The following is a 55997-nucleotide window of genomic DNA, read 5'->3' as shown; positions in this document are numbered from 1 at the left end:
CCGGCGTGCCAGGCGCGCTTGTCCTCGTCCACCAGGCCGGTGACGGTGCCGTCCTCGTCGATCATGTAGTGCGCTGAGACTTCCGCTGCCGGATCGCAGAGCCGATCAAGCGCCGCCTGTGCGGTCTCCATGCCGGTATAGTGCAGCACCACCATGGTGACCGGCAGCTTGCGCTCGTTCCAGTTCGGCGATGGCACCTCGCGATGGACGAGCCAGCGGCGCATCATGGATCAGGCTGCCGGGAGCACTGCGCCCATGACCAGGCTTTCCGCCGTGACGTGGACCTGCACCCCGCCGCCGACCGAGGCGGCAAGCTGCTGGACCATCGCGGCGGGCGCCGTCTTGCTGGACAGTTCGCTTGCAGCCAACGTGCCTTCAAGCGCCTGACCGACCGCCGGATCAAACGCCACGCGCTGCCCGGCGGCGCGCACGACGATCTCGATCGCGCCGCCGTTCACTTCTGCACCGATATCGAGCGTGCCGCCGCGGACCAGCGCGTCGAGCCCGATCAGGGCGAGGTTGAGCAGGGTCTTCACCGCGGGCTTGGCCAAGGCATCGACGCCGAACATCCAGTTCACCGCGACACGCCCGTTGCTGCCGGCCAGCGCATCGATCAGGGCGCGCGCCTCGTTCACCGGCACGGAATCGCCGAAGCCGCCGGCCGCACCGAAGGCGAGGCGGAAGAACTTGAGCTTGTCTGCCGACGCCTTCGCGCTCTGTTCGAGCAGTTCGAAGCAGCGCTGACGCATTTCGGGGTCCTTCTCCTCGACTAGGAGTTCGAGACCGTTGGAAAGCGCGCCTACCGGGCTGAGCATGTCATGGCAAAGGCGCGAGCAGAGCAGGCTGGCGAGATCGAGCGCGGAAGCAGGTGCTGTCATGTTCTGATGGAAGGCCTTTTTGGATCAGTGGTCTGCGCAAGGGGCTCTGTGCGAGCAAACGGGTTGATGCCTTACAGCCTTAGCCAGCGATGACCGCATAGGAAAGCGCTTCGAACCCGTTCGGGCCATCGTGCCAACACGTAATTGCCCACGATCCGTCGCGGACCGGCGCGGCAATCGCCCAGACCTTGCCATCGTGCGCGGCGCTGGCTGCGTCGGTGGATGACGGGCGGGCAAGGCCGTTGGGATGCGTGTGAAAATAGCCGAGAACGTCCGGCCCGCCAGCCCGCGCCGCCTTGTGCGCGGCGATGAGGGCGGCGGGATCGATCTCGAAATGGCGCGCCGGGTCGGCCGCGACATTGGCGGTGCGAACGGCGGTTTCCACGCGGGTGTCCCAGCCAAGCAGGAGGCCGCACGCCTCGTCGGGGCAGGCATCGCGGGCCGCCACCGTCATCGTCGCAATTGCGCTGCTGGCTATCTCGAACGGCATGGCGTTGCTGTGGCGGGGAGAGGCGGTGGTTGCAAGGGGGGCGCCTGATTTGCCACCCCCGCTCCCCCGTCCTTCGGCTCGTCGCGCAGGCGGCGAGGCTCGGGCGACTCGCGCTGAGGTTCCGTGAGGACACCGAGGTCCCCGCCTGCGCGGGGAAGCGGGGGTGTCATGAGTAGCATCCGCTGGCGAATGCGGACCGTAACGCCGGGGGGAGTTCACAGATCGCGCGACCGGTGCGGTGCCGTCTGGCACGCAGCGGGAGGGGCGCGGGACCGGGTGCGAGTGGCCGGGGGGCGGTTCCGAACCCCTGATCGGCTCAGCCTGAGGGCGGACACATTTGAAAGGACGAAGCCTTGGCAGCGGCTCGCGTACTGCCTTGGCTTCTGGCAAGCGGCTGCGTGAAAAGAACCTGTCGTTTGTGCTGACACAGTCGCACAATCATGGCGGGTTCCGCATCCGCAGCGTCGCTCAGGGTTCGGCGCCGTGCTATCAGCCCTGGGTTGTCCTGTCTGTCCTTGGGTAACGGCAGGGTTTGCCCGGTGGGTCTTGGGCTTTACGCCCCTCGTTGAACCCGCTGCGCACCTGCCGCACCGATCGCGCCGGAAGCTTCGGCAACAGCGTCGGCTTCCGAAGGAGAGGAGCGGGTTGGCCTTGTGCCCTCTCCTGACCTGTGGGCGGGGCATGTAACCTATATGGTTCTTTTTGTCAAGATATCTTCGCACCACTCTCAGCCGTCACCCCGGGCTTGACCCGGGGTTCCGCTTTCTTGTTGCGAGGGTGTGCAGGAAGAAAAGCGGGACCCCGGGTCAAGCCCGGGGTGACGGTGTTGTGTGGGGTGTGGGTCGGACGGCTGCGAGGTCTGGCGCGGCGAGGGCATATGCTGCCATAAGGCCGTCATGCGCCAGTCTGCCACCGAGATCACCATCGCTACCCCGGGCCAAGGCCTGCATGAGATAACCCGCGATGTGGTGCGCTGGACTGGCGAACAGGGCATGGCCACCGGCTTGCTGACCGTGTTCTGCCGCCATACCTCGGCTTCACTGACCATCCAGGAGAACGCCGCGCCTGAAGTGCGGGGCGATATCGTTCGCTGGCTTTCGCGTCTTGCGCCGGAGAACGGTGGCTATGCCCATGACGATGAAGGTCCCGACGACATGCCGGCGCATTTGAAGTCGATACTCACGGGCGTGTCGCTATCGATTCCGCTGGTCGGGGGGCGACTGGCACTGGGCACGTGGCAGGGCATATATTTGTGCGAGCACCGCCGGGCAGGCCATCGTCGGCGCGTGACGCTGCATCTTCTGGGCGCTTGACCCACGGCAACATTAACCATGAAGGTGGCCCGTATCGGGCCGAAAGCTGCGCAAACAGTAGCGTTGTGGCAATCTGGCTGGAGAAAACCTTTCTACGCCAGTGCGCGACTCTACGGGGCTGTCGCGATACGGAAAGTTCCCCCCTCCCGGCATAAGCGGGTGACATGCCGCAAGGCCTGTCGGGGAACATTGATGTTCAGCTTCAACATAACCAAAAAATTCATCGCTGCTTTTGCACTGCTGCTTGCGGCGATGGCAGGCATGGGCCTGTTCGCGATTTCGAAGATCGGCGAGGTCAATGCCATTGCCGCCGAACAGCGCGACATCTGGATACCCAGCGCGGAAAAGCTCGGCGATATCCACGCCTTCACCTCGCAATATCGCCTCAAGCAGGACGAGATGTTCAGTGGGGAGACGCCCGAGGCCGTGGCGCGCGGCCAGAAACTGCTCAGGAATGCGCGCAGCGCGATCGATGCGGAAATCGTCGAGTTCGAGAAACTTGCCATCACGCCGGATCAGAAGACCGGGACGGCCGCGCTGAAGCAAGCCTGGGCGACTTTCCTTGCCCAGGATGAAACCATGCAGGCGATGGCGATCGGCGGCGACACCCGGGGCGCCCAGGTGATGCACGATGGCGAGGGCATCGATACCTTCTATGCCCTGGAAGACACGATCCTCGCCGTTATCGAGGCCAACAAGAAGGACGGCGCTGCGGTCGCCGCCAATGCCGAGAAGATCTATGCCTCGGCGCGCAAGTTCACCCTTGCGGCGCTTGGCCTTGCTCTGCTCAGCGCGGTTGTCCTGCTGGTCTATCTCATTCGCAACATCGCCAAGCCGGTGGTGTCGATGTCGGACGCCGTGTCGCGCCTGATCGATGGAAATCATAACGTCGCCGTCCCGGGCCTTTCCCGGTCCGACGAACTTGGCCAGCTTGCCCGCGCGCTTGATCGCTTCCGCGATGTCTTCGCATCCGACCATGCCCGCGCCGAAGCCGAGAAGCAGCGCGCCCGCGAAGTGCAGCTGACCATCGATGAGATCGGCGAGGGACTGACCGCGTTGGCCGAAGGAAACCTGACCTTCCGCGTCAAGGAGAACGGATCGGGCGCGCTGGCCAAGCTGCATGTCGACTACAATGCTGCCGTGACCGCGCTTGAGCGGGTGCTCGGCAAGATCGTCGAGGGTTGCCACACGATCAAGCTTGGTACGGACGAGATTTCGAGCGCGGCATCGGACCTGGCGCTGCGCACCGAGCAGCAGGCGACATCGCTGGCTGAAACATCGCGCACGATCACCGAGTTCAGCTCCTCCGTCAGGACCACGGCCGAGAACGTGAAGCAGACGAGCACCCGCCTGTCTGTGGCCCGCAACACCGCCGACGGTGTTGGCGATACCGCCAATCGTGCCGTGGCCGCCATGCGCAGCATCGAGGCCAGTTCGCGCGAGATGGCCGAGATCGTGGGGGTCATCGACGGCATTGCCTTCCAGACCAACCTGCTGGCGCTCAATGCCGGAGTCGAGGCCGCGCGTGCCGGTGATGCCGGCAAGGGCTTTGCGGTGGTCGCCACCGAAGTGCGTGCCCTGGCGCAGCGGTCTGCCGATGCCGCCAAATCGATCCGCGACCTGATCGGCAAGAGCACCGAAGAGGTCAGCGGCGGGGTTGCCCTGGTCGAATCGAGCGGTGAGGCCCTGCGGCAGATCGTCAACGAAGTCAGTGCGGTCTCGGAGCTGGTAGACCAGATCGCCGAGGCTGCCGGACAGCAGGCGGCCGGCATCGCCGACATCTCGGCGATGGTCGGTTCGATGGACAGCTTTACCCAGCGCAATGCCGCGATGGTCGAGGAAAGCTCGGCCGGAACGCGCAATCTTTCCAACGAGACCATTGCGCTGGTCGAGCAGGTCGGGCGCTTCCGCCTTGGTACGAGCGGCCAGGCCCGCTCATCGGCACTGCTCTCCGCCAAGCCGCAAGCTTCTGCGCCCGCAGCGTCGAAGCCCGCTCCGCTGCCTGTGGCTACTGCGACGGCAGAGCCCGCCGCGCAGCCTGCAGCGCGCCCCGCTCCGGTCCTCGGCAATACTGCCCTGAAGGTCGACGAGGACGATTGGTCCGAATTCTGAAAGCCGCAACGTCATTCAAGAAGATCGAAGGAACGCCCCATGAAGATTATCGACAGGATCGCACTTGGCATTGCCTCGCTTGCCTTTGCCGCAACCGCCATGCCTGCCTTTGCGCAGTCTGCCGAGTGGCAGAAGCAGGTGACGCGCATCATCGCGTCCAAGCAGACCTATCCACGCACGGCGCAGATGCGCGGCGAGGAAGGCACGGCCAAAGTCAAGGTGTTCGTCGGCGCTGGCGGCAACATCGAGCGAACCGAACTTGTCGCGCCCTCGGGCTCAAGCACGCTCGACAAGGAGGCGCTGGCCATGCCGACGCGCGCCGGTTCGGTGCCGCCACCGCCGGGCGGCGCCACGGCCATCGTCGTGCCAGTGACCTGGAAGCTGCTCTGAGCGAGCAGTGATTGCCATCTGGCGGGCCGTCCCCCTCCGGCCCTGCCGGCTCTTGCCGGTCCTCCCTTGCCGGCAGATCGGGGCGGCTCGATCCGAGCCGCCCCTTTTTCGCTCATTTCACCAATTCGCCACCCTTCATGACATGGCGCACGTCTTCGAGGACGGCGATATCGGCCAGGGGATCCCCGGTGACCGCGATCATGTCGGCCCAATGGCCGGGCGAGAGTGCGCCGACGTCCTTGCTCCAGCCGAGCAGGTCGGCGGCGACAGTGGTGGCAGACTGGATTGCCTGCATCGGCGTCATTCCGTAGCGGACCATGTACTTGAACTGCCGCGCATTGGCGCCGTGGGGGAAGACCCCGGCGTCGGTGCCATAGCTGAGCCTGACCCCGGCCTTGACCGCCTTGCGGAAGCCTGCGCGCTGGGCTTGGGTGGTCTCGTCGTTCTTGCGCAGCATGTCGGCAGGCCAGCCATCGCGCTTGCCGACCTCGGCGATGAAATCCCCGTTGTAGATATCCATGTCGAGCCAGACGCTGCGCGCCTTGGCAAGGGCAATGCCTTCATCGTCGATCAGGCTGGCATGCTCGATCGCCTTGACGCCCGACTGGATGGCAAGCTTGATTCCGGCGGCGCCATGGGCATGGGCGGTGACCCATGATCCGCGCTGGCGGGCAACGTCGACCGCTGCCTTCATCATCTCGCCCGACAGTTCGATCTGACCGGGTTCGGTGCCTTGCGCCAGCACTGCACCGGTGGCGATCAGCTTGATCGAATCCGCGCCGTTCTGGAACAGCGCGTTGACCTTGCGGGTAACGTCCGCCGCATCGGTGACGACGCCGGCGCGCATGTCGGCAGGGACGGTGACATCGGGCGAGAAGCCGGTGACCTCGCCGCCGCCGCCGGGGATGGTGACATAGGCTCCAACCGCGCTGATGCGAGGGCCGGGTACGTCGCCACGGTTGATGGCGTTGCGCAGTTCGACATCGGCATAGGCGCGGAAGGAGCCGACATCGTGCACCGAGGTAAAGCCTGCGAACAGGGTCTTCCTGGCATTGCGCGCGCCGATGAAGCCGATCTCCATGGCTGAATGGAGCAGCGGCTCGGCGACGTTGCTGGACTGTTCGACGTCGGCGAGGTGCACGTGGCAGTCGATCAGGCCGGGCAGGACGGTGAAGGCCGACCAATCCACGACGTTGGCACCCGCAGGCAGGGGACCATCGGGCTGCACAGCCACGACGCGCCCATCCTCGACCTTGATCACCTGCGCGGCGAGAACCCGTCCGGCTTCCGGATCGATCAGCCGCCCGGCACGGACATAGAGCGTTTCGGCGCTTGCCGTGGTGGGGATCAGGGCCAGCAGGGCGAGGACGGTGAGAGGCAGATGGCGATGCAGCATGGTTCGCAGACTATCGCACCATGCTGCAAGCGCAATCGGTTGAAGCTCTCGCCCGCCGTCCTCAATCTGCCCAGTACAGCTTCATCGGGTTGTCGATGAGCAGCTTGCGCTGGAGTTCCTCGGTCGGCGCGATGCGCGGGATCATGTCGACGAGGTGGCCGTCGTCGGGGATTTCGGTGTCCATGTTGGGGTGCGGCCAGTCGGTGCCCCACAGCACGCGGTCCTGATAATCGGCCACCAAGGGCGCGACGGCATCTGCAAAGGCATTCCACGGATCGCCCGCGCCGCCTTCCTTGATGGCATCGAGGCGGTCGGGGCAGGTGGCCTTGAACCAGATGTCTTCGCGACTGTTGAGGAAGGCGCGGAAAGCCTTCATGTCGGCACCGTCCGGTCCCTGGCGCACGTCGGGGCGGCCCATGTGGTCGATCACGAGGGGGACGGGGATGGCGTCCATGAACGGGCGCAGTTCCTCGAGGATGTCGGCCTCGAAATAGATCACCACGTGCCAGCCCTTGGGCAGGCGCTGCGCGACTTCGAGGAACTTGTCCTTGGGCGCGTCGTCGACAAGGCGCTTCAGGAAGTTGAAGCGGATGCCGCGGATGCCGCCTTCGTGCAGGGCGTGGAGGTCTGCTTCGGAGATCGCGGGATCGACCACGGCGACGCCGCGGGCCTTTCCGTTCGACTTGGCGATGGCATCGAGCGTGGCGGCATTGTCGGTGCCGTGGCAGCTGGCCTGAACGATGACGTTGCGTTCAAAGCCCAGGTGATCGCGCAGGGCGAAGAGCATGTCCGGGCCGGCATCCTGCGGCAGGTACTTGGCCTTGGCGCTGAACGGGAACTGCGCCATCGGACCGAAGACATGGCAATGCGCATCAACCGCGCCGGGTGGCGGGGTGTAGCGCGGCTTCGATGGATTGGCGTGCCAGCTGATGATGCGGTTCTGGTCGGTCATGCAAATACTACTCCATCCATCAGCTTGCGCGCGGTGCGCAGGAGGGCGGCGGTGCGGACTTCGCCGGCGTCGTCCACTTCCAGAACGCAGCTCATTTCGCCGGTGGGATGTTCGACCGAGAGCAGCTTGCGGCTGCCTTCGGGGATCGAGGCTACCTCGGCGGCGGGCGAGCCGGGGATCAGGCAGGCGGTGGCGACGCTGACCGCGCCGAGGACGCCGATGGTGGCGTGAGCGCGGTGGGGGATGAAGCTGCGCACGGTCACCGCGCCGCCGTTCTTCGGGGGAGCGACGAGCATCATCTTGGGGACGGACTTTTCCTTCACGTCGCCCAGATTCATGCGTTCGCCGACTGCGAGGCGGATGGCTTCGATTTTCGCCTTGAGATCGCTCGCATTGTCTAGCCAGTCGCGGTCTTCGTAGCCGGTGATGCCGAGATCCTCGGCCTTCATCACCACGCAGGGCATGCCGTTGTCGATCAGGGTGACAGCCACGCCATTCACTTCGTCGACGGCGTTGCCGGTGGGCAGGAGCGCGCCGCACGAGGAACCGGCGGTATCGCGAAATTCGAGTGGCACCGGCGCGTGGGAGCCGGGGACCCCGTCGATCTTCGCGTCGCCCTTGTAGGTGACCTTGCCATCGGGCGTGCTGACCGTGGCGACGGCGACCTGGCCGGTGTTCTCCATGAAGATGGCGACACGGGTTTCATCGCCGGTGGCCGCCACCAGTCCGCGCTCGATCGCGAAGGGACCCACGCCGGCAAGGATATTGCCGCAGTTCTGCGCATCGGTGACGATCGCCTGATCGACGAAGACCTGCAGGAACAGGTAGTCGACGTCGATGCCCTCGCGGCTGGACTTGGAAACGACCGCGACCTTGCTGGTCAGGGGATCGGCGCCGCCCATTCCGTCGATCTGCACGGGATCGGGGCTGCCCATCATGGCCAGGAGGAAGGCATCGCGCTGGGCCGTGTCCTGCGGCAAGTCATCCTTGAGAAAGTAGCCGCCCTTGGACGTGCCGCCGCGCATCCACATGCAGGGAATGCCTTGGGGCATGCCTGCCTCAGACATACTTGAGGCCTTCCTTTTCGAGGCGTTCGCGCATCTTGTACATGTCGAGGCCGAGGACGCCTGCTGCCAGCTTCTCGCGCTTTTCGCCTTCGTTGGCTTCGCGGGCCTGCGCGGCCTTGAGCACTTCGGCGGCCTTTTCGCGAGGCACGACGCAGACGCCGTCATCGTCGGCCACGATCACGTCACCGGGGTTGACCAGCGCGTTGGCGCAGACCACGGGCACGTTGACGCTGCCGAGCGTGTTCTTGACTGTTCCTTGCGCGTAGATCGCCTTGGACCAGACGGGGAAGTTCATTTCCGTGAGGTCGCGCACGTCGCGCACGCCAGCGTCGATCACCAAGCCGCGGCAGCCGCGCGCCTGCGCGCTGGTGGCGAGAAGATCGCCGAAGTAGCCGTCTTCGCACGGTGAGGTCGGGGCGAGGAGCAGGATGTCTCCGGCCTGAAGCTGTTCGATGGCGACGTGGACCATCCAGTTGTCACCCGGAGGCGCGCTGATGGTGACGGCGCTGCCGGCGATGCGCGCGCCGCGATAGATCGGGCGCATGTAGGAGGCCAGCAGGCCGGTGCGGCCTTGCGCTTCGTGGACGGTGGCGACGCCGCAGGCGGCAAGGCCATCGATCACGGCTGGATCGGCACGTTCGATGTTCTGGACGACGATTCCCGACATTTCCGGCTCCCATGAAAAATCTTCGCCGGTTCCATGCGACCGCGGGGCGCGAGGAACCAATGCAATGTTTGGCACTGCCCATAAGGAAATGCTAAGCGATGCACCATGCAACTCCATGCGATCAATGTCCGCCACATCGCGGCGTTTGCGGCGACCGTGCGCCACGGCAGCGTGACGCGGGCGGCGCGGGCGGTGAACCTGACGCAGCCTGCATTGACGCAGGCGATCGCCCGGCTGGAGGCGGACCTGGGATGTGCGCTGTTCGAACGTGGGCCGGCCGGCATGACGCCGACCGAGCCCGCGCTGCTGCTTGCACCGCGTGCCGAAGCTGCGATTGCGCATGTCGGCTCTCCGCGCGTGACTGGCACGCAATTGCGGGCGTTCCTCGCGCTGGCGAGGGCTGGGTCCTATGCAGTGGCTGCAGAGGCGACGGGGCTTTCGTCGGCCTCGCTGCACCGGGCGGTGGCGGATCTTTCGGTCGCGCTGGGGCAGCGGCTGGTGGACCGGCGCGGGCGTTCGGTGATGCTAACGCCTGCGGGCGAAAGGCGCGCACGCGGGTTCGGCCTGGCGATGGCGGAACTGCGTTCAGGCCTTGCCGAAGTGGCGGCCTGGCAGGGCAAGGCGGCGGGGCGGGTGGTGGTTGGCGCCATGCCGCTGAGCCGCGCGCGCTGGCTGCCCGAGACGATCCTGCGCTTTGCCGGAGCCCATCCGGGGGTGGATGTGGCAGTGGTAGAAGGGAGCCATGCCGAGCTTTCCGGACCTTTGCGCGACGGTGAAGTGGACCTGATGCTGGGCGCGCTTCGTGATGCGGCGTCTCTTGATGATCTGGCGCAGGAGGCGGTGTTCGAAGATCGTCCTGCACTGGTGATGCGCGCCGGGCATCCCTTGCTGGCAGGCACGGTGAATGGCGCCGCGTTGGCGGCGTTTCCGTGGATTCTGCCCGCCAGCGACACGCCGTTGCGCCACTACTGGGAAGGCATGATGCGCGGCGCCGGGGCGGAGCCGCCGCGGGTGGGGATCGAGTGCGGATCGGTGCTGACGGTACGGCAATTGCTGCTGGGATCTGACGCGCTGACGCTGCTGTCCCCGGCGCAACTGGCGGTGGAACTGGACGCGGGCGTGCTGGCCACGCTGCCGCCGCCGGTGCCGGTGGCGCGGACCATCGGCATCACCACGCGAGAAGGCTGGCGGCCAACTGCTCCTCAGGCCGCCTTCGTCGCCCTGCTGCGCGAGGTTGCCGCAGAAGGGTTTGCATAAATTTATACCTGTGGCGATGTTTGCATTTGTTCCTTTGCGCCTTGCCGCGCAGGACCGGCGCCATGGAGAGCGTGATTGCCCTGATCGGCTTCGGTGAGGCCGGGTCCACTTTTGCCAAGGCGGCAGGCTGGGAGTCTGCGGCGCTGGCCTTCGACATCAACCCGGCACGACGGGCGGTGATGGAAGAGGCGGGCGTGGTGATCTGCGGCTCGGCCGAAGATGCGCTTGGCGATGCCGACGTGGTGCTGTCGCTGGTGACGGCGGATTCGGCGCTGCCTGCGGCTGAGGACTATGCCGGTCTGCTGAAGCCGGGCGCGCTCTGGTGCGACATGAATTCGGTGGCACCCGACACCAAGCGGGCCGCCGCCAAGGCGATCGAGGCATCAGGCGGGCGTTATGTCGACGTTGCGGTGCTGGCCCCGGTCAACCCCGCTCGGATGAATGTGCCGCTGCTGATTTCGGGTGCCCATGCTGCAGAGGCCGAGGCGCGGCTGCAGGCGGCAGGCTTTGCCAAGACGCGAGTGGTTGGGGACGAGATCGGCCGGGCCAGCGCAATCAAGATGATCCGCTCGATCATGGTAAAGGGCATCGAGGCGCTGACCGCCGAAATGATGCTGGCGGCGACGAAGGCCGGCGTGGTGGACGAGGTTTTGTCCTCCCTGGACGCCAGCGAGAAGACGCAGAGCTGGTTCGATCGCGCCGAGTACAATGTCGAGCGCATGACGACGCATGGGCTCCGTCGTGCGGCCGAGATGGAAGAGAGCTGCAAGACGCTGGAATCGCTGGGCATCGAGCCGGTGATGACCAGCGGGACCGTGAAGCGCCAGCGCGAGCAGGCGGGCAAGACAATCGCATTCAACGCTAAGAGGACTGAAGTCGCATGACCATGATCATCGACTGCCACGGCCACTACACCGTGCTGCCAAAGGCGCACGACGAATGGCGCGAGAAGCAGAAGGCCGCATTCAAGGCCGGGACCGAGTGCCCGCCCTATCCCGAAATCTCGGATGACGAGATCCGCGAGACGATCGAATCGAACCAGCTGCGCCTGCTGAAGGAGCGTGGCGCGGACATGACGATCTTCTCCCCCCGCGCTTCGGCCATGGCCCCGCACGTTGGCGATCAGTCGGTCGCGGTGAAGTGGGCGCAGGTCTGCAACGACCTGATCGCGCGCGTTGTCGGGCTTTACCCTGAGACCTTCGCGGGCGTGTGCATGCTGCCGCAGTCTCCGGAAGCGGACATGTCGTCCTCGATCCGCGAGCTGGAGCGCTGCGTGAACGAGCTCGGCTTCATCGGCTGCAACCTCAACCCTGATCCGGGCGGTGGCCACTTCAAGCATCCGCCGCTGACCGATGAATACTGGTTCCCGTTCTACGAGAAGATGTGCGAGCTGGACGTTCCGGCGATGATCCACGTATCGGGATCGTGCAACCCGGCGATGCATGCGACGGGCGGGTACTACATCGCGGCTGACACCATCGCCTTCATGCAGCTGCTCGAAGGCGACCTCTTCAGCAAGTTCCCCACCCTGCGCTTCATCATTCCGCATGGCGGCGGCGCGGTGCCCTACCACTGGGGACGCTATCGTGGCCTTGCCGACATGCTCAAGAAGCCGTCGCTCGACACGCACCTGATGAACAACATCTTTTTCGACACCTGCGTCTATCACCAGCCGGGCATCGACCTGCTGGCCGACGTGATCGAGAACAAGAACATCCTGTTCGGGTCGGAAATGGTCGGCGCGGTGCGAGGGATCGACCCGACCACCGGGTTCTATTTCGACGATACCAAGCGCTATGTCGACGCACTCGACATCAGCGATGCCGAACGCCACGCGATCTTCGAGGGCAACGCGCGCCGCGTGTTCCCGCGCCTCGACGCCAAGCTGAAGGAGAGGGGCCTGTGACCGAAACAGCCAAGCCGACCCAGAACATCCACGAATACCTCGCCGAGTTCGAGGACATTCCGGGCACCCGCGTCTACACCGCTGCCCGCGCCCGCAAGGGCTACTGGATCAACCAGTTCGCGATGAGCCTGATGAAGCCGGAGAACCGCGAACGGTTCAAGGCCGACGAGCGCGCCTATCTCGACGAGTGGAAGATCAGCGAGGAAGCCAAGCAGGCGCTGCTTCGGCGCGACTACAACGCGTTGCTCGACCTTGGCGGGAACGTCTACTTCCTCTCGAAGCTTTTCTCTTCGGACGGGCTGCCGTTTGCCGAGGCGGTCAGCACGATGACCGACATGACCTGGCCTGAATATCGCCAGATGATGCTGGAGGGCGGCCGCAAGCCCGAAGGCAATCGCTCGATCAAGGGAGGCTACTGACATGGCCAAGATTACTGCTGGCGTCGGCTCCAGCCACGTTCCGCTGCTTGGCGTCGCTGTCGACCAGGGCAAGTGGCAGGACGACTACTTCGGCCCGATCTTCAAGGGCTACGAGTGGACCCGCGAATGGGAAGCCCGCGAAAAGCCCGACGTGGTGATCCTGGTCTACAACGACCACGCTTCGGCCTTCGACGCGAACATCATCCCGACTTTCGCAATCGGCTGCGGCGAGCACTACAAGTCGGCCGACGAAGGCTGGGGCCCGCGCCCGGTGCCGGACGTGGAAGGCCATGCCGACCTCGCTTGGCACATCGCGCAGAGCCTGATCCTCGAAGACTTCGACATGACCATCATCAACGAGATGGACGTCGACCACGGGTTGACCGTGCCGCTTTCGATGATGTTCGGCCAGCCGGAGAAATGGCCGGTCAAGGTCGTGCCATTGGCGGTGAACGTCGTCACCTACCCCGTCCCCTCGGGCAACCGGTGCTGGGCGCTGGGCGAGGCGATTGCCCGCGCCGTGGAAAGCTTCCCCGAGGACCTCAACGTGCAGATCTGGGGCACCGGCGGCATGAGCCACCAGCTTCAGGGCCCGCGCGCCGGGCTACTCAACCGTGAGTGGGACAACAAGTTCCTCGACATGCTGGAATCGGACAATGACGATGTCCGCCACATTCCGCACATCGAGTACCTGCGCGAAACCGGCAGCGAAGGCATCGAGATGGTGATGTGGCTGATCATGCGCGGGGCGCTGGGGAAGAAGGTCAAGCGCCTCAACCGCCATTACCACATTCCGTGCAGCAACACCGCGATCGGGCACATCGTGCTCGAACCCGCGGACTGACAAACCCAATCCACCCTTGCCGGGCAACCTCACCGGTTGCCCGGTCCTTTTTTGCAAGAAAGGGAACAGACATGCGCATAGCCTTGGCCGGCGCCGGCGCGTTCGGCGAAAAGCACCTCGATGGCCTGAAGAACATCGACGGCGTCGAAATCACCTCGATCATCAGCCGCACCGGCGAACAGGCCGCTGCAGTTGCCGCCAAGTACGGCGCCAAGCACTCGTCGACCGAGCTGGAAGACGCACTGGCGCGCGACGATGTGGATGCGGTGATCCTGTGCACGCCGACGCAGATGCACGCCTCGCAGGCCATCGCCTGCATGAAGGCGGGCAAGCACGTGCAGGTGGAGATCCCGCTGGCCGACAGCTGGGCGGATTCGCAGGAAGTGCTGCGCGTTCAGGAAGAGACCGGCAAGGTCTGCATGGTCGGCCACACCCGTCGCTTCAACCCCAGCCACCAGTTCGTGCACAACCGGATCAAGGCAGGCGAGTTCAACGTCCAGCAGATGGACGTGCAGACCTACTTCTTCCGCCGCAAGAACATCAACGCCAAGGGCGAGCCGCGTTCGTGGACCGATCACCTGCTGTGGCACCACGCCGCGCACACGGTTGACCTGTTTGCCTATCAGGCGGGCAAGATCGTCAAGGCCAATGCCATCGAAGGGCCGATCCATCCCGAGCTGGGCATTGCCATGGACATGTCGATCCAGTTGAAGAGCGAAACCGGTGCGATCTGCACGCTGTCGCTTTCGTTCAACAACGACGGACCGCTCGGCACCTTCTTCCGCTACATTGGCGATACCGCGACCTACATCGCGCGTTACGACGATCTGGTGAATGGCAAGGAAGAGCCGATCGACGTTTCGAAGGTCGACGTCAGCATGAACGGCATCGAACTTCAGGACCGCGAGTTCATCGCCGCGATCCGCGAGGGGCGCGAGCCGAACAGCTCGGTGCAGAAGGTGTTCGACTGTTACCGCGTGCTGGGCGAGCTGGAACAGCAGCTGGCGGCCGGTTGATTTGGAAAGGCCCGCCCGAAACGGCGGGCCTTTTTCGTTGGGGTACGATCACACTGCCCTCCATTGTCGTCACTCCGGGTCAGGCCCGGGGTGACGTGAATTGAAAGCGTTAAAGCCGGACCCGCGCCAAAAGCAGGCCGGCAGAGGAGAGCATGATGGAAGCGCTGATTGCCTACTCGGGCCGCAAGTTCGCGCGGCCGCGCTACTATGCCAACGCCCATGAGCGCGACGAGGTGGACATCGTCCCCGTGCCCATGACCATGACCGATGCGCGGGGGCTGGGCACCAGCATCGACCGCGAGGGCTTCGAGCTCGTCCCGCACAAGAGCGCCGTCACTGATTTCGCCGACCGCGACAAGGTTGCGCGCGTGCATATGCGCGAAATCGAGGACCTGGTGCAGGCGCGCACCGGTGCGGACTTTGTCCACGTTGGCGCGCCGGGGCTGCTGCGCTTTTCCGAGAAGAGCGGCAAGGCGGGGAGCCTCGACAATTCGATGCCTGCACGTTTTGCCCATATCGATATCTCGGACCGCACGGCGCAGGCCTTCGGCGAACGAGGGGCGAACGGGCGGATCTTCGTGCGATGCGCGCACTACAACGTGTGGCGCGCCATCTCGCCGCCGCCGCAGGACGTGCCGCTGGCGTTCTGCGACGCGCGCAGTATCTCTGCGCAGGACCTGATCGCAGCCGATGCCGTGTTCGATGCGCCGGGGCAGCCAGAGTGGTCGTTCGAGGGGGTGGTCGTCGCGCACAATCCGGCGCACCGCTGGCACTGGTTCTCGCAGATTACGATCGATGAAGCCGTCCTGTTCAAGACCAATGACAGCGATCCTGCGCGCGCACACCACGTTCCGCACGTCGCGTTCGACCTGCCTGATTGCCCCGACGACGCTCCTCCACGGGTTAGCATCGAAATGCGTGCGACCGCCTATTGGTGGGCTTGATTGACTTGCGCTTTGCGCTACACATACCGTAACAAATGATAGGGTGAGGTGTGGTGATGGGTGCGTATCCGCAGACGATCTACTTTACCGGCGCAAACGAGCCGGTGGGGCAGGAAGTGGACCTGCGCGGGCTGAAGGTGGAGGGCGACCTGCCAGCGGAAGTGCGTGGCAGCTTTTATCGCGCCGTGCCTGATCCCGCTTTTCCGCCCATGTTCGACAATGACCACACGCTTTCGGGCGATGGCATGGTCAGCCGCCTTTCGTTCAACGCTGATGGCACGGCGGACTTCCTGATGAAGTTCGTGGAAACCGCGCGCTACAAGGCCGAGCAGGCGGCGGGCAAGGCGCTGTTCGGCAAGTACCGCAATCCGTTTACCGATGATCCTTCGGTGCAAGGCGTCGACCGCACCGTGGCCAACACCACTCCGGTGTGGCACGCCGGACGCCTGCTGATGGCCAAGGAGGACGGCCGGCCCTATCGCGTCGATCCCAGGACGCTGGCGACGCTTGGCTCCTACGATTTCGGCGGCGCGCTCAAATCTGAAACGATGACCGCGCACGTGCGGATCGATGCCGAGACGGGCGAACTGTTCTTCTATGGTTACGAGGCAGACGGGCAGGCCTCGACCAAGGTCGCCTATTGCATCGTTGCGCCCGATGGCACGCTGAAGTCGGAACAGTGGTTCGATGCGCCCTATTGCGCGATGATGCACGATTTCACGATCAGCAAGAACTACGCTCTGTTCCCGATCTACCCGACGACAGCGGACCTTGACCGGTTGAAGGCGGGCGGGGAGCACTGGCACCATCAGCCGGAGCTGGAATCCTGGCTGGGCGTGATGCCGCGTTATGGCGACGTGCGCGAGATCAAGTGGTTCAAGGGGCCGAAGGGTTGCCATTCGTACCACATGATGAACGCGTGGGAGGACGAGGGCGGCATGCTCCACTTCGACGCTTGCCTCAACAATACCAACGCCTTCGCCTTCATCCGTGAGCCTTCGGGTATCCAGATGGGTCCGCAGGACATGCAGGGCGCGCTGACCCGCTGGACGGTCGATCCGCGCAGCGAAGGCGGCGAGGTTACAGAGACGATCATCGGCCCTCCCGGGGATTTCCCGGTGATCCCGGCGAAGTTGCAGGGACGTCCCTACAAGACCGGCTGGATGCTCTCGATGAACCCCGAGTTGCAGGGGCCGCCGTTGTTTGCAGGGCCGGTGGGCGTGAGCTTCAACCTGCTGCTCCGTCTGGACGGGATGGATACAGCCAGCCCCCAGGTGACCAATGCACTCGCCCTGCCACCGATGGCCGGATTCAACGAGCCGGTGCATGTGCCCGCTGCTGATCAGGCCAAGGATGGTTGGCTGGTGTTCATCATGGACCAGCAGACCGGTGACAACCAGTTCGTGCATGAAGCCTGGGTGGTCGATGCCGGGAACATCGGTGCAGGGCCGGTGGCGAAGGTCCACATTCCAACGCGGCTGCGTCCGCAAGTGCATGGCTGGTGGGTGCCGCAGGCGCAGTTGGACGCTCTGGCATGAGCCGTATCGTCATCACCGGAGCTTCGGGTAATTATGGCCGCGGCGTTACCGACCGGCTGATCGCGCTGGGGCGTGCAAGCGACCTCATCCTGATCACCCGCAAGCCTGAGAAGCTCAGCGACCGCGCCGCGCAAGGCTGCGTCGTGCGCTACGGCGATTTCGACAAGCCGGGAACGCTGGTCGAGGCGGTGCAGGGCGCTGACAGGATGCTGCTGATCTCGGGCACGCGGGTTGGGGCGCGCGTGGTGCAGCACAAGGCGGCGATCGACGCTGCGGCTGCGGCGGGCGTTGGGCATGTGGTTTACACCAGCTTCATCGGCATCGACGATCCCGCCAACCCCGCCGAAGTGCGGCACGATCATATCGAGACCGAACGCCTGATCCGCGCCTCGGGTTGCGGCTGGACGATGCTGCGCGATGCCCACTATGCCGATGCGATGATCCTGATGGCCGGCCCCGGCGTGATGCAGAGCGGCAAGTGGTTTTCCAACGCCGGAGAGGGCCGCGAGGCGATGGTCTGGCGCGACGACTGCATCGAGAGCGCGGTGGCGGTCCTGACCGGTGAAGGCCACGAGGGCCGAATCTACAACATTACCGGGCCGGAATTGCAGACCTTCGGCGAAGTTGCGGCGATCATGGCCGAAGTGACCGGGCGGCCTGTCGAATACGTCTCGCTGGATGACGAAGGCCAGTATGCGATGTTCGACGCCATGGGCATCCCGCGCCGCCCGGTCGATGATCTGGAAATTGCCGGCATCCCGTGGAACAGCGACGACATGGTGTCTTTCGGCCGCGCCATCCGCGAGGGGTTCCTTGAGCTCTGCACCGATGATGTCCAGCAATTGACCGGGCGCAAGGCGCGATCGGTCCGTCAGATGATCAAGGACAACGCGGCCACGTTGCGCGGGGCCTGAAGGGTTGCGGCCGTCCCGGCCAGTGCCAACGATCGTGTGAGGCCTTTGTCCACCCGGATCGCATGGCTTTTGCGCAGCCTCCAGCTTCCGTTCGTCGTTTTTCGAAATCGTTCCAGTAACTTGACCTGCCCAAAAGGGAAACATCGCAGTCGTTGCAACGTTCACTCTGCACAACCAGCAAGGGGACGAGCAGCATGGCAAGAGATGACGGCACCTCCCTTTTGACGCCGGAATTGATCGTGGCCGAAAAGGTCATTGCGCACGATGGCGCACGATCGCTGGCCAGGGCCGAGCACGGTGGACTTCTCGGTGTCACGTGCCTGCAGGACGCGCCCTACATGGCCGCCTACGAGTGCTTCGACAGCTATTCGGCGTTCGAACGCTATCTCGATTATGGCGGGCCCGACCTGATACCGTCCGTGCGCCTGCTGCTTTCGGAATACTGCCGCCACGCGCTCGATCGGGCATGGTTCTACTACCCCGATGCATTGCCGGAAGAGGGTGTCGCTAAGGACGACATCCGCAACGGCTATATCCTGCGGCGCCTCAATTTTCCCTTGGAAGACCTTTATCCAGACAGCCAGCCTGCGGGACAGGTTGGCCAAGAGATCTATGGCAGCGGCGCGGCGCTGATCTACACCACCCGCAGCTTCAGGCGGATCGAGGGCGTTCCTTTCCTGATCTGGTGCGACGTCTTTGTCCGCGCCGTTCACAAGATCGACGCAACCACCATCAGCATGCGCATCGATGGCCCGGCCGGGACCGAAGCGCGGCTCGCGCTGGTGATGGAAGATGGCAGCACGACTGACGGCATCGAACCGCGCCTGGCCACATCCGACGGCCGAGCCCTGCCCTTCGAACTGCAAGACGGTCGCCTCGAAGCGCGCCTTCCCGCTGACGCTTCGCTCCTCTTCGCCTGGAAAGAGACCAAGAAATGATGAAAGCCGCGCTCAAGACCGAAGAAGGCGCTTCCCACGCCGAGCGGGCGCCGATTTCGAAGCCGCGTGGAACCTGAAAGGCATGGCACAGACAAGGCAGCCTTCCGCACCTCGCCTGTTCGACAGGGGCTCTCATCTTGCAAGAGCAGGCGATCGGCGCGCGGAGATCTATCGCATCAAGGAAGGCTGGGCCTGTCGCTATGACATTCTCGCAGATGGACGGCGGCAGATAACCGACCTCTATCTTCCCGGTGACTATTGTGAGCCACAATGGCTGATCACCAGGGATGCCACAGCGCCCATCATGGCCCTGACGCGCCTTGCGGCTGAACCGATCTCTGTCGATCTGCTCTACCGGCAGGATCAGGAAGGGATCAAACAGGTACTCGCGGGGATCGTCCGCAACCTGGAGAGGCAAACCCAATGGCTCGTCCGCCTCGGGCGGAAGAATGCGACGGAACGCATTCTTGAGCTGCTTGGCGATCTTTACGAGCGACTTGGCTCAAGCGATCAACCGACATTGATCTCGTTAAGCCAGGTCGAAATAGCCGATGTCGTGGGTTTGACCCCGGTTCACGTCAACCGGATCCTTCATCGCCTCGCCGAGAAAGGCCTTGTCATTCAGCAAGGGCGTAGCCTGTTCGTCATGCCACTCATCGTGTCGGGTGCAGAAGCAGGACCCGAAAGGTGCCCGGTCAGGAAGCCGGACGCGGTTCATACCGGTAGCTGAAGCGCGCGTGCGTTGGCTGTCCTCAGGGCTGCATGTTGCGGACTTCGGCCAGGTGCTTCTGGACGACGGGCGCAGTCTTGGCGGCAAAGTCCATCAACGGCTTCGCGTCCCCGCTGCTCGCATATGTCGTCAGCATGGCATAGGCTTTCTCGTGCGCTTCCACCTGCTGCCGGATGTAAAGATCATGGGCGGATTTGCCATCGGCAGCCTGAAGCTGCTGGAGCTTGCCCTGCTGCGCATCGGTGAGGATGGGGGCTTGGCGCAACTGAACGCCCTCGATCTTGCTCGCAGCAGCCTGAAGCGCGTTCGCAGAAGAAGTGTGATCGCGGATCATCATCTGCGCAAAATCTCGCAGATCGCCTGTGACTCCCTTTGACTGGACGATCCTGGCACTTTCCAGTTCGAACTGGTCGCTGCCGGAAGCCGCATCGACAAAGGCCTGGCCGGTGAGGGGCAGGGCCTCTCCGGCAACAGCGCCGGTTCCGGGAGTTGCAGTGGCCGCAGCGCTATCGTCTGCAGCATCGGTGGCCGGGCCGGTTGCAGCGCCTTCATCGCCCCGGGGTGCGTTGCACGCTCCAAGAGCGGCGGCGAGCGCCACGACGACTGCGGTGCGGCTTGCGCCTTTCGGAAGTAGGGGCATGGAATGGTTCTCCTTTTCCTGCAGATTCCGGGGTTGTGTCTCTCATAATGCAGAGTGAAGGGGCCGGACATTCACGCCCGACCCCGACACTTTCCGCTCAGAGTTCAGTTCCGGTTGTCCCAACCCCTGCGGGCGGCTTCCGAATGCCCACGGGAATCCCCGAACCAGCCACCGTGGCCGCCGCTTCCACCGCGACCGCGACCGCGATCGTCGTCGTCATCGTCTCGCCCGCGATAGGAGCGGGAAGAACCACGGTCATCGTCGTCGCGACCGCGCGACGAGCGCGTTGATCCGCGGTCTTCCCAGCCCCGGCGCGAAGCTTCGGAGTGTCCTTCGGGATCACCGAACCAGCCGCTGCGGCCATGATCGGGGTTGTCCCAGCCGCGACGCGCCGCTTCGGAATGGCCGCGCGAGTCCCCGTACCAGCCGCTGTCGCCATGATCAGGGTTGTCCCAACCCCGGCGTGCGGCCTCGGAGTGCCCGCGGGAATCGCCATACCAGCCGCGCCCGTCGTTGCCGCCGCCATTTCCGCGGCCATTTCCACCTTGGCGGCGCCCGCCGCGATCGTCGTCGTCGTCGCGGCTGCTCCCGCGTGACGAATAGCCACGGTTGTCGTCGTCGTCGTCATCGCGCGACGAACGCGACGAGCCACGGTCCTCCCACCCGCGACGGGCTGCTTCGGAATGGCCACGCGAATCTCCGTACCAGCCGCGTCCATCATCATCACCGCGGCCGCCCCCGCTACGCCCGTTACTGCGCCCGTAGTCGCGGTCGTCGTCGTTGCGGCCCCGACTCGATCCGCCGCCATTGCGAGAGCTGGTGAAGCGCCCATCCTCATCGCGTTCGCGACCGGAGCCGCCGTCGCGGCGGGATCCGCGATCATCGTCCGAACCGTTGCGGCCTCCTGCACCGCCTCTGGCAAATCGACCCTGATCGTCGCGTTCCTGCCCGCGCTGTTGATAACTGGCCATTTCGTATTCCTCTCGTTGGTTGTTCGTGGATCGAATGTGGATCGCCACCGGCTCTCCGCCGGGGAGACGATCGCGCTGTTCAAGCTCGGCACGGCGCTGCTTCAGCCGTTGAGCCAGTTCCGGGGTGTCCACCCCATGCGCCTGGGCTTTGGCAAAGATGCCGTCCTTGCCGCTTTCTTCCTCCCCGACATGGTGCTTGACCTGTTCGGCCAGCACCTTGACCTTGGCATCCCGGAAGGGATCGTCATCGCGCAGGTTCATGAGATCGGCGATGAGCACCTTCGCGCTGTCATGTTCGACCTGCGCCTCGTTCAGCGGGTCGTCTTCCGGGATGCTGTCCCGACACACCGGGTAGAAGATTTCCTCTTCCAGCATCGTGTGCAGGGTCAGCGCTTTGCAGACCTCCTCGATGAGCGTCTGCTTTTCCTCCTCGCCAGCCTTCTCGAAGCGGGCGAAAAGCTGTTCGGCCTTGCGATGATCGGCCTTCAGGCTCGCAATCGCGCTCCGATCCGGGTCAGTCGTTCTTGCTGCGCCCGTCTTTGCTGCACCTTGCTTGCCAGCGGTCTTGCGAGCCTGCTGCGCCCTGGCCCCGTTTGCGCCGCCGCTGCCGGATGAGCTCTGTGACTTGTTCTCGTCCCCGACAGCGGAACTGCCCGGTTTGGCGTTCGCCGTATTCTCGGCGGCCTCGTCGTTTGGCTTGGCGCCAGCCTGTGATGCCATGGGATTGCCTCCTCTCTCTGTGCCCGGCTGCAAGCGCCGGATCGCATCGGGAAAAGGCCGCACGCAGCGTGTTCGATCCTCTGCGCTAACCTGGTTGAAGCAATGTCCGCCGTGCGGGCCACACCTGCGGCGAACAGATCGGCGCGCTCTGTCCACGGCACGCCTCAAACGCGGAAAACCTTTCTACATTAATGGGTTAGTCCTGCATCAGTCGTTCATGATGCAGTGAGCGGGTGCAGCACGATTGGATGCCAGCCCATGCACAAGCGAATATCGGAAGTTCCTTGGAGACAATTCAGGCGGTACGAACATCTCGCCCGCGCAGGGGACCGCTCTGACTGCATATACTGCATCAAGGATGGCTGGACGTGCCGCTACGAGTTGCTCCGCGACGGCCGCCGCCAGATCACGGCGCTTTATCTGCCCGGGGAGTACTGCGAACCGCACTGGCTCCTGTCCGGCCAGGCCCGTCTGCCAGTGATGGCCCTGACGCGCCTGACCGCGAGGCCGATTCCGCTTGGCCAGATCGATCACCCCGGCGAGGGCGGGGTCAGGAATGTCCTTCACGCCATGGTCCAAGCCATGGAGCGGCAGGCGCAATGGATTACCCGCCTTGGCCGCAAGAACGCCACCGAACGGATCGTGGAGCTTCTCGCCGATCTGCGCGCCAGGCTGGGCAGTGATGACGACAAGGTCGTGATACCGCTGACCCAGCGCGAGATTGCTGACATCGTGGGGCTGACGCCTGTCCACGTGAACCGCGTGCTGCACCGGCTGGCTGAACAGAACTGCGTTCACCTGTGCGGCAGAAGCCTGCTCGCATCCACGCAGATGGATCACAGCACCGAGCAGCACCCATGCGCTGAAAAGCAAGGAGAACAAGGATGAGCAGGCACGAACCACCCTCGGGCCGACAGGCATTGGCGGCTGTGGCCATGACGACGGCGATCGCTGCAGGCATCGGGCTGGTGCTCGGAGCAAGGCGTCGGCCCCGTGACGTGAGTGGGGACTCTGCTCCGGGCTATGCCGCGCGACGGTCATTCGGGAGCTATGCGGTAAGCGGCCGCAGCGTGACCATTGCCCGTCCGCGCGAGGAGTTGTTTGCGTTCTGGCGCGACTTTGCAAATCTCGCCCGGTTCATGGAGAACGTCGAGGACGTGCGGCCGGTCGGCGGGGACGGGCACAATGTCTGGACGATCCGCGCGCCTGCGGGACGGACCGTCGCAATCGAAACGGTGATTGCGCGCGAGGAACCGGGCGAGCTGATTGCGTGGCGTTCGGTTGCCGGGTCGGACATCGATACCGAGGGGCGCGTGACGTTCGAGGATGCACCGGGCGAGCGGGGGACCCGGGTTAGCGTGCGCATCGCCTACAAGCCGCCAGCCGGCGAACTGGGGCGACTGTTTGCCAAGCTGCAGGGGCGGGAACCTGAAATCCAGGCACGTCGCGATCTGCGCCGGTTCAAGATGCTGATGGAGGCAGGGGAAATAGCGACATCGGCAAGATGCAAGGAGCAGACCCGCGCTGCAAGGCAGGCGCGCGAGGAACAGGACCAGGCTTCCACTCCAGCGGAGAACGCATGATGCGCGCATTGACCTTTCACGGCACGCAGGACGTCCGTGTCGACACCGTCGACGATCCCGAGATCATCAACCCGCGCGACGCAATCATCCGCGTCACCTCGACGGCGATTTGTGGTTCCGATCTCCATCTGTATGATGGCGTGATCCCCGGGGTGATGCCCGGAGACATTCTTGGCCACGAGTTCATGGGCGAAGTGGTTGAAACCGGGCCGCTCAGCACGCTTGTCAGAGGACAGCGCGTGGTGGTGCCCTTTACCATCAGCTGCGGCCGCTGCTTCCATTGCAATCGTGAGGAGTTTTCCGCCTGCGACAATTCCAACCCGGCCGAAAAGCAGGACCTGGCGGAAAAGGCCTATGGCCACGCGACGTCAGGGATCTTCGGCTATTCGCACATGACCGGGGGCTATTCGGGCGGCCAGGCGGAGTTTGTCCGGGTGCCATTCTCCGACGTCGGCCCCATCGTCGTGCCCGAGCATCTGGATGACGAGCAGGTCCTGTTCCTGTCGGATATCCTGCCGACGGGGTGGATGGCAGCGGAGAACGCACAGATCGAACCCGACGATACCGTAGCCATCTGGGGATGTGGTCCCGTTGGCCTGTTTGCAGTTCAGTCCGCTCTCGCCATGGGGGCGGACAAAGTCATTGCAATAGATCATTATCCCCACCGGCTCGAGCTGGCGCGTGGTCTCGGTGCAGATATCATCAACTTCCGCGAGACCAATGTTCTCGAGGCACTGATGGACATGTCAGGCGGCCTTGGTGTCGATGCGGTGATCGACGCGGTGGGCATGGAAGCGCACGGCTTTGCGATCGACAACATCTTCGATATCGCCAAGCAGAAGATCGGTATCGGCGCCGACCGGGCCGCTGCGCTGCGTCAGGCGCTGCTGGCTGTCCGCAAGGGCGGGCGCGTTTCGGTTCCCGGTGTCTATGGCGGACTGGCCGACAAGTTTCCGCTCGGCGCGCTCATGGAAAAGGGGCTGCAACTGCGCACCGGGCAGACTCACGTGCAGCGGTACATGAAGGATCTGCTTGCGCGGATCGAGGACGGCACGCTCGACACCACGTTCCTCATCAGCCATCGCCTGCCGTTGGAAGAAGCGGCCACGGGATATCGGAACTTCAAGGAGCAACAGGATACCTGGACCAAGGTCGTGCTCAAACCCTGACACTCATGATCCGTCGGCGCGCTCCTGCTCGTGTCCATGGGGGCGGGGGTGCCCATGGTGACGCAGGTATCTGTCGTCGATCCCCTGGAGCAGGGCATCCGCGCGTTCGCCGGCTTGCAACCGTATCAGGGCATCGATCTTCGCTTCCATGCGGTCATCGTTTTCCTTCGATGTGGGCGATCCGACATAAAGGAAGTAGGCGAGCCCGATCACCTGCCACATCAATTGCAGAAATTCCGACTGCCAGTTCTCGAAGGTATCGCGCAGCATCTCATCCAGATAGGCGCTCCATTCCGGCATCTGCCCATGCGTCTGCGACTCATCCACGTAGGCTTTCCAGCCAAACCACCAGTGCAGGGCAAAGGAACCGAGGAAGAAGGCCAGCGTGATCCAGCCGTAGGCGTATTTGCCCCATATCCCGCGGCGGGATGCCTGATCCTCTGTGCGGCTTTCCGGCATCGCTTCGCTCCATTGCAGTCGCGTTGGTACTCACCCGGGCAAAACCGGTGGCCAGTCGGATAGGTTCCAAGCATATGAAAAGGCGATGGAAACTGGAACCTAACGGCAAACCTCCGATTGACCTTCGTGACAAGCAAACGCGTCGTGACAGACACGCCAAAGCCGGGGCGGCTGGCTGGGAGAGGCTGGTCGCTCCTCAATGGCGCCAGTCCATGTTCGGCCAGGAGATGATGCATGCCAACGGACGACTTGCCTGACGGTATCGAGAGTGCCGAAAATCATGCCAGAAAGGTTCTGGCGCAGATCTCGGCAGCGGGCCTGACGGTGGCGACTGCCGAAAGCTGCACTGGCGGGCTGCTTGCATCGTTGCTGACCGACATCGAGGGTTGCAGCAGCGCATTTGATCGCGGCTTCGTGACCTATTCGGCCGCTTCAAAGACCGAAATGCTGGGAGTACAGGCCAACGTGATTGCCATGTTCGGTGTCGTCAGCCGCGAGGTGGCTATGGCAATGGCGCAAGGTGCATTGGAAAACAGCAGCGCGGATATCGCCTTAGCCATCACCGGCTTTGCGGGCCCTGGCGGAGCGCGCGACGAGGCCGGACTGGTCCACCTTGCCGCCAGCGGCAAAGGCCATCTTGCGATCACGCGCGAATGCCATTTCGGCCTCGCGGACCGGGCGCTCGTCCGTCAGCGGTCCATCAACGCAGCGCTGGAAATGCTGGAGGAAGCCTGTGAGCGCCTGACCGACTGGCGCAAACGGACATGAAGTGGTCGGGGAGATAGGATTCGACCATTCCGGTTAAAATATTGAAATTCAATCAAAAGTAGATTCAAGAAAAACGTCAGTTACCTGCACCGTTACCAACACGAAAATGGGCTGGAAAATGGTTGCAGTGCAGTCCGATTCATCTCCCGCTGCTCCCCTGCAGCGGTATCATCAAAGACGGCACCCTTGCAACGGCGCGAAGCCGCCAGACGCCCTGCGCCCGGGCCTGTGGGCCAGCGGGCGTCCGGCAATGAGAGAGGCAAGTGTGCCAGCGGGTCAGCACAAAGACCCCGCACCCTCAGGAGCGCGCCAGCGCGGGACAGAGTGCGTCAACAAACAATCCCGCTCAACTTCCTGCTCCTGATCGTCACCCGAATGGGCCGGGACTACAGGCCTGGTCCGCGCCAGCGGATAGAGCAGGTAGCCCGAAGGGCAGCTCACGCTAACATAGCCGTCGCTCACTGGACGAAATCGGTATGTCAAAAGGCGACCTTCATTCACCTCGGCTCTGGAGGGATAGAAAGTCGGGCCTTGGGATTTAGCAGTCGTTCCTTCGCGACATGCCGAGTGACCGATCCGGTCAGGATTCGACGCTCGGCGTTTATCCTACTGCGCAGTAATTGCAGCGGGATCTGGGCGGATCATGCCCGGCTGCTTGATCAACGGCCGCGTTCGCTGGTGTCGGTAGTCCCGCTCGGAAATCGGTCGGCTGCGGCAGATTTGTCAACTTATACGGATGATCTTCGGGTTCGGGTCGGCCATCCATGCCGGCAGTTCCATATTGTCATGGACAAAAATGGTCGTGCGGTTCCAGCGCTCGGCCAGTCTCGCTTTTAGGTCAACGTCGGCGGCATTGGCCAAAGCCTGAACCGTGAAAGCATATGGAGAAAGGTCTGCGGGAAGGACCGTCAGACGATTCCTCTCGGAGGCAATGATCTCGGGGAAATGCTCCGCCTTCTTCCCACACAGGCGCAACACCTTAAGGATAGAGTCGGCTAACCGCTTACGGTCTTGTGGCAATTGATCGTCAGTCCATGTCGCATTTAGCTCCCGGAGCACGGCCGTCGTGTCTTCCGTCACTTGATCTACCTTCGCGACGCCCGGCGCATCAGCGAGCCGTTCCGCTTCGGCAATGGCGATCTCAGAGTGTTCGAGCATGGCTTTGACCTGAAAGGCTATGCGCTCGCGCGGCCAGCTGACCTGGTCGGACTTGTAGATAAGGTCGTGAGTAGCGACCCCCCAAGCATATTGCAGGATGGTCTTGACCTGGACCTCGAACGGAAGCCCATCAAGGTCGGTGTTGCGACCGGTCGTGGACTCAGGCTGTTGCACATAGAGCCTAAGGTCATCGAAGAGGAAGCTGGAAGCTGGCTTGTTCGTCTTCTGAGCATCCGGCGGCCGGCGGGTTTGCAATGGATAGATGTCCGTCACCAACCTTTCTGCTTCATCAATCTGACCGAGGGTCGGGACAACAACGGTGCATGCGAAGAAATCCTCCGGTCGGCGTGGATCACTTACCCGACCCGTTTCCAGCTTCAACGCATAGCTCTCCAGCTGCTTAACTCGCGAAGTGAAGAACCATTGCCTCTGCTCGACGCGCGGCTTGAGCCGCTCGTTTACGTCGGCGGAGAGCCGCTGATAGAGCGGCTCACATTCGTCGAAGAGTGCTCGAACAGAACGGGCGATCTTCACACTACGCCGCTCCCGGGCTCGCACAGCGCGGTCGCGAGTGCGCGATGGCGCGTAAGCCGGGGGGTAGTATCGGTACTCGCGCCACGAATGTTGGCGGCATAGTCGGCAACCGCAACCTTCCAGGGATCGTCACCCGGCGCTTCTGCTTCGATGGGAGTAGCAAGACGCTGGGACACCCCAGCCATGAAATCCATATAGCGCTTAGCGAGCACCTCGGCTGCTGGCAACCGCGCCGCCTCAAGGGTGAGCACCCCCCAAAGGCTGTAGAAGTGGCCTTGCACTTTCAGTGCATCGCGAACCCCTTCGTCAGCGCTGACCATGGCGCTGACCAGGGATTTGCATCGGGTGATTTCAGCTTTGAAGTCGTCCTCGACGAACAGCTCTATTTCCTCGATCTCCTCGTAATCGGCATAGATCTCATCGAGGTCATCCTGATCGAACCCGCTGATTGCTTTGCGTATCGTAAGTGCGAAAAGCTCAGAGATGAATTGGGTGTCGGACATGCGCTTCGCCCGCGCCGCCGTCACTACCCCAAAGTCCCGCCATTCCTCCGCCGTCGATTCCGTCTCAACCGCACGAATGAACCAACCGTCGTATTTAGCGTGGCGCATCTCCTGGGGGGTGAGCTGCCGGGAATTCCTGTTGATGCGCTCGAACGTGTTGCGGATCGCCGCTTCACCTGCGTCCGGCAGCATCTCGACGATCAGGATATAGTTCCAAAATTTCTCACGCGTGGCCTTTTCGAGGTCCTTCCAACGCTTTTTTCGCAGCGTTATGTCGCTGAAATCATCGGAAATAGCGAACTTGTTGTCGCGGAACATGATGATGGTCTGCAGCCGCTGCTTCCCATCGACCACGTGATAGGTGGAGCGCCCATTCTCATCCAATGTCTTGTGCAGGAAGATGGGCGGCGCCGGGTAATTGTTCAGAATAGTGTCGATGAAATATCGACGGTCACGCGGCGACCAAACACTACGCCGCTGATATGGCGGGTCAAGATTGAGCTGCCCCTTATCATATAGGTCGAGGAACCAACTGATGTCCTGTGTTGTCGGCGTGCGGCTCATGAATGATCCTCAGAATGAAATGGGTGCATATTCAAAGCGCTTCCACGAGTGTGGCCAAGGTGACGGCGCTTGCACTGCCTTCGCGCAGGATGACGATGTGATGCGGTTCGGACACGAACCAGGCGAACGAATCCCAAGCAAGGCCCGAAACAGTCTTGCGGAATCCAGCTGACTCCCTGTCGCGATATGCGGTCACGAAGGCGACCTGACTGCGATTGAACCCTGCGGCGTCGGTCAGCGCATAAATCGCCTCTTGCCTGCGTTCTGTTACCGCTCCGTCGGTCGCCACGACTTCAATGAACACCAGCAATGGGTCCGCCGGGGCAAGATCGACCAGAATGATGTCAGGGAGGTTTTTGTCGGCTTCGATTTTCAGGCCGATGGACTGCGCAAGCCTGTCATCGCGGGCGACCACCTTGTTGCCGCTTTCGCTCAGCCAAAGCACCGCCGGGGCACCGAGGAACTGTTTGGCGAAAACCTCGATCACTGCATGCGCGATAATCGAGCTGGGACCGGGGGCGAGCTTGCGGGTCTCACCATTGGGGAATGCGACAAGGATACCGTCGTTGCTGCCAGCGGCGCCGGCCAGCATAATGGCCACGCGAGCAAGCGCGCTCGCGCTCAAATGCTGTGTCTGGAAGTTTGCGATGGCAGCGTCCAGCGCCTCGTGCCGGAGTGCGGGGTCAAAGAGCTGTGCAAAATCCGACTTGAGGGCATAACGTGGCCGGCCGGAGGTCGTTGCCATGGGGATGGCGATGATCGCACCTACCGCAACCAAGCCTTCGCGCAGCGTTTCATCGCGGATGGGCTCGCGCGTGTTATCGGCGTACCAGCGGCGGCCCTCGACCGTCGGCCCATTGGGCTTCCAAACGTCGCGATAGGACTCCCGCGCCTCGGGTTCTTCGATCGCCGCCTGCTCGTGCGTCATGCGATAGACATGCTTCGGGCCGAGATAGACATCTTGGCCATCGACCGCACCGATATACAGCGCCGTGAATACCGTGCTCGCCGCCAGTTCCCGCGTACAATAGACCCGATTGGGGGTGCCCTCCGGGAAAATGAGCTGGAGCCGTTCCAGGACATTTTCCCGGCTTATGTATGGGGGAAGACTCATTTCTTAGTAGGTTCTCTATAAAGCCGGGCGCATTCCGCCTCGATGGCGGCTTTGCAGGCTCGGTCGGCGACTAGCCGGGACAAGTGAACGAGTTCCTCCGGGGCAGGCAGCGGCATCGCCTCAAGCTCGTAAGCAGAGACCGCGACGCTTCCGCTCACGCATCGGAACGCGCGATCGACCGCCTGGCTGTTGAGGAATGCGGCAATGACAGAAACTGGTATGACGGGATCAGCGCCAATGGGGCGGATCATGTTGAGATGGTTCTCGACCACGACCGCACCATGTTTGGCTAGGAAGTCAGCGGGCAACTCGGCCGCTATTAATCGCCTCGCCTGCTCTTTGGCTGTTGTGCGCTGCAGCAGCACGCAGGGGCTGCGCACTGCCAGGAAGCTGTCCCGGCCTCTCAGCTCGAAATAGGGGGCGTGGTTCTTCTTCTCTGCCCGAAACTCAAAGCGCCCATCATTCGTGATTGCCTCGGCCCAGATGAGGGGCAGTCGATCGCGACCGGCATGCTCAGCTAGTTGGGTCTTGAAACGATTCCAGACGAGCGGGCCGGTGCTGACGGTATAGCCCCAATCAGCGAGACGGTGCGTCATGGTTATCAACACCCGAAGCAAGTCACGCTGGCCTTTTGTCCTCGGTAACAACCATGGCCGCGAACAATCGATCGGGAGCGTGCCTTCCCCGACCGATTGAACTTCAACGGCGCCGTCGTCTTGCGGAACCAATTCGTGGATGGCGGCCGGCACTGAGACTGCGCCTCGCCGGTAGGTCGCCAGCAAGGTTTCCTGCAGCACGTCGTCGAACACGCCGCGTCTAGTGCTGACGAAATCGATGGTGACCGGTGGGGCGCTGCTGCCCAGTAAGGCGCGCAGGTTCTTGAAATACTCGCCAGCAAGAAAGCTGGTCGGAGTTACATAGGCGATGACCCCGCCTTGTTTGGTATGGCGCAACGCCAGGTCAGTGAAGAGGCCATAAAGATTGGCATGGCCGTACAGGCTGCGCTTGAAGCGCTGGCGATCCTCGGGAGGAAGCGTGACACGTCCGTAGGGAGGGTTGCCGACCACCAGGTCAAAACGATCCCGTGGCGCGGTCCGTTGCAAGCTGTCGCCGACCGATACGACCACGGGTAACCCTTTGCCCGCGACGCGGGTCAAGGGCAGCACCATGGCATCCAGCGTCACTTGGGAAAGCCAGGCCCCGAAGGGGTCCAGTTCATAACCGCGCAGGCGACTCCCGATATTACGCAGCAAGATTGCGGGCGCGCAATCGGGGAGGGCGTCCATGATCCGGCGGGCGACTGGCGCAAGGAATGCGCCCCCGCCGCAGGCCGGATCGAGCACTCGCGCCGTAGCCCAATCGGTGCCCGCCAGCGTCGCTTGATCCAGCAGGCGTGCGGTCAAGGCGGGCGGTGTGTAAAAGATCCCGTGAGTGGAGCGATGGTCGGGGGGGAGCATGCCGGTATAGGCGCGGCCGATCTGATAGGCCCCGCGTTCAGGTTCAAGCGCGGCGATACTTGCCCCAAGGCTTTCGGCGAGGGCATGAGCGGATTTGGGCAGCTTCCTGATAGCAAAGCTCTCGATCGGCGTACGCAGGGGAAGCGAACCGCCGTCGTTAGCCGTCAGGTTGGCCCACCAGGATGCGACCAGCTGGTAGCCGAAGCTGCGGGCAAGGTCGAGCCGGGCGTTGGCTGGAGTCGCCGACGCCAGGGCACGGCTCATGACCCGGCCCGCCTCGATGGTTCTAGCGACGTCGGTGACCGCCGATGCTTCCTGTAGTGACCATTTCGTGGCCCTCACGGATTTCCCCTCTTTCCGTAGTCGCTGCGTAGCCTACCACAAACATGAGAACGTATAAAGAACGAACTGCGGCTGCTAAGCCTAGCCGTTGGCGGTAGTTCAAGCAATCAAGGGCTTGCAATTGCAAACAGTCTCGACCCAAATCTGACTTTTCGCCCAGCCACCGAGGTGTTGTTCCGGTTGGGGCAATGCCTCGCGGGATGCAAAACAGGCGTTCCGACTCTTCCAAGCCAATGAGGGCTCGAGGAAAATATGTGCACCGAGTTTCGGAGCGCTGGCCGCGTGGCTACAGCCTTAGGCTGCCAATACCGCAGAGCCCGGGTTGGCAGCTCTCCGGAGAAGAGCTGCGCGCGGCCGGTGCGCCGTTTTGCCGCCAGAAATGTCCGTTATCCCAATCGCGCTCTTGAAAGGGGCCATTCCGGATCGTCCAACGTTGCCGCCATCCATTGTTCCCCAAGGCATGGTTAGGAATTAATCCGTACCTGGCAAGACACTGCAGCTTTGGACTTCTTCGCTGCTTGCTTGCAGCGATCGAGGGCATCGCGATTGCTGCGTTCGAACCTGGCCGCCTCCGCAATTGCATCCCACTGGGCGGGATCCTCCGAGCGGATCAGACGAATGCCGGCCTCAACGATCGAAGGCTGACCGAGAGTCCGCGTTGCCAAGCGTTCGGGCCAGCGCCAGCTCGCCGGCATCGATCTCGCAACCGCGCCAGGCAGGATCGCGCTCAGCAGAGCACCAGCCAGCAAGCAGATTGCGCCAACCTTGTACAATTCCCGTAGCTGCGCTGTTCGTGTCCTCACCTGCTCAACAATACCGAGCAACGACTGAGTCGAGTACCGCAACTCCTGCCGGGTGGAATGAAGCTGCTCGCGATCCTGCCTTCGCGTGGATTCCGCAGCGCGTTCGATCTGCTCAGCGATGCTGCCAGGAGTCAATGCAAGGGCAGGCTGTCTGGCGATCGTGTCGATGCCTTGCGCCATGTCCTTCAGTTGCCCGGACAGCTGACCGAGCGTCGCACTATAATCCGGGATGACAACATCGGCGCGCTCGGCGGCGAGGTGCTCGACAGCTCGCCGCACGAGGGCGATCTGGCCTTCAAGCCGACCGAAGGCCTCTGCCGCCAAGTCGGGTTCGTCGGGCTGTAGCGCGGCCGCAGCTTCTTTCGGCGCGCCATCGCTTTCCGCTTCGAGATCGAGACTGATTTCATCGTCTTCATTCTGGTTCATTGCTTTTCTCCTTAAAGTCCAAAGTCCATGTTGCGGGTCCTTCCGAGCCCGAGGCTCGCGGTGAGCTCGCGTTCAAGGCTGCGTTCGAGCTTGAGTTCGAGGCCAAGCTCGCGGGTGCGTTTGGAAAGGCGGTCGGAGAGCTGCGGATCGCGTTCCAGACCTTTGGCCAACTCGGCCATCTGCCTCGCGACGCCGCGCGCTCCAGCCAGATCGCCACCGCGCTGCAAGGTCTCGCGGGTCTCGGTCATCTGGCGCCAGTCGCTGACAAACTGGTCGGCACGCTTGCCGGGATCGGCGCGCAATTCACCTTCGACTTTCATCGCCTGATGTGCGGTTTGTGAGCGTCCGGCAGCGGCCTCGACAGCGAGGTCCGGCGCACGGTCGAACGCCTTGGCGAGATCGGCAGCGCCATTTGGTCGCAGCATTTCAAGCGCCTTGCCAGCGCGCTCCAGGGCCTCGCTCTGGTGCGGCAGAATCGAAAGACCGCGCGCCTCCATTTGCACCGCCTCGATGTGCGCCTTGGCGTACCGTTCGATCGCGCGGAGCTGGGGATGGGCAGTCGAACCCGAGGCGGGAACCTCTTCGAGCCTGGTCTTGCCCGGCCGGAACCCGTCGAAGATCCCGCGCACCTTGGTCGGGATCTGCCGCACCAATTCGGCGACCTTTTCGCGGAAAGTGATCCCGCGCCGTTCGGCAAAGTCGCGGGCCGGGTTGCGCTCGCCATAGTCGCCCGCCATGTCCTTGGCACGCTCCCGGCCAAGGACCCGGACGAGCTTCAACTGGTCGGCGAAGTCGTCGCGGCCGTAGTGAAGATCGACCTGCTCGCGGTGCCGCGAGAGCGCGACATAGGCTCCGTGGCTGTCCATGCCCGGCGTCGCCAGGACATAGGTGCGATCGACCGTTACCCCTTGCGCCTTGTGGATCGTCGCGGCGTAGCCGTGTTCGAAATGGGCATAGTCCCTGGTGTCAAAGGCGACCTTGCGTCCGTCGTCAGTGCGCACCGCGATACGCCCCGACCTGATCGCCTCGATAGTCGCAAGCGTTCCGTTCTTGATCCCGAGGCCGCGTTCGTTGCGCAGGAACATGAGCCGGTCACCCGAAGCGAACTGGCGTTCGCCGCGCTCGGTCCTGATCTCGACATCGGGCCCAAGTTGCCCCGCCAAACGCAGCCGCTCGCGCGCCATCGCGTTGAGGATGCGGACCTCATCGTTGGTGTGCGTGAGGATGATCCGGCTTGCCTCGGGATTTGCTCGCCGATCGCTATCCCAGCGGGTGACAAGCTGTTCGCGCGTCTCGTCGCGAGTAGCCTCGGCGTGGACCATGCCCTGCTCGGCATAGGTTCCGATTGCTTCCCCGGTGCGACCGGTCGCGAGGTGCCGCGTGGCATCGCGCTGCCAGTCAGCCTGCTGGCGGCGGATCTCGGTGATCTCGACCCCGCCGTGGCGCTGGTGAAGCGCGCGGAAGGCAGCTCCGGCCTCGATCGCCTGGAGCTGCTGCGGGTCGCCGACCAGCACGACCTTGGACCCAGCTTCGGCGGCGCGGCTGAGCACGCGTTCCATCTGCCGGGTGCCGACCATCCCGGCCTCGTCGATCACCAGGACATCGCGCGGACCCAGGAGGTCGCGGCCCTGGTTCCACTGGTGTTCGAGGCTGGCAAGGGTGCGCGAGGCAATCCCCGAACCGTTCTCCAGATTCTCGGCCGCGATCCCCGAAAGCGCAGCGCCGTGCACGGTGTAGCCAGCGCCTTCCCAGGCCTCGCGCGCGACGCCGAGCATCGCGCTCTTGCCGGTCCCGGCATAGCCGATGACGATCGCCAGGCCCGTGCCGCTGGTGACATGGTCGAACGCCGTGTGCTGCTCGCCGGAGAGCAGCAGCTTGCGTTCTTCTGCTCGAGCAACAGCCTGTTCGGCATGGCGCTCGGCAACGCCATGTCGGTCCCGTCCGGCCATGGCATCACCGGCCCGAACGAGCCGCTGCTCGGTCTCGATCATGCCGCGCGAGGTGTATCGCTCAGCGCCCCGGCCATCCTTGCCGAGCGCGATCAGTTCGGGGGCATGCCGCACGGCATCGAGCGCGGCATCGAACTGCTCCTTGCCATCGCTGTGGCGGTGAATGAACGCGGCGAGATCGCGTGCGGTAAAGGTCGCCTGTTGGTGCGTGATCGCTTCGAGCGCGAGCGCGGGATTGGCGATAATCCTTGTCCCGTTCCGCTGCCCAATCGCGCGGTGTTCCTCGATCCGTTCGGCTTCCAGACCGCGCGTGCCGATCCGCGATGCGGCGGGGCCGATCTTGTCCTGCGGTTCGAGCGCGATGCCCTGCTCGGCAAGGCTGCGGTGATCGATCCGCGCATCGATATCGCGCTCCGCTAGCGCCAAATTGACATGCTCGGCCCAGCGCTCGCGCCACTGTTCGATCAGTTCGGAGCGGTTCCAGTCGCGTACCTTGGCACCGAACCCATCGGCGCCAACCTCGCGCATGGTCAGCATGACATGGGCGTGCGGCTTGGGCTTGCCGTCCTCGCCGATATCCCAATGAACATTGAGGTCGGCAATCATCCCTTCGGCGACGAACTCGGCCTCGACAAACTCGCGGGCAAGCTCGATCGCCTCTTCCTTGCTGAGCTCGCGGGGGAGGGCGAACTCGACCTCGCGGGCAAGCTGCGCGTCCTTGCGTTTCTCGGCCTTCTCGACCGCGTTCCAGAGCCGCTCGCGGTCGGCGAACTCAGCGGGCGCGCCTTCGGGCAGCAGCACTTCGGAATGAACGACGCCGGCCTTGTCGGTGAAGTCGTGGGCGCGGTCGAGCCGCTCATCCTGGAGTTTCTCACCCGCGCGATAGGCAGCCGCCGCGACCGAACTGCGCCCGCTCGACCGGCCGATGACTTTCGCGCTGAAGTGGAAGATCGCCATGATGGCCATCCAGTTACGCCATCAAAGCCACGTCGGCACGACGTATAAGCGCGCCCTCTCTCGAATTTTTCTCGTTCGGGACTCAGCCGTATCAGAGCGTCCCGGTGGCCTTGCTGCATTGGACGCGGCGCAGCCGTACATTGGGCGCATCACCTCCCGATGGAGACACGGCCATGCGCAAACCGCGCGATATTGATTCGGAACTGAAGACGCTCGCCGACAAGGCGAGGGCGCTTAAGGAACGCCGCGTGCGCCAGCTTGGCGAGCTGGTGATCGCGACCGGTGGTGATGCGCTCGAGCCCGATGTGCTGGCCGGAGCCTTGCTTGACGCGGCAACCAGCAACGACAGAGCAGCACATGAGGGCTGGCGCGCTCGCGGCGCGGCGTTCTTTCAAGGGAAGGCCAGCAATCAAGGCCGAGCTCGTGGCAAGCCGGATCGGAACCGCCCGGGCGACCGCGGCGAAGCATCGGCTTGAAGCGGCGAAGGCGCGGGCTGACATGCGCGACTGGCAGGTCAAACGCCGCGAACGCACCCGCCAGCTGATCGAGCTGGGCGGGCTGGTGGTGAAGGCGGGCCTGGTTGACCTCACCGACAATGATCGCGCGGCCATCTACGGCGCGCTGCTGACAGTCGCAGCCAAATTGCGCGGGGAAGAGGGGGCGCATGCGCTGGCGCTGTGGAAGCGCAAGGGCAAACGCGCGTTCGAAGCAGAAGCCGAACTCAGGAACGGTAAAGACCCCGGCGAAAGCTCCGCCGGGGCCTGAGCGGCGCGCTACTTCGCGCGCCGCTTGCGGGGCTGCTCGGCAGCGGCTTCCTTGGCCTTGGCGAGGAAGTCGACCTGCTCGGCCACGATCTCGCAGCCGTAGCGGGTCTGACCTTCGCTGTCAGTCCAGCGCGAGTTGTGGATTCGGCCGGTGACCATCACCATCGCGCCCTTGGTGACGTGCTCGGCGACGCATTTGCCGATCCCGTTGAAGCAGGTGATCCGGTGCCATTCGGTCTCGGTCTGACGGCCCCCATCGGCGTCCTTGAAGCTGCGGGTGGTGGCGAGCGAGAGGCTGGTGATCTGGGCGCCTGACTGGGCGGTGCGGACTTCGGGATTGTTGCCAACGAAGCCGACGAGGGTGACGGTGTTCTTCATGAGAGTGACCTTTCGAAGCTCTGGTTCGTCCAAGGGACCATCCCTTTAACTGAGCCACGAAAAGGCCGGGCACGGACAGGTCTGCACCGAATGCAGTGAGGGAAACGTCGCTCGAAGGAGTGGTGCGGGCAGGCATGCGAAGCATGACCACACGGTCCGCATGAGCGCGCGTTGCATGGCCTGGCAGAGTTCGGTCAGGGGTGCGGATTAGTCATTAAAGGGGATGGCGCATTGGGCGGTGGTTGATAACGGTTACGTGTCATTGACACCATCAACACGACCGACGTCGTTCAAAAATGGGATGTCGAATTACAACAAACTCAGGTGACAGCGTTCATTCATAGTCGGTTCCACTGTTAAGCGAAGTGGAATCCCCCTCAGCCACAAAATACGTAGGACGTCTTGATCTGGCTGTAGAACTCGGCGGCGTGGCGGCCCTGTTCGCGCGAACCGAACGATGAGGCATTTCGTCCGCCGAAAGGCACATGATAGTCAACTCCGGCGGTCGGCAGGTTAACCATCACCATCCCGGCCTTGACGCTCTTCCGGAAAGCGCTGGCTGCCTTCAGGCTGGTTGTGCAGATGCCCGCCGAGAGACCGAATTCAGTATCGTTGGCCAACGTGAGCGCGTGATCGAAATCATCAGCGATGATGACCGCGGCGCAGGGGCCGAAAATTTCCTCTCTGGCAACGCGCATGGTGTTCCTGGCATCGAGAAACAGCGCGGGGAAGAGGTAATAGCCGCGATCAGGCCGGTCGAGCAGTTCGCCGCCCCAGACCGCGGCACCTTCCTCGCGGGCAAGCGCGATATAGTCGAGATCGGACTGTAGCTGGCTCGATGAAGCCACTGGCCCGATCGTGGTTGCCGGATCAAGCGCATTGCCGACAAACTGCCGCGACAGATCAGCCTTCATGCGCGCAACGAAAGCATCATATATCCCTCGGGTCACAATGAACCGCGAGGCGGCGGTGCAGCGTTGACCGGTGGAGAAGAATGCGGCGTTGATGCAGGCGGGCACCGCGACGTCGAGATCGGCGTCATCAAGCACAACCATCGGGTTCTTTCCGCCCATTTCTGCCTGCACGCGCTTGAGGCCCGCGCCGCAGGCCGCAATCAGCCGCCGGCCCACGCCTTCCGATCCGGTGAACGAGATCGCTGAAACTGCGGGGTGGTCGACCAGCGCCTGACCGACCTCGCTGCCGCGCCCCATCACCAGATTGACCACGCCGGGCGGGCACCCTTCCTCATGCAGAATTCTCACCAGCGCATGGACGCATCCGGGGACGATGTCGGCCGGCTTGATTACCACGCAGTTGCCCCAGGCGAGCGCGGGCGCCAGCTTCCATGCGGGAATGGCGATGGGGAAGTTCCACGGCGTGATAAGGCCGATAACGCCAACCGGCTCGCGCGTGATCTCGATATCGACACTGGGCCGCACGGACGGCAACAGCTGGCCGCCCGGCCTCAGGCACTCGCCCGCGAAGAATTGGAAAATCTGCCCGGCGCGGCTGACCTCGGCCACCCCTTCGGCAAGGGTCTTTCCTTCTTCGCGGCTGAGCAGACGGCCGATCTCCTCGCGTTCGGCCAGAAGCCGTGCGCCCACGCGCAGCAGCAAATCGTGACGGATCTGCGGGCTGGCAGTCGACCATGACGGCAAGGCGCGCTGCGCCGCATCGACGGCTGCCGCCACATCCTCGGCACCGCCCTGGGTGTAGCAGCCCACAACCTCGTCAAGGTTGGACGGATTGTAGGTCACGCGTTGCCCCTGGCCGGGCGTGGCAACACCATCGACGATATTGGAGAGTGGAGTCATGCGCGCGATTCCCGGTTCAGCGTTGTCCATTTCTTGCCCGCACGGATCGCGGTGTCATGTTCGCCAAGCTGCGGCGCCGGAACGTCGCTGGCTGCCATCGCGCCGCTCATCACGATCGGTGTCCGGACACCGCGCAGCCCTTCGCCGAGCTCGACGCACATGCCGCGCGCCTGCACTTGCGGATCGGCGAACACCTCGTCGACGCGGTTGATCGGTCCGGCCGGGATTCCGTTCTTGTCACAAGCGGCAAGCAAATCGGCCTTGCGCCACGCGCGCACTGACGCGCCGATCAGTTCTGCCAGCTCGCTGCGATGGGCAACGCGCTCGGCATTACCGATGAAGCGGGGGTCCGCGGGCATGGCCTGCCTGCCGATGATCGTGCAGAACCGGCGGAATTGCTCGTCATTGCCCACCGCAAGGATGAACGGGCCATCGCTGGCCTCGAATACCTGGTAAGGCGCGATATTGGGGTGGGCATTGCCCAGCCGACGAGGGGCCACTCCCGATGCGAGGAAGTTGAGTGCCTGATTGGCGAGCACGCCAACCATCGAATCAAGCAGCGCCATGTCGATGTTCTGCCCGCTGCCCGTCGCATTCCGTTCGATCAGGGCGGCTTCGATTGCGACCGTTGCATAGAGCCCGGTGATGATGTCGGCCAGCGCCACACCGATCTTTTGCGGCTCAGCCTCGGGCGCGCCGGTAAGGTCCATCATCCCGCTCAGGCCCTGAACGACAAAGTCATACCCCGCGCGCGGCGCATAGGGGCCGGTTTGGCCAAACCCGGTGATCGAACAATAGATCAGCCCCGGATTGCTTTCAGCCAGCGCAGCATAGTCAAGTCCGTAGCGCGTCAGCCCGCCAAGCTTGAAATTCTCCACCACCACGTCAGCTTCGGCAATCAGCGCGCGGATGAACTCAAGATCTTCGGCCTTGCGGAAATCGGCGATCACACTGCGCTTGCCGCGGTTGCAGGCATGGAAATAGGCCGCCTCGCGCGTGCCATCGCTTCGGGTGACGAAAGGCGGCCCCCAGGTGCGGGTATCGTCACCGGCGGGGCTTTCCACCTTGATAACATCGGCGCCAAGGTCAGCCAGCGTCTGTCCGACCCATGGGCCGGCGAGGATCCGCGCCAGTTCGACGACGCGAACCCCCTGCAATGGTCTGGCGTGACCGGCCATCAGGAGAATGCCTGAATGCCGGTGATCGCCCGTCCAAGGATCAGCGCGTGGACATCGTGCGTCCCCTCGTAAGTGTTGACCGTTTCAAGGTTCAGTGCGTGGCGCAGGATCTGGAATTCCTCGGAAATGCCGTTGCCGCCGTGCATGTCGCGGGCCATGCGCGCGATATCGAGCGCCTTGCCGCAGTTATTGCGCTTGATCATGCTGATCATTTCGGGCGCCGCCGCATCGCTGTCCAGCAACCGGCCAACCTGCAACGCCGCCTGAAGCCCGAGCGCGATCTCAGTGCTCATGTCGGCCAGCTTCTTCTGGAACAACTGCGTCGCGGCCAGGGGTTTGTTGAACTGGTGACGGTCAAGGCCGTATTGCCGCGCCGCGTGAAGGCAGAACTCCGCAGCCCCAAGCGCACCCCAGGCGATGCCGAAGCGTGCGCGGTTGAGGCACCCGAACGGTCCCTTCAATCCGGCAACGCCCGGCAGGAGCGCGTCTTCGCCCACCTCGACATTGTCCATGACGATCTCGCCGGTAATCGAGGCGCGCAGTGAGAGTTTGCCGCCGATCTTGGGGGCGGAAAGCCCCTTCAGGCCCTTGTCGAGCACAAATCCCCGGATCGCGCCGCCATGCGCCTGGGACTTGGCCCAGACCACGAACACATCGGCAATCGGCGCGTTGGAAATCCACATCTTGCTGCCGTTGAGGACATAGCCGCCCTCGCTCTTGCGCGCAGTCGTGGTCATGCCGCTGGGGTCCGAGCCTGCCCCCGGTTCGGTCAGGCCAAAACAGCCGATCGCTTCGCCGCGCGCAAGCAGGGGAAGGTATTTGCGCCTTTGCTCGTCCGAACCATAAGCATGGATCGGATACATCACGAGCGAGCTTTGCACGCTCATCATCGAACGGTAGCCGGAGTCGACCCGCTCAACCTCGCGCGCGATCAGCCCGTAGGACACATAGCCCGCGCCAAGCCCGCCAAACTCTTCGGGGATGGTTACACCCAGCATCCCGAGCTCGCCCATCTCGGCAAAGATGGCCGGATCGGTGGTTTCGTTGCGGAAAGCCTCGATCACCCGCGGTTGCAGCCGCTCCTGGGCGTAGGCACGCGCGGTATCGCGGATCATCCGCTCTTCCTCGCTCAGTTGCGCTTCGAGGCGCAGCGGATCCGCCCAGTCGAAGGGGCCTAGCTCAGGCTTGGAATGGTGGGCCACGATCAGTCTCCTTGGCGTGTTCAGGCAGCGGCGAGCGCGTCCTCGAGCGAGGCCTCAAGCAGATCGAGCGCCTCCTCGACGATGGCGTCAGGCATGGTGAGAGCGGGCAGCAGGCGGATCACGTTCTGGCGGGTGCCGCAGCTCAGCAGCAGCAGGCCACGCGCTTCCGCAGCCGCGACAACCGCACTTGTCATCGCGGGATCGGGCGCATTGCTGGTGCGATCGGTAACGAACTCGATCGCGATCATCGCGCCGCAATGGCGGACCTGCCCGATCCGCTCCATCCCCTGCCGCGCGGCTATCTCGGCAATGCGCCCAGCCATGCGTTCGCCGATCATCTGCGCACGTGAGCACAGATTATCTTCGGCAATCACGTCGAGCACGGCATTGGCCGCTGCCACAGCGACGGGGTTGCCCGCATAAGTTCCGCCAAGGCCACCCGCGTTCACCGCATTCATTACCTCGGCACGGCCAACCACCGCGGCAAGCGGGAAACCGCCGGCCAGCCCCTTGGCCATGGTGACAAGGTCGGCCTTGACCCCCGAATGCTCCATGCAGAACATCTTGCCGGTGCGGGCCATGCCGGTCTGGATTTCGTCCGCAATGAGCAGGATACCGTGCTTGTCGGCAATCTCGCGCAAGGCTTTGAGGAAATCGGTCGGCGCGGGGTTGAAGCCGCCTTCTCCCTGAACCGGTTCGACGATGAACGCCGCGACCCGCGCCGGATCAACGTCGGCTGCAAACAGGTTGTTAAGCCCCGCCAGAGCCTGTTCGACACTGACGCCGTGGAACGCGTTGGGGAAGGGGGCGTGATAGACTTCCGACGGGAACGGCCCGAACCCGGCCTTGTACGGCACGACCTTCCCGGTCAGCGCCATGCCCATCATAGTGCGACCATGAAACGCACCGGTGAAGGCGATGACCGCGCTCCGGCCGGTCGCCGCGCGCGCGATCTTGATCGCGTTTTCGACCGCTTCCGCCCCGGTCGTGACCAGCATGGTTCGCGCCGGACCGCTGACGGGTGCGATGGCATTGAGACGCTCGGCCAGCCGGATGTAGCCCTCGAAGGGGGTGACGTGAAAGCAGGTGTGGGTGAACTGGCCAGCCTGTGCCTGCGCCGCTGCCATGATTTTGGGGTGGCAATGGCCGGTATTTGTCACGGCGATCCCTGCCGCGCAATCGACGTAACGCTTGCCGTCAACGTCCCACAGTTCGGCATTGAACCACTTCACCCGGCCTGCTTTTCGGATACCGAGATCGACTATCATATTAACAGTCTGAAATCTGAGCTGGACGTTCTATCTAAGAAAATGAAAAAAGCTGCGAAGGTCCAAGCGACAAAGCCCTTGTTTCCAAGCGCTTGATCTTTCAACGCTGATCCACCGCGATGACATGGCGTTCTGATCCTCGGCGTCGGGGGGCGCCGCTGTTGCTCTGATCCACATTTCAGGGGCTTGCCCGCGTCGTACGGGCCGGGCCCGTGCGCGGGCGGGCTTGTGCCCCCCCGCGCCAAGGCTGTCAGCCGCGCTCCGCGGCAACGGCATCCATCGCCGCGCGGGCAATGGCGAACATCTCTGTCACCTGCGCCTCGGTGATGATCAGCGGCGGGCAGAAGCAGATCGCATCGCCGATCCCGCGAATGATCAGCCCTTCGGCCTGCATCCGGTCGGCTACGGCGGTGCCAGCCTGCCCCGGCTTGTCCCATCCCTTGAGTTCCACCGCCCCGATCAGGCCGACGCCGCGCGCATGGTCGGCCAGCGGATGGGCGGCCAGATCCTTGATCCCGGCCTGGAACATCTGCGCCAGACGCGCTGCATTGCCAACCAGATCGCGTTCCTCGATGATCTTGACGTTCTCCAACCCCACTGCGGTGGCGACCGGATGGCCCGAGGCGGTGAACCCATGCCCGAACGACCCGATGCGGTGCGATTCATCCGCGATGGGCTGGTAGAAGGCATCGTTGATCACGATGGCCGACAGCGGCAGATACGAAGACGACAGCTGCTTGGACAGCACCAGCACATCGGGCACGATGTCATAGGTTTCACAGGCGAACATCTTGCCCGTCCGGCCAAAGCCACAGATCACCTCGTCGGCAACCAGCAGGATATCGTGCTTGCGCAGGATCGCCTGCACCCCGGCCCAATAGCCTGCCGGGGGCGGCAGCACGCCGCCTGCGCCCATCACCGGCTCGCCCCACATTGCGGCGATGGTGTCGGCGCCCTCGCGTTCGATCAACGCTTCCAGATCGGTCAGCATCCGGGCGGTGAAGTCGGCCTCGGACTCGCCCTCCTTGCCGAACAGCTCGTAGCTGGGGCAGGAGGTGTGGATCATCCGGTCGATGGGCAGGTCAAAGCTGGTATGGTTGCGCTCGATCCCGGTGATCGACCCGGCAGCGATGGTCACGCCGTGATAGCCCTTGATCCGGCCGATGATCTTTTTCTTTTCCGGCCGCCCCATGGCGTTCGAGCGGTACCAGACCATCTTGGCGACCAGATCATTCGCTTCGGACCCGGACGAGGTGAAATGCACCTTCGACATCGGGAACGGGATCAGCGACAGCAGCTTCTCTGCCAGATCGACCGAGGGGCCATGGGTCTTGTAGTTGAACTGGTGGTAATAGGGCAGCTTGGACATCTGGTCAAAGGCCGCCTTGGCCAGACGCGGTTCGCCAAAGCCCACCGCCACCGACCACAGCCCGGCCAGCCCCTCGATATACCGCTTTCCGGTGTTGTCGTAGACATAGATGCCTTCGCCGCGTTCGATGACGACCGATCCGGTCTCTTCGTGTTTGCGCATGTCGGCGGCGGCGGGCATCTGATAGCGGATGTCGCGGGCTTCGGTCGAGTTGGGAAGCATGTCCATGGGTCGTCTGCCTTTTCCTGAAGGGATGCCCCTTGCGGGGCACCGGGGCGCCGGTCAGGCGCGGTATGCGGGGAAGCTGTTCGGCGACAGCTCGTCAATGCTGCGGTGCGCCCAGTCCTCGACATGCATATGGTCCCACATGTGCTGGGCCCCCTTTTGCAGGTTCGCGGCAAGCGTCGCTTCGTCATAGCCGGGAATGATGTGGTCGCGCATCACGAAATGTCCGTCGATCATGCTGGATTTCAGGTCATCCTGCATTCCCCAAGTGGCGTGTCGTTTGAGGTGAAGATCGCCTGTATCCGAGCGCTAGACAAGGATTTTCTGCCGCAAGCGGCACCTGCGGTCGCGCAGACTGCTGGATCTGGACGGATCAGACCGCGAAGCCGCTGTTTCCTTGCCCAGGGGCGGCGTTTTTCAGCGCAGCGGACAGATCTGTCCAGCCGCTTTCGTTCAGTTTGAGCGTGGATCGCGATCATGCGCATAGCGGTGGCGCTCGCAATCGGCGGATAGCGGCGAGGATGGCGCGTACCATCGTGCCGGTGACAGCGACCTCGGCCAGCTGGAAGGTGATGGTGCGGGCGTGACGGACCACACGTGCCCCGATCTTGATCAGCTTCAGTTGCAGGCTGGTCAACGACCAGTCGGCCATGGCCTCGGGCAGCTCGATGCAGCGCAAGAAGGTGGCCAGGTTGTACGCCAGGGCGTGCAGTTGCAGCCGCACCTCATTGTCGCGGAACTTCCGGCACGACAGCCGCGTCCAGCGAAAGGCGTATTTGCCCTCTTTGATGTGCTGCTCGGCGGTGCCGCGCTGGTTGTAGAACCGCACCACCCAGTCCGGCTCCATCGGCAGGTTGGTGACGATGAAGCCGACACGCGGGAACAGTTCGCCCGGATGCCATTCGATCTTGGCGATCACCCGGCGTTCCTTGTCCCAGGACGCCGCCTGATACTCGAATTCCTCGAAGAACCGCTTGACCTTGGTCAGTGACGGCCGCCCGACAGGGCGCGTTAGCCGATGCGCGATCTTGTCCTTGAGGACCGCGTTTGCGGGCAGCCGGATGGCGTAGAAGAACCGCGCTTCTTCCAATCGCTCATAGATCGCCGGGATCGCGTAGGCAGCATCGGCCCGGAAGAACCTGCCACCAAGGTCGCGCTCCGCGTAGCGCGCAATGACGGGGTCGAGAACATCACGCCAGCCATCGGCGCTGTGGACGTTGCCATGGCGCAGGGCGCAGCGTTCCAGCATCCCGAACTGGTTGAACAGAAAGTTGGGGTGATAGCAGCTACAGTCGAAATGGCCATTCCAGGCGGACCCTTCCTGGTCGCCATGGGTCGGGCTGACCGAGCTGTCCATGTCCAGAACGATGTACTTCAGCCCGTTACGGTCATGGAACCGGTCGATCCATTGCCCGTTCAGGTCGGCCAGCGCGGCACGGTTCCCGGCCAGAGCCAGCGTCTCGGTCTCGAACCGTCCCATCTGCGATGCCGAGGCCGCTTGTGCATCGACCGCTCTGCCGCCGACAACTTGGCGCATGACCGGATCGCAGGCGAGACGGTTGGCGTCGTTGACATCCTCGTATCCGGCCAGCCGCCCAAAGACTGATTGCCGGAACAGGCCGTCGAGCCGATGGACCGTGTTCTTGCCAGAGCGAGTATCGCGCAGCGCCGCTGACGCCAAATCGGACAACCCGAGCGCGTCATCAAGCTCGCGCATCACCAGAAGGCCGCCGTCGGAACTGAGCTGCGTGCCGCGAAATTCCAGCCGCACGCGAGGGTCGAAATCCACCCGATCTGCCCGTTGCAAGCCCGCACCCTCTGGGTGATCCATATGAAACGCGCCCATCGCAGCCTTCAACACCATGTTTTATATAGGAAATGTAATGGTCAGGACAGCGAAATCAGCGCCTTACTTGGGAAATGTGGGATTGAGCGCGTGCGCCGCATAGATCTGGCGGGTTCCCACCCCCTGGCTCACGGCGTCGAGATGCCTCGCGCGTAGTTGCTCGCTGATCGTCATTGTCTCGCACTCCCGCTCCGTGTCGGTGGACCGACCGAAGCTCAGGGCTAGAATTGCACAATATTCTGTGCAATGAGCTTGGGTGCAGGATCGCTTGGCATAGCGCGCAACACAGCCGCAGCCCGGCCTGCTAGAGGGAGTACTGGCGTGGCGGAAGACCGCTTCGAAGTTGGCAAGAGATTGGCGGAATTGCGTCGATCTGCGGGAATGAGTCAGCGTGAGCTGGCTGCCCGTGCGGGTGTGCCTAATGCCCTCATTTCAATGGTAGAGCGTGACCGATCGAGTCCCTCGGTCGCGTCCTTGCGCAAGATTTTGGGCGGATTCCCGATTTCGATGGCAGAGTTCTTCTCGCCCGAACCAGAGCATGATGAGCGCATTTTCTTCGGCCCCGGCGATCTGGTCGACCTGACCGGCAAGATCTTCTTGCAGCGTGACGACGGTGCCGCTGCGGTAAAGTTGCAGCAGGTCGGGGATGCCCGACAGCACAACCTCCAGATCATGCAGGAACTCTACGCCCCCGGCGCTGACACCGGGGAGCAGATGCTCGAACATGTCGGACACGAAGGCGGCGCGGTTCTGTCTGGTGAGCTTGAAATAACGGTCGGCAATCAAAGCAAGGTGTTGCGGGCAGGCGATTCCTACCTGTTCGACAGTGCCACACCGCATCGCTTCAGAAATTGCGGAACGACGGAAGCGCGGGTCATATCGGCCTGCACGCCGCCCTACCTTTAGGCGGGCGCGGCACGATGGAGGGAGTCTAATGGCTACAGCGTTTTTGAACGGTATCGCCCCGGGATGGCCGCTTCCCGAATTGCCCGATGCGCTCCCGGCTCGCTGGGAGCAGCAGCAGATCGCGCGGATCGAGGACTGGCACAGCAAGGTTGGCGATTGCTACTTCCCGCTCGCCGTCGATCGCTACGACCAGTCGGGCGACGATCTGGATGGCTCGATCGTCAACGGCCAGTTGGGCCATTTGCACATTTCTCGGCTGCGCTCATCCCCTGTCATATACCGGCGCGAGCGTCATCACTTCCGGCGGCAGAGCGATCACAGCTTTCTTGTCACGCTGCCGCACGAAGCGCCGGTGCGCTTTAACCAGTTCGGCCGCGAAGTGATCTGCGCGCCCGACGAATTCATTCTTGAAACCAGCAATTCGCCTTACGTCTTCGAATACGATCGCTCTAATGCGATGACGGTGATCAAGGTCCCCGCCAACCTGCTGTCCGATCGCGTGCCAACGCCCGAGGATTTTTGCGCCATGCGCTACAGCGGGCGCGAGGGCGCCGGCGCGATGTTTCTCAACATGATCCAGTCGATGATTGCCCAGGTCGACTACCTCAGCGACTCGGTTGCCTTGCGCTGTTCGGAACACGCCATAGATCTCCTGGCGCTAGCCCTGACGAGCAGCACGCCGAACCGCGCGCAGTTTTCCAGCTCGGTCAGGCGGTGCCACCTCGACCGGGTATCGCTCTACGTCATGCATAACCTGGCGGACACGGACCTCTCACCGCAGTCGATCAGCGAAGCCTGCGGACTGTCGGTGCGCTATCTCCACCTGCTGTTCGAACCCACCGGCTGGACGTGCTGGCAGTGGATTAGGGAGTGCCGCCTCAGCCGCTGCTTCAACGCCTTGCTTGAGCCATGTAACGATGCGCGATCGATCGCGGAGGTGTGCTATCGCTGGGGGTTTTCGGACCAGACGACATTCTCACGCGCGTTCAAGAGCCGCTTTGCAATGACCCCCGGTGACGTGCGCCGCCATCGCCTGACACTCCGCCCGCTGCGTGATCCGCGCTTCGAGCTGATTGTGCGCGCGGCAGAGGGATAAGCTGCTGCGGCAACTGCGCGCGTTGTCAAAAGCGAGTGCGCTGCTGCTCATTGAGATAACCGGCTTGGTGGCCAATCCTTCGCTCCAATAATTGCCCGCTAGTCTCGCGGGCTTGTTGGAGAGGTTTTGGCAATGGCGGTTGATCCCATCACGCTGGCTGTGGTGCGCGGCGCTCTGGAAACGACCCAGCGCGAAATGACGCTGACGCTGGAAAAGGCTGGGCGTTCGACGGTGTTCACTCTGGCGCACGACTATTCGAACGCATTGTTCGATCATCTCCCGGAAATGATCCTGCAAGGGCAGGACATTCCGATCCACCTCGGCTCGCTGATCCCGGCGATGAAGGCCGTGGCGGCGTTCTATGGCGCCGATATCGCCGAGGGTGACGTGATCTATCACAACGATCCGGCTCATGCGGGAAGCCACATCCTCGATTGCTGCATGTACAAACCAGTTTTCTATAAGGGCGAGCTGGTGTTCTGGACGGTGTGCAAGGGGCACCTGACCGACATCGGCGGTCCGGTTCCGGCCGGCTACAATCCCGACGCCAAGGAAATCTATGCCGAGGGACTGCGCATCCCGCCGGTCAAGTTATGGGAAAAAGGCAAGCGACGCGAGGATGTCATTAACCTGCTGATGACCAACATGCGCGCGCGCCGCGATCAGGAAGGCGACATGAACGCCCAGTACGGCGCGTGCAGTGTGGGCGAGCGCAACCTCATCCGCCTGCTCGACAAGTACGGGGTGGAAACCGTTCGCGCCGCGATCGCCGAGCTAAAGAACATGGCGGACCGCCAGATGCGCGAGATCATCTCCTCGCTGCCTGACGGTGAATATCATGGAAGCTCGGTGCTTGAGGACAGCGGTCACGGGTTCGGCGAGCTGACCATCGAGGCCAAGGTGACGATCAAGGGCGACGAGCTGGCGATTGCCATCAATTCCCCGCCGCAACTGCCCTATTTCATCAACTCTTACCCCGGCAATTCAATCTCGGGTGTCTATCTCGGGCTGATGATGTTTGCCGAGGTGCCGCCGCCCTACAATGAAGGGTTGTACCGCTGCGTCACGGTCGATCTTGGCCCGCCGGGAACGCTGTGCAACGCCGTTGAGCCGGCACCGCATGTCAATTGCACCACCACGCCGATGGAATCGCTGACGGACTCGGTCCGCTGCGCTCTGGAAAAAGCCGCGCCGGATCGGGTTTCGGCAAGCTGGGGCCATACCAGCGGGATCAATATCGCCGGCATGGACGGACGTGGCAAGGTGCCGTCCGAATATGTGACCATGGTGCTTGCCTCGATCATTTCGGGCGCGGGGGCAACCAAGCACATGGACGGCTGGCACTCGTGCGGTCCGCTCTGCTGCTTTGGTGCGCTAAGTTCGGGCGACGTCGAACTGCTGGAGCATTCCTACCCGATCGTCGTCCATCGCTACGGCCTTGCCACCGACAGCGCCGGTGCGGGCGAGTTCCGCGGTGGGTGCGGCACCGTCTGGGAAGTAGAGCCGCTGGGGCATACCATGAGCGTGATCGGCTTCGGCGAAGGGCGGCAGAACCCGACCCTGTCGGCTGCGGGCGCTTACAACGCCATGCCGGAACGCAAGCTTGGCCGACTTGAGGTTGAGCGCGGCGGCGAAGTCGAAAAGCACTTCGTCAACGTCATGGTTGACATCAAACCCGGAGAACGCGCGCGCAACATCAACCCCGGCGGCGGCGGCTATGGCGATCCGCGGCGGCGCCCGCTCGACAAGGTTGCCGACGATGTCCGCAACGGTCTGGTCAGCGTCGAAGCGGCTCGGGCTGAATACGGTGCCGTGATCCACCCGGCCAGCTTTGCCGTCGATCGTGCCGCCAGCGAAGCGCTCCGCGCCGCAGCCATTCCTCAATCTTGAACAGAAGAACCATCGCCATGGACCGCAAATATCGCCTGGGCATCGACGCCGGGGGCACCTTCACCGATTTCGTAATATCCGAGCTTGGCGGGGAAACCCGCCTGTTCAAAGCGCCTTCGACGCCGCACGACGGGACAATTGCAATCCGCGACGGGCTTGGCCAGATTGCCGCCGCGCTGGGCGTAACCCCGGCCGATATCGTCAGTCAGGCCGACCTATGCGTCAACGGTACCACCGTCGCACTCAACGCGCTGATTACCCGCAATGGCGTCAAGACCGGGTTGCTGTGCACCAAAGGCCATGAGGATTCGCTGGAAATCCGCTTGGGCCACAAGGAGGAAGGGCACCGTTACGATACCACATACCCGCAAGCGGAAATGTTGGTGGAGCGCCACCTTCGCCAGCCGATCGATGGGCGGATTCTTGCAGACGGGTCGGAATATGCTCCGCTTGACGAACATGCGGTAAGAGCGGCCTGTGATTACTTCCGGGCGCAGGACGTCAAGAGTGTTGCGATCTCGTTCCTTTGGGCGGCGGTCAACCCGGGTCACGAGCAGCGCGCCAAGGAAATCGTCGAAGAGATGCTGCCCGGTATTCCAGCGTGCTGCGGGCACGAGGTCTATCCGCAGATCCGCGAGTACACCCGCACCTCGACCACAGTGGTCAACGCTTACCTCACTCCGGTGATGGACAGCTATGTCGCGCGCATCGACGACCTGTTCCGCGAGCTCGGCGCCACCCGTCCTGTGCGCTATTTCCAATCCAACGGTGGGTTGGCTCTGGGCGAATCGATGCGTAAACGCGCTGTCGCCGCGATCAATTCGGGCCCGGCTTCCGCTCCGCAGGCCGCACTTTACGTCGCCGCGCCATTCGGGATCGACAACTGCATTACAGTCGACATGGGCGGAACCAGTTTCGACATCACCCTGACCCGCGACGGGCAGACCAACGTCAGTAAGGATATCGACTTTCTACGCTACCGCATCGGCTTGCCGATGATCCAAGTCGAGACGCTGGGCGCGGGCGGCGGGTCAATTGCCCACATCAACGCCCAGGGACTGCTCGAAGTGGGACCGCAGAGCGCCGGGGCCAGCCCCGGTCCGGCCTGCTATGGCAAAGGCGGAACGCTGCCGACGGTAACCGATGCCAACCTGGTCCTTGGGTACCTTGGCCCGGACTCGGTCCTCGGCGGCACGATCAACCTCGACATGACGCGTGCGCGCGAGGCGATCCGGGTCCACCTTGCCGAGCCGCTGGGAATTACTGTCGAGCGCGCCGCTTACGGCATCTTCCAGATCGTCAACCTCAACATGGTCAATGGCATCCGCCGTGTATCGACCGAACGCGGCTACGATCCGCGTGACTTTGCGCTGGTTTGTGCAGGCGGCGCGGCGGCTATGCACATCACCGCGCTGGCCGAAGATATGGGCATCAACGATGTGCTGATCCCCAAACTCGCCTCGGGGCTTTGCGCTTTCGGGCAGGTCATTTCCGACGTCAAATACAACCAGATGACGACCCATCTGGCACTGGTCGACAGCGCGATGGATGTCGATGCGCTTAACGCAGCCTACTACCGGCTGGAGGAGCAGGGGCGGACAATGCTGGCGCGCGACGGGTTTACAAGCGCCGCGATTCGGTTCGAGCGCAGCGCCGATATGCGCTATGTCGGCCAGATCCATGAATGTTCGGTGCCTGTGCCCGATGGTACGCTGGGAAGCTCCGAAATTGCTGCGCTGATCGATGCCTTCCACACCCGGCACGAACAGCTTTTCACCTATTCGGAACGGCAGAACCCGGTCGAGCTGGTCAACATCGAGTCCATCTCTGTCGGCCCCGTCGAAAAGATTCGCCGTGCCGACCTCGTCACCGACGGTTCGGACGCAGCGCAGGCACGCAAGGGGCAACGCCAGGCGATCGTCGATGATGAGATGACTTTGATAGCGGTGCCGGTCTTCGACGGCACCACGCTTCCCGTCGATGCTGCCATCGTCGGCCCGGCTCTCGTCGAGGAGCCGACCACAACGATTGTGGTGCGGACCGGATGGACTCTGCGCCTCGACAAGAGCGGCTGTTACCATGTGCAGCGCTGATAGCGCGCTGCACTGGCTGTCAAGTCCTTGTGCGCTGGCAACCGATGAGTTTCGCCAGGAAGTCGCTACTCAATTGCTTGGGAAATACATCAACCTTTGGGGGGGAATAATGGGCAGGCAACCTAATTGCAGCCGCTGTGCGCGGATGGGACTTTTCGCGACGGCTGCGGCACTTGCCCTAGGCTGGGCTAACCCTGCATTGGCCCAGGACAGCAGTGCAGCCGAGCAGGCCCAGCAGGGCGATCAGACTTTCGGCGAAATTACCGTGACGGCCAACAAACGCGAGGAAAGCTCGCAACGAGTTCCAATCGCCATCACCGCGATGAGCGGTACACAGCTTACCACCCTTGGCGTCACCAGCAGCGTCGATGTCGCCAAGCTGGCGCCCAGTGTATCGGTTTCAGGCAGCTATGCCGGGCAGATGTCGCAGTTTTCGATCCGGTCGGTCACGCAAAACGACTTCAACGACCACGTCGAAGCGCCGGTCGCGGTCTATATCGACGAAGGCTACGTTGCGATGCAGCAAGGCCAAACTTTCGCGCTCTTCGACGTCGATCGGGTGGAAATCCTGAAAGGGCCGCAGGGTACGCTGTTCGGGCGGAACGCCACCGGCGGTCTGGTTCATTTTGTTTCCAAGAAGCCGACCGACACGCTCGATGGTTTCATCTCCGCGGAATACGGCTCGTACAACACCGTGCGGTTCGAAGGCGCGGTGGGCGGACCGCTCTCCAGCGGGATGTCAGCGCGGGCTTCAGGGTATTTTCATCGCAACGATGGCTGGATCAAAAATCAGTATCCCCAGCAAACCTTTGTGCCTGCTGCGTTTCAGCCCAACCTCAACAACGCGCTTGGACTGACCACCAGTCTTCCCGGCCTGCAGAACAGCGGCGCGGACATGGGTGATGACAGCACCTGGGCACTGCGCGGACAACTCAAGTTTGATCTCGGCGAAGGCAACCTGCTGCTGACCGCCTTTGGCGGCGAGACAAAGTCGGCAACCGGTGCCTATCAGTCAGTGCAGACCATTGCCGTGCTTGATGCTGCAGGCAACCAAATCAATACGCTGGGCGTGTCGCCGACCAATGCCTACGGCAATTTTCAGATGATCGGCCCCGGCAACGTCAACGTCGCCAGTCCCTGGGCCCCGGCAGTCTATGGTGGTTTGCGCCCTGTCGCAGGTGGCGACTTCTATGGCTATATCGACCCTGATGGTCGCGGCCCGATCACGTCGTCGGATTTTTCTGTTCCCGACGCCAACGTGATGAAGACCTGGGGGGCTAACGCTAACCTCAAGCTGCCGCTCGGCGCGGTCAACTTCACTGCGATCAGCGACTTCAAGAAGTTCGACAAGAATTTCACCCTCGACCTTGAAGCCAGTCCTGCCAGCCAATTCACCTACATTGCCGAGGCACATGCCAAAAGCTTCACGCAGGAGCTTCGCCTCGACGGCGAAAGCGATGCAGTGAAGTGGGTAGCAGGCGCCTATTACCTGCACATCGACAACCGTTCGATCAACGGGCTGGCAGCGATCGCCAACAGCGCGACCGGGTTCTATTTCAATCAGCCGCGCATCGTTGACCTGACCACCAACAGCTACTCGTTGTTCGGTCAGGCCGATATCAAGCTGGCCCAGGACCTTACCCTTACCGCTGGGCTGCGTGGGACGCGCGAGAACAAGGATTTCGACTTCGAAGTTCGTTTCACGCCGAATATCGACCCGATCCACTTGAATCTCAACAATGCGGTCTTCGTGCCGGGCTTTACCCGCGCCCCCTACAGAAAATCGACCGGCGAAACGCTTTGGACCGGCAAGCTCGGGCTGAGCTGGCAGGCCAACCCGGGAACGCTGGTTTACGCCAGCATCAACCGCGGGGTGAAAGCCGGCAGTTTCAACTCGGGTGATGCGACCATGGCCGACGCGGTCATCCCCTACCAGGCCGAGGTCCTGTGGGCCTATGAGGCCGGTATCAAGACCGAGTTGCTCGACCGCAAGTTGCGCCTAAATCTCGGCGCTTACCACTACGACTACCAGGACTATCAGGCATCGCGCTGGCTCGGGCTGTCGAACCTTATCACCAACAATGATGCCGTGATCAATGGGGTCGAGGCCGAACTGACGCTCACCCCGACCCGCAACTTCACCATGAGGGTTGCAGCCGGCTATAACGATGCGACGGTAAAGGGCGTCGTCGTTGGCGGCGTACCACGCAATGTCCGGCCAACCTTTGCGCCGAAGTTCAATTTGTCAGCCTTTGCCCGTTACACCGTGCCCGAAGTTGCGGGCGGTGATCTTTCATTCCAGCTCAGCCTGACCCACCAGTCATCGACGTACCACAACCTTGCCAACTTCGATGCCGACCTGATGTCGGGCTACTCTCTTCTCGACGGGCGCGTCACCTGGGTGTCCACCGCCAGCGGATGGAAGATCGACGCCTTCGTCAACAACATCGCCAACAAGCACTACACCGTGGTCGGGTTCGACCTGGCGCAACTGTGCGGTTGCAATGAAGAGGCGCAGGGTAAGCCGCGCTGGTTCGGGGTAAGCCTGCGCAAGGATTTCTAAGCCGATTTCCACCCACTCGGCCGCGCGTCATCTGGCGCGCGGCCAATTTTTTGCGCTTGACCCGTGATACGCCGCCTTTTTCTCGCTGATGCCACGGACAACTTTTCCGAAGGCAGGGTGTGTGAGAACTGCAACACAAGAATCGAAATAGGGCGTGTGAATCATAATGTCTTGCACCGGCGCGGTCAGTCCAATTGCCTCCCCAGGCTTCCATGGAGGTCCCATATCTTGCCAGCTTCGTAGGGACGCTGGTGTGGCATTGCCATTGAACAGAATTTTTCGGTCTTGCATCGCCACTAATTGTTCCTATTATGTTCTTACAGGAGGGGTTGAGCTGCCAATAGTGGAACTACCCCATGTCGAATACCGAACGCATCATCCGCCTGAAAACTGTGCTGGCTCGCACGGGGCTTTCGCGCTCCACGCTTTATCGAAAGATCGCCGAGGGGACATTCCCCGCGCAGGTCAGGATCAGCATCCACGGTGCCGGTTGGCATGAGTCAGCTGTCAGCAGCTGGATTGCCGATCCGGTTAGCTACGGCCGCATCCAACGTCACGCTGAGCGGATCAATCAGCCTGCGCTCTGATTGCCTTGGTGGGTCCGGCCAGTTCAGCACTATCGAGATAGCTGGACCACCAGGCCATCATTTCCCGGCGCTGCTTGAGATAGCGTGCCGAGTTGTAGGCTGCGCGAACGCCTCGCTGGACGTGGGCAAGCTGCATCTCGATCCAGTCGGGCTCGAAGAGGCCCGACTCGTTGAGGACAGTGCTGGCCAAGGCTCGGAAGCCATGAACGGTGGCCTTTCCGCGCAAGCCGATGCGGTACATGACATCGAGCATCCTGTTCTCGCTGATCGTGCAGCTCTTGCTGCTTGCGACCGGGAACAGGTACTTGCCCAGCCGCTCGTTGCCGGCAGCGCGGAACGGATTGGCCTTCTCAATCTGGTGTAGCAGCTGCACGGCCTGCGGGGAGAGCGGGACGACGTGCTCGGTGCGCATCTTCATACGGTTGGGTGGCAGGCGCCAGATCGGCTCTGTCGTGTCGAGACCTTCGAATTCGCTCCACTCCGCAAAGCGGGTTTCCTGCGTGCGCACCATGGTATGTATGGTCCAGCGCAGTGCTAGGTGGCTCATATCCTCGCCCTGATCCTGGTTCAGCCTCGCGAAGAACGCGGGAAGGTCCTTGGCCTCAACCTTGGTCCGGTGTTGGACCGGAGGCGGCTTCTTCATTGCCGGAGCAATGTCGCGGCTCGGATCGCTGCGACACTTGTCCATCGCGATCGCAAAGCGAAATACCTCGCTGCAATAGTTGCGCACCCGGTGAGCCATCTCGATCGCCCCGCGTGCCTCGATCTTGCGAAGCGCGACCAGCAGCATCTGCGGATCAATCTCGGCAATCGCTTCGTGACCGAGCGTAGGGAAGATGTCCTCGCGCAGGCGGGTGTAGCGCGACATCGTCGGTGACTGGTCAGCGACATTGATGGTGATGTGTCAGCGGTGACGTTGGGGATAGTGTC

General features: G+C 63.0%; 51 protein-coding genes (1 of these 51 running past the window's edge). 26 read left to right on the top strand and 25 right to left on the bottom strand.

Annotated features, from left to right (window positions below; all coding sequences use genetic code 11):
- From AC1Q5P_RS11135 to AC1Q5P_RS11125, 3 genes are all read right to left on the bottom strand, one after another.
- Nucleotides 1-224: the start of an N-acetylmuramoyl-L-alanine amidase gene (locus AC1Q5P_RS11135; protein ID WP_039336291.1), read on the bottom strand. It extends 481 nt beyond the left edge of the window; only the first 224 of its 705 coding nucleotides appear in the window; its start codon is at nt 222-224; the stop codon falls past the left edge of the window.
- A 6-nt stretch (nt 225-230) separates the two neighbouring features.
- Nucleotides 231-878, bottom strand: coding sequence for a histidine phosphotransferase family protein (locus AC1Q5P_RS11130; protein ID WP_039336109.1), 648 nt, complete (start codon nt 876-878; stop codon nt 231-233).
- A 79-nt stretch (nt 879-957) separates the two neighbouring features.
- Complete coding sequence (locus AC1Q5P_RS11125; protein WP_062345788.1) at nt 958-1368, bottom strand: M67 family metallopeptidase; 411 nt, start codon at nt 1366-1368, stop codon at nt 958-960.
- Between the two features lie 896 nt (nt 1369-2264).
- On the opposite strand from AC1Q5P_RS11125, the gene AC1Q5P_RS11120 reads away from it, so the two are divergent.
- From AC1Q5P_RS11120 to AC1Q5P_RS11110, 3 genes are all read left to right on the top strand, one after another.
- Nucleotides 2265-2681, top strand: a complete 417-nt coding sequence (locus tag AC1Q5P_RS11120; RefSeq protein WP_062341968.1) for a secondary thiamine-phosphate synthase enzyme YjbQ — start codon at nt 2265-2267, stop codon at nt 2679-2681.
- A gap of 192 nt (nt 2682-2873) precedes the next feature.
- A complete protein-coding gene (locus AC1Q5P_RS11115) occupies nt 2874-4793 on the top strand; it encodes a methyl-accepting chemotaxis protein (RefSeq protein WP_193827676.1) in 1920 nt (639 codons plus the stop codon).
- A 39-nt stretch (nt 4794-4832) separates the two neighbouring features.
- Nucleotides 4833-5183 (top strand): energy transducer TonB, encoded by a 351-nt coding sequence (locus AC1Q5P_RS11110; RefSeq protein ID WP_039336097.1) that lies wholly within the window; start codon nt 4833-4835, stop codon nt 5181-5183.
- A gap of 112 nt (nt 5184-5295) precedes the next feature.
- On the opposite strand, the gene AC1Q5P_RS11105 is transcribed toward AC1Q5P_RS11110, so the two are convergent.
- From AC1Q5P_RS11105 to ligK, 4 genes are all read right to left on the bottom strand, one after another.
- The gene (locus AC1Q5P_RS11105; RefSeq protein ID WP_492518966.1) at nt 5296-6579 is read right to left on the bottom strand and encodes a Xaa-Pro dipeptidase; all 1284 of its coding nucleotides are present in this window, start codon (nt 6577-6579) and stop codon (nt 5296-5298) included.
- 61 nt (nt 6580-6640) lie between these two features.
- Nucleotides 6641-7531 carry an amidohydrolase family protein gene (locus AC1Q5P_RS11100; RefSeq protein ID WP_492518965.1) on the bottom strand — a complete coding sequence of 297 codons (891 nt, stop codon included), beginning with the start codon at nt 7529-7531 and terminating at the stop codon, nt 6641-6643.
- The gene (locus tag AC1Q5P_RS11095) at nt 7528-8598 is read right to left on the bottom strand and encodes a 4-oxalomesaconate tautomerase (RefSeq protein WP_492518964.1); all 1071 of its coding nucleotides are present in this window, start codon (nt 8596-8598) and stop codon (nt 7528-7530) included. Before AC1Q5P_RS11095 ends, AC1Q5P_RS11100 begins: the two co-directional genes overlap by 4 nt.
- Nucleotides 8591-9265: a 4-carboxy-4-hydroxy-2-oxoadipate aldolase/oxaloacetate decarboxylase gene (gene ligK / locus AC1Q5P_RS11090; RefSeq protein ID WP_039336089.1), complete on the bottom strand. Its 675-nt coding sequence runs from the start codon at nt 9263-9265 to the stop codon at nt 8591-8593. The genes AC1Q5P_RS11095 and ligK overlap by 8 nt, the downstream gene beginning before the upstream one ends.
- Before the next feature lie 105 nt (nt 9266-9370).
- Here ligK and ligR point away from each other — a divergent pair, with 105 nt between their 5' ends.
- From ligR to AC1Q5P_RS11035, 11 genes are all read left to right on the top strand, one after another.
- Entirely contained in the window at nt 9371-10522 is a 1152-nt protein-coding gene (gene ligR, locus AC1Q5P_RS11085; protein WP_193827680.1) for an aromatic metabolism transcription factor LigR, read from the top strand.
- A 62-nt stretch (nt 10523-10584) separates the two neighbouring features.
- A complete protein-coding gene (locus AC1Q5P_RS11080; protein ID WP_062341957.1) occupies nt 10585-11406 on the top strand; it encodes an NAD(P)-dependent oxidoreductase in 822 nt (273 codons plus the stop codon).
- The gene (locus AC1Q5P_RS11075; protein ID WP_039336083.1) at nt 11403-12428 is read left to right on the top strand and encodes an amidohydrolase family protein; all 1026 of its coding nucleotides are present in this window, start codon (nt 11403-11405) and stop codon (nt 12426-12428) included. The genes AC1Q5P_RS11080 and AC1Q5P_RS11075 overlap by 4 nt, the downstream gene beginning before the upstream one ends.
- Complete coding sequence (gene ligA, locus AC1Q5P_RS11070) at nt 12425-12847, top strand: protocatechuate 4,5-dioxygenase subunit alpha (RefSeq protein ID WP_039336081.1); 423 nt, start codon at nt 12425-12427, stop codon at nt 12845-12847. Before AC1Q5P_RS11075 ends, ligA begins: the two co-directional genes overlap by 4 nt.
- Before the next feature lies 1 nt (nt 12848).
- Complete coding sequence (locus AC1Q5P_RS11065; RefSeq protein ID WP_039336079.1) at nt 12849-13691, top strand: class III extradiol dioxygenase subunit beta; 843 nt, start codon at nt 12849-12851, stop codon at nt 13689-13691.
- A gap of 71 nt (nt 13692-13762) precedes the next feature.
- Nucleotides 13763-14707 (top strand): Gfo/Idh/MocA family oxidoreductase, encoded by a 945-nt coding sequence (locus AC1Q5P_RS11060; RefSeq protein ID WP_039336078.1) that lies wholly within the window; start codon nt 13763-13765, stop codon nt 14705-14707.
- Nucleotides 14708-14862: 155 nt separating this feature from the next.
- Nucleotides 14863-15651, top strand: coding sequence for a CmcJ/NvfI family oxidoreductase (locus AC1Q5P_RS11055; RefSeq protein ID WP_492518963.1), 789 nt, complete (start codon nt 14863-14865; stop codon nt 15649-15651).
- A gap of 56 nt (nt 15652-15707) precedes the next feature.
- The gene (gene nov2, locus AC1Q5P_RS11050; protein WP_492518962.1) at nt 15708-17189 is read left to right on the top strand and encodes a lignostilbene-alpha,beta-dioxygenase NOV2; all 1482 of its coding nucleotides are present in this window, start codon (nt 15708-15710) and stop codon (nt 17187-17189) included.
- Nucleotides 17186-18103: an SDR family oxidoreductase gene (locus tag AC1Q5P_RS11045; RefSeq protein WP_492518961.1), complete on the top strand. Its 918-nt coding sequence runs from the start codon at nt 17186-17188 to the stop codon at nt 18101-18103. The genes nov2 and AC1Q5P_RS11045 overlap by 4 nt, the downstream gene beginning before the upstream one ends.
- Nucleotides 18104-18297: 194 nt before the next feature.
- On the top strand, nt 18298-19041 hold the full coding sequence (locus tag AC1Q5P_RS11040; protein WP_492477410.1) for a hypothetical protein: 744 nt from the start codon (nt 18298-18300) through the stop codon (nt 19039-19041).
- An 82-nt stretch (nt 19042-19123) separates the two neighbouring features.
- On the top strand, nt 19124-19771 hold the full coding sequence (locus tag AC1Q5P_RS11035; RefSeq protein WP_492518960.1) for a Crp/Fnr family transcriptional regulator: 648 nt from the start codon (nt 19124-19126) through the stop codon (nt 19769-19771).
- A gap of 22 nt (nt 19772-19793) precedes the next feature.
- Here the strand turns inward: AC1Q5P_RS11035 and AC1Q5P_RS11030 are convergent, their stop codons facing one another.
- Nucleotides 19794-20411: a DUF4142 domain-containing protein gene (locus tag AC1Q5P_RS11030; protein ID WP_492518959.1), complete on the bottom strand. Its 618-nt coding sequence runs from the start codon at nt 20409-20411 to the stop codon at nt 19794-19796.
- Nucleotides 20412-20515: 104 nt separating this feature from the next.
- The gene (locus AC1Q5P_RS11025) at nt 20516-22102 is read right to left on the bottom strand and encodes a hemerythrin domain-containing protein (RefSeq protein WP_492518958.1); all 1587 of its coding nucleotides are present in this window, start codon (nt 22100-22102) and stop codon (nt 20516-20518) included.
- A 258-nt stretch (nt 22103-22360) separates the two neighbouring features.
- On the opposite strand from AC1Q5P_RS11025, the gene AC1Q5P_RS11020 reads away from it, so the two are divergent.
- From AC1Q5P_RS11020 to AC1Q5P_RS11010, 3 genes are read left to right on the top strand one after another with little or no spacing between them, the layout of a single operon-like run.
- Nucleotides 22361-22990, top strand: coding sequence for a Crp/Fnr family transcriptional regulator (locus AC1Q5P_RS11020; protein ID WP_492518957.1), 630 nt, complete (start codon nt 22361-22363; stop codon nt 22988-22990).
- Nucleotides 22987-23685 (top strand): SRPBCC family protein, encoded by a 699-nt coding sequence (locus tag AC1Q5P_RS11015; protein WP_492518956.1) that lies wholly within the window; start codon nt 22987-22989, stop codon nt 23683-23685. The genes AC1Q5P_RS11020 and AC1Q5P_RS11015 overlap by 4 nt, the downstream gene beginning before the upstream one ends.
- On the top strand, nt 23685-24854 hold the full coding sequence (locus tag AC1Q5P_RS11010) for a zinc-dependent alcohol dehydrogenase (protein ID WP_492518955.1): 1170 nt from the start codon (nt 23685-23687) through the stop codon (nt 24852-24854). The genes AC1Q5P_RS11015 and AC1Q5P_RS11010 overlap by 1 nt, the downstream gene beginning before the upstream one ends.
- Before the next feature lie 3 nt (nt 24855-24857).
- Here AC1Q5P_RS11010 and AC1Q5P_RS11005 read toward each other — a convergent pair whose 3' ends face one another.
- On the bottom strand, nt 24858-25313 hold the full coding sequence (locus AC1Q5P_RS11005) for a DUF6766 family protein (protein ID WP_052242722.1): 456 nt from the start codon (nt 25311-25313) through the stop codon (nt 24858-24860).
- A 234-nt stretch (nt 25314-25547) separates the two neighbouring features.
- Between AC1Q5P_RS11005 and AC1Q5P_RS11000 the strand changes: the two genes are divergently transcribed.
- Nucleotides 25548-26081, top strand: coding sequence for a CinA family protein (locus tag AC1Q5P_RS11000; protein ID WP_492518954.1), 534 nt, complete (start codon nt 25548-25550; stop codon nt 26079-26081).
- Between the two features lie 723 nt (nt 26082-26804).
- Here AC1Q5P_RS11000 and AC1Q5P_RS10995 read toward each other — a convergent pair.
- The 6 genes from AC1Q5P_RS10995 to traA all read right to left on the bottom strand — a co-directional run bounded on the left by AC1Q5P_RS10995 (nt 26805) and on the right by traA (nt 35888).
- The gene (locus AC1Q5P_RS10995) at nt 26805-27773 is read right to left on the bottom strand and encodes a hypothetical protein (protein ID WP_492518953.1); all 969 of its coding nucleotides are present in this window, start codon (nt 27771-27773) and stop codon (nt 26805-26807) included.
- A complete protein-coding gene (locus AC1Q5P_RS10990; protein ID WP_492518952.1) occupies nt 27770-28840 on the bottom strand; it encodes a DUF262 domain-containing protein in 1071 nt (356 codons plus the stop codon). Before AC1Q5P_RS10990 ends, AC1Q5P_RS10995 begins: the two co-directional genes overlap by 4 nt.
- 31 nt (nt 28841-28871) lie before the next feature.
- Nucleotides 28872-29954, bottom strand: a complete 1083-nt coding sequence (locus AC1Q5P_RS10985; protein ID WP_492518951.1) for a BsuBI/PstI family type II restriction endonuclease — start codon at nt 29952-29954, stop codon at nt 28872-28874.
- Nucleotides 29951-31675, bottom strand: a complete 1725-nt coding sequence (locus tag AC1Q5P_RS10980; RefSeq protein ID WP_492518950.1) for an HsdM family class I SAM-dependent methyltransferase — start codon at nt 31673-31675, stop codon at nt 29951-29953. The genes AC1Q5P_RS10985 and AC1Q5P_RS10980 overlap by 4 nt, the downstream gene beginning before the upstream one ends.
- Before the next feature lie 542 nt (nt 31676-32217).
- A complete protein-coding gene (locus tag AC1Q5P_RS10975; protein ID WP_492518949.1) occupies nt 32218-32982 on the bottom strand; it encodes a DUF6118 family protein in 765 nt (254 codons plus the stop codon).
- Between the two features lie 11 nt (nt 32983-32993).
- On the bottom strand, nt 32994-35888 hold the full coding sequence (traA, locus tag AC1Q5P_RS10970; RefSeq protein ID WP_492518948.1) for a Ti-type conjugative transfer relaxase TraA: 2895 nt from the start codon (nt 35886-35888) through the stop codon (nt 32994-32996).
- Between the two features lie 173 nt (nt 35889-36061).
- Here traA and AC1Q5P_RS10965 point away from each other — a divergent pair, with 173 nt between their 5' ends.
- Nucleotides 36062-36364 carry a conjugal transfer protein TraD gene (locus AC1Q5P_RS10965; protein ID WP_492518947.1) on the top strand — a complete coding sequence of 101 codons (303 nt, stop codon included), beginning with the start codon at nt 36062-36064 and terminating at the stop codon, nt 36362-36364.
- Between the two features lie 22 nt (nt 36365-36386).
- Nucleotides 36387-36653: a conjugal transfer protein TraD gene (locus AC1Q5P_RS10960; protein ID WP_492518946.1), complete on the top strand. Its 267-nt coding sequence runs from the start codon at nt 36387-36389 to the stop codon at nt 36651-36653.
- Between the two features lie 8 nt (nt 36654-36661).
- Here AC1Q5P_RS10960 and AC1Q5P_RS10955 read toward each other — a convergent pair whose 3' ends face one another.
- From AC1Q5P_RS10955 to AC1Q5P_RS10920, 8 genes are all read right to left on the bottom strand, one after another.
- On the bottom strand, nt 36662-37030 hold the full coding sequence (locus AC1Q5P_RS10955) for a single-stranded DNA-binding protein (RefSeq protein ID WP_492518945.1): 369 nt from the start codon (nt 37028-37030) through the stop codon (nt 36662-36664).
- A gap of 377 nt (nt 37031-37407) precedes the next feature.
- Nucleotides 37408-38844, bottom strand: a complete 1437-nt coding sequence (locus AC1Q5P_RS10950; protein WP_492518944.1) for an aldehyde dehydrogenase family protein — start codon at nt 38842-38844, stop codon at nt 37408-37410.
- Nucleotides 38841-40022: a CaiB/BaiF CoA transferase family protein gene (locus AC1Q5P_RS10945; protein WP_492518943.1), complete on the bottom strand. Its 1182-nt coding sequence runs from the start codon at nt 40020-40022 to the stop codon at nt 38841-38843. The genes AC1Q5P_RS10950 and AC1Q5P_RS10945 overlap by 4 nt, the downstream gene beginning before the upstream one ends.
- Nucleotides 40022-41224, bottom strand: coding sequence for an acyl-CoA dehydrogenase (locus tag AC1Q5P_RS10940; protein ID WP_277278914.1), 1203 nt, complete (start codon nt 41222-41224; stop codon nt 40022-40024). The genes AC1Q5P_RS10945 and AC1Q5P_RS10940 overlap by 1 nt, the downstream gene beginning before the upstream one ends.
- 20 nt (nt 41225-41244) lie before the next feature.
- Complete coding sequence (gene gabT / locus AC1Q5P_RS10935; protein WP_492518942.1) at nt 41245-42492, bottom strand: 4-aminobutyrate--2-oxoglutarate transaminase; 1248 nt, start codon at nt 42490-42492, stop codon at nt 41245-41247.
- 250 nt (nt 42493-42742) lie between these two features.
- Nucleotides 42743-44089, bottom strand: coding sequence for an aspartate aminotransferase family protein (locus tag AC1Q5P_RS10930; RefSeq protein WP_492518941.1), 1347 nt, complete (start codon nt 44087-44089; stop codon nt 42743-42745).
- A gap of 54 nt (nt 44090-44143) precedes the next feature.
- Nucleotides 44144-44323, bottom strand: coding sequence for a hypothetical protein (locus AC1Q5P_RS10925; RefSeq protein WP_492518940.1), 180 nt, complete (start codon nt 44321-44323; stop codon nt 44144-44146).
- A 238-nt stretch (nt 44324-44561) separates the two neighbouring features.
- Nucleotides 44562-45917 (bottom strand): IS1380-like element IS1247 family transposase, encoded by a 1356-nt coding sequence (locus AC1Q5P_RS10920; protein WP_006473457.1) that lies wholly within the window; start codon nt 45915-45917, stop codon nt 44562-44564.
- Nucleotides 45918-46253: 336 nt separating this feature from the next.
- Here AC1Q5P_RS10920 and AC1Q5P_RS10915 point away from each other — a divergent pair, with 336 nt between their 5' ends.
- The 6 genes from AC1Q5P_RS10915 (at nt 46254) to AC1Q5P_RS10890 (ending at nt 55067) form a co-directional block, all read left to right on the top strand.
- Nucleotides 46254-46838: a cupin domain-containing protein gene (locus tag AC1Q5P_RS10915; protein ID WP_492518939.1), complete on the top strand. Its 585-nt coding sequence runs from the start codon at nt 46254-46256 to the stop codon at nt 46836-46838.
- A gap of 28 nt (nt 46839-46866) precedes the next feature.
- Nucleotides 46867-47934 carry an AraC-like ligand-binding domain-containing protein gene (locus tag AC1Q5P_RS10910; protein ID WP_492518938.1) on the top strand — a complete coding sequence of 356 codons (1068 nt, stop codon included), beginning with the start codon at nt 46867-46869 and terminating at the stop codon, nt 47932-47934.
- A 132-nt stretch (nt 47935-48066) separates the two neighbouring features.
- On the top strand, nt 48067-49824 hold the full coding sequence (capB, locus tag AC1Q5P_RS10905) for a caprolactamase subunit beta (protein WP_277278922.1): 1758 nt from the start codon (nt 48067-48069) through the stop codon (nt 49822-49824).
- A gap of 17 nt (nt 49825-49841) precedes the next feature.
- Entirely contained in the window at nt 49842-51917 is a 2076-nt protein-coding gene (capA, locus tag AC1Q5P_RS10900) for a caprolactamase subunit alpha (protein WP_492518937.1), read from the top strand.
- A 145-nt stretch (nt 51918-52062) separates the two neighbouring features.
- Nucleotides 52063-54480 carry a TonB-dependent receptor gene (locus AC1Q5P_RS10895; RefSeq protein WP_492518936.1) on the top strand — a complete coding sequence of 806 codons (2418 nt, stop codon included), beginning with the start codon at nt 52063-52065 and terminating at the stop codon, nt 54478-54480.
- A 356-nt stretch (nt 54481-54836) separates the two neighbouring features.
- Nucleotides 54837-55067 (top strand): helix-turn-helix transcriptional regulator, encoded by a 231-nt coding sequence (locus AC1Q5P_RS10890; protein WP_277278927.1) that lies wholly within the window; start codon nt 54837-54839, stop codon nt 55065-55067.
- Here AC1Q5P_RS10890 and AC1Q5P_RS10885 read toward each other — a convergent pair.
- Nucleotides 55048-55935 carry a tyrosine-type recombinase/integrase gene (locus AC1Q5P_RS10885; protein ID WP_492518935.1) on the bottom strand — a complete coding sequence of 296 codons (888 nt, stop codon included), beginning with the start codon at nt 55933-55935 and terminating at the stop codon, nt 55048-55050. The genes AC1Q5P_RS10890 and AC1Q5P_RS10885 overlap by 20 nt on opposite strands.
- Nucleotides 55936-55997: the final 62 nt, after the last annotated feature.

It is taken from the genome of Novosphingobium sp. GW835-FHT14H07 (genome assembly GCF_058793515.1).
This window is presented reverse-complemented; position numbering and strand designations above follow the sequence as displayed.

Excerpts from the sequence above, each read along its gene's own strand:
- AC1Q5P_RS10965 (WP_492518947.1), top strand. The coding sequence starts at position 36,062 with ATGCGCAAACCGCGCGATATTGATTCGGAACTGAAGACGCTCGCCGAC.
- AC1Q5P_RS10895 (WP_492518936.1), top strand. The coding sequence starts at position 52,063 with ATGGGACTTTTCGCGACGGCTGCGGCACTTGCCCTAGGCTGGGCTAAC.
- AC1Q5P_RS11115 (WP_193827676.1), top strand. The coding sequence starts at position 2,874 with ATGTTCAGCTTCAACATAACCAAAAAATTCATCGCTGCTTTTGCACTG.
- AC1Q5P_RS11000 (WP_492518954.1), top strand. The coding sequence starts at position 25,548 with ATGCCAACGGACGACTTGCCTGACGGTATCGAGAGTGCCGAAAATCAT.
- AC1Q5P_RS11120 (WP_062341968.1), top strand. The coding sequence starts at position 2,265 with ATGCGCCAGTCTGCCACCGAGATCACCATCGCTACCCCGGGCCAAGGC.
- AC1Q5P_RS11040 (WP_492477410.1), top strand. The coding sequence starts at position 18,298 with ATGGCAAGAGATGACGGCACCTCCCTTTTGACGCCGGAATTGATCGTG.
- AC1Q5P_RS11030 (WP_492518959.1), bottom strand. The coding sequence starts at position 20,411 with ATGCCCCTACTTCCGAAAGGCGCAAGCCGCACCGCAGTCGTCGTGGCG.
- AC1Q5P_RS11075 (WP_039336083.1), top strand. The coding sequence starts at position 11,403 with ATGACCATGATCATCGACTGCCACGGCCACTACACCGTGCTGCCAAAG.
- AC1Q5P_RS11055 (WP_492518963.1), top strand. The coding sequence starts at position 14,863 with ATGGAAGCGCTGATTGCCTACTCGGGCCGCAAGTTCGCGCGGCCGCGC.
- AC1Q5P_RS11010 (WP_492518955.1), top strand. The coding sequence starts at position 23,685 with ATGCGCGCATTGACCTTTCACGGCACGCAGGACGTCCGTGTCGACACC.
- AC1Q5P_RS10980 (WP_492518950.1), bottom strand. The coding sequence starts at position 31,675 with ATGAGCCGTGCCCTGGCGTCGGCGACTCCAGCCAACGCCCGGCTCGAC.
- ligR (WP_193827680.1), top strand. The coding sequence starts at position 9,371 with ATGCAACTCCATGCGATCAATGTCCGCCACATCGCGGCGTTTGCGGCG.
- AC1Q5P_RS11105 (WP_492518966.1), bottom strand. The coding sequence starts at position 6,579 with ATGCTGCATCGCCATCTGCCTCTCACCGTCCTCGCCCTGCTGGCCCTG.
- AC1Q5P_RS10890 (WP_277278927.1), top strand. The coding sequence starts at position 54,837 with ATGTCGAATACCGAACGCATCATCCGCCTGAAAACTGTGCTGGCTCGC.
- AC1Q5P_RS10910 (WP_492518938.1), top strand. The coding sequence starts at position 46,867 with ATGGCTACAGCGTTTTTGAACGGTATCGCCCCGGGATGGCCGCTTCCC.
- capA (WP_492518937.1), top strand. The coding sequence starts at position 49,842 with ATGGACCGCAAATATCGCCTGGGCATCGACGCCGGGGGCACCTTCACC.
- AC1Q5P_RS11060 (WP_039336078.1), top strand. The coding sequence starts at position 13,763 with ATGCGCATAGCCTTGGCCGGCGCCGGCGCGTTCGGCGAAAAGCACCTC.
- AC1Q5P_RS10975 (WP_492518949.1), bottom strand. The coding sequence starts at position 32,982 with ATGAACCAGAATGAAGACGATGAAATCAGTCTCGATCTCGAAGCGGAA.
- gabT (WP_492518942.1), bottom strand. The coding sequence starts at position 42,492 with ATGATAGTCGATCTCGGTATCCGAAAAGCAGGCCGGGTGAAGTGGTTC.
- AC1Q5P_RS10960 (WP_492518946.1), top strand. The coding sequence starts at position 36,387 with ATGCGCGACTGGCAGGTCAAACGCCGCGAACGCACCCGCCAGCTGATC.
- traA (WP_492518948.1), bottom strand. The coding sequence starts at position 35,888 with ATGGCGATCTTCCACTTCAGCGCGAAAGTCATCGGCCGGTCGAGCGGG.
- AC1Q5P_RS11025 (WP_492518958.1), bottom strand. The coding sequence starts at position 22,102 with ATGGCATCACAGGCTGGCGCCAAGCCAAACGACGAGGCCGCCGAGAAT.
- AC1Q5P_RS10930 (WP_492518941.1), bottom strand. The coding sequence starts at position 44,089 with ATGGACATGCTTCCCAACTCGACCGAAGCCCGCGACATCCGCTATCAG.
- AC1Q5P_RS11080 (WP_062341957.1), top strand. The coding sequence starts at position 10,585 with ATGGAGAGCGTGATTGCCCTGATCGGCTTCGGTGAGGCCGGGTCCACT.
- AC1Q5P_RS10920 (WP_006473457.1), bottom strand. The coding sequence starts at position 45,917 with ATGGATCACCCAGAGGGTGCGGGCTTGCAACGGGCAGATCGGGTGGAT.
- AC1Q5P_RS11005 (WP_052242722.1), bottom strand. The coding sequence starts at position 25,313 with ATGCCGGAAAGCCGCACAGAGGATCAGGCATCCCGCCGCGGGATATGG.
- AC1Q5P_RS10925 (WP_492518940.1), bottom strand. The coding sequence starts at position 44,323 with ATGATCGACGGACATTTCGTGATGCGCGACCACATCATTCCCGGCTAT.
- AC1Q5P_RS10950 (WP_492518944.1), bottom strand. The coding sequence starts at position 38,844 with ATGACTCCACTCTCCAATATCGTCGATGGTGTTGCCACGCCCGGCCAG.
- AC1Q5P_RS10955 (WP_492518945.1), bottom strand. The coding sequence starts at position 37,030 with ATGAAGAACACCGTCACCCTCGTCGGCTTCGTTGGCAACAATCCCGAA.
- AC1Q5P_RS11065 (WP_039336079.1), top strand. The coding sequence starts at position 12,849 with ATGGCCAAGATTACTGCTGGCGTCGGCTCCAGCCACGTTCCGCTGCTT.
- AC1Q5P_RS11130 (WP_039336109.1), bottom strand. The coding sequence starts at position 878 with ATGACAGCACCTGCTTCCGCGCTCGATCTCGCCAGCCTGCTCTGCTCG.
- AC1Q5P_RS11110 (WP_039336097.1), top strand. The coding sequence starts at position 4,833 with ATGAAGATTATCGACAGGATCGCACTTGGCATTGCCTCGCTTGCCTTT.
- AC1Q5P_RS10985 (WP_492518951.1), bottom strand. The coding sequence starts at position 29,954 with ATGAGTCTTCCCCCATACATAAGCCGGGAAAATGTCCTGGAACGGCTC.
- ligK (WP_039336089.1), bottom strand. The coding sequence starts at position 9,265 with ATGTCGGGAATCGTCGTCCAGAACATCGAACGTGCCGATCCAGCCGTG.
- AC1Q5P_RS11100 (WP_492518965.1), bottom strand. The coding sequence starts at position 7,531 with ATGACCGACCAGAACCGCATCATCAGCTGGCACGCCAATCCATCGAAG.
- nov2 (WP_492518962.1), top strand. The coding sequence starts at position 15,708 with ATGGGTGCGTATCCGCAGACGATCTACTTTACCGGCGCAAACGAGCCG.
- AC1Q5P_RS10990 (WP_492518952.1), bottom strand. The coding sequence starts at position 28,840 with ATGAGCCGCACGCCGACAACACAGGACATCAGTTGGTTCCTCGACCTA.
- AC1Q5P_RS11045 (WP_492518961.1), top strand. The coding sequence starts at position 17,186 with ATGAGCCGTATCGTCATCACCGGAGCTTCGGGTAATTATGGCCGCGGC.
- AC1Q5P_RS10945 (WP_492518943.1), bottom strand. The coding sequence starts at position 40,022 with ATGGCCGGTCACGCCAGACCATTGCAGGGGGTTCGCGTCGTCGAACTG.
- AC1Q5P_RS11015 (WP_492518956.1), top strand. The coding sequence starts at position 22,987 with ATGAGCAGGCACGAACCACCCTCGGGCCGACAGGCATTGGCGGCTGTG.
- AC1Q5P_RS10885 (WP_492518935.1), bottom strand. The coding sequence starts at position 55,935 with ATGTCGCGCTACACCCGCCTGCGCGAGGACATCTTCCCTACGCTCGGT.
- capB (WP_277278922.1), top strand. The coding sequence starts at position 48,067 with ATGGCGGTTGATCCCATCACGCTGGCTGTGGTGCGCGGCGCTCTGGAA.
- AC1Q5P_RS11035 (WP_492518960.1), top strand. The coding sequence starts at position 19,124 with ATGGCACAGACAAGGCAGCCTTCCGCACCTCGCCTGTTCGACAGGGGC.
- AC1Q5P_RS11125 (WP_062345788.1), bottom strand. The coding sequence starts at position 1,368 with ATGCCGTTCGAGATAGCCAGCAGCGCAATTGCGACGATGACGGTGGCG.
- AC1Q5P_RS11020 (WP_492518957.1), top strand. The coding sequence starts at position 22,361 with ATGCACAAGCGAATATCGGAAGTTCCTTGGAGACAATTCAGGCGGTAC.
- AC1Q5P_RS11095 (WP_492518964.1), bottom strand. The coding sequence starts at position 8,598 with ATGTCTGAGGCAGGCATGCCCCAAGGCATTCCCTGCATGTGGATGCGC.